43 protein-coding genes and 6 pseudogenes are annotated in these 50,630 nt (G+C 40.9%); 26 read left to right on the forward strand and 23 right to left on the reverse strand.

Going from position 1 to position 50,630, the window contains the following annotated elements; genetic code table 11:
* Window positions 1–123 precede the first annotated feature (123 nt).
* Window positions 124–690, reverse strand: coding sequence for a recombinase family protein (locus tag FTT89_RS13060; protein WP_006581699.1), 567 nt, complete (start codon window positions 688–690; stop codon window positions 124–126).
* 489 nt (window positions 691–1,179) lie between these two features.
* Between FTT89_RS13060 and FTT89_RS13065 the strand changes: the two genes are divergently transcribed.
* Window positions 1,180–1,701 (forward strand): hypothetical protein, encoded by a 522-nt coding sequence (locus tag FTT89_RS13065; RefSeq protein WP_160241752.1) that lies wholly within the window; start codon window positions 1,180–1,182, stop codon window positions 1,699–1,701.
* 223 nt (window positions 1,702–1,924) lie between these two features.
* Here FTT89_RS13065 and FTT89_RS13070 read toward each other — a convergent pair whose 3' ends face one another.
* Window positions 1,925–2,389: a hypothetical protein gene (locus tag FTT89_RS13070; protein WP_160241753.1), complete on the reverse strand. Its 465-nt coding sequence runs from the start codon at window positions 2,387–2,389 to the stop codon at window positions 1,925–1,927.
* 693 nt (window positions 2,390–3,082) lie between these two features.
* Between FTT89_RS13070 and FTT89_RS13075 the strand changes: the two genes are divergently transcribed.
* The 3 genes from FTT89_RS13075 to FTT89_RS13085 all read left to right on the forward strand — a co-directional run bounded on the left by FTT89_RS13075 (window position 3,083) and on the right by FTT89_RS13085 (window position 5,318).
* Entirely contained in the window at window positions 3,083–3,655 is a 573-nt protein-coding gene (locus FTT89_RS13075) for a LexA family transcriptional regulator (RefSeq protein WP_005180682.1), read from the forward strand.
* Window positions 3,652–4,950, forward strand: coding sequence for a DUF4113 domain-containing protein (locus tag FTT89_RS13080; RefSeq protein WP_016658936.1), 1,299 nt, complete (start codon window positions 3,652–3,654; stop codon window positions 4,948–4,950). The genes FTT89_RS13075 and FTT89_RS13080 overlap by 4 nt, the downstream gene beginning before the upstream one ends.
* A gap of 158 nt (window positions 4,951–5,108) precedes the next feature.
* Window positions 5,109–5,318: a hypothetical protein gene (locus tag FTT89_RS13085; RefSeq protein WP_016658935.1), complete on the forward strand. Its 210-nt coding sequence runs from the start codon at window positions 5,109–5,111 to the stop codon at window positions 5,316–5,318.
* A 179-nt stretch (window positions 5,319–5,497) separates the two neighbouring features.
* Here FTT89_RS13085 and xseB read toward each other — a convergent pair whose 3' ends face one another.
* Window positions 5,498–5,692: an exodeoxyribonuclease VII small subunit gene (gene xseB, locus FTT89_RS13090; protein WP_005180690.1), complete on the reverse strand. Its 195-nt coding sequence runs from the start codon at window positions 5,690–5,692 to the stop codon at window positions 5,498–5,500.
* Window positions 5,682–6,947 (reverse strand): exodeoxyribonuclease VII large subunit, encoded by a 1,266-nt coding sequence (gene xseA / locus FTT89_RS13095; protein ID WP_016658934.1) that lies wholly within the window; start codon window positions 6,945–6,947, stop codon window positions 5,682–5,684. The genes xseB and xseA overlap by 11 nt, the downstream gene beginning before the upstream one ends.
* A gap of 333 nt (window positions 6,948–7,280) precedes the next feature.
* On the opposite strand from xseA, the gene FTT89_RS13100 reads away from it, so the two are divergent.
* Genes FTT89_RS13100 through FTT89_RS13110 form a run of 3 tightly spaced genes read left to right on the forward strand, consistent with a single transcriptional unit; the run spans window position 7,281 to window position 13,445 of the window.
* Entirely contained in the window at window positions 7,281–7,955 is a 675-nt protein-coding gene (locus FTT89_RS13100) for a hypothetical protein (protein WP_160241755.1), read from the forward strand.
* A complete protein-coding gene (locus tag FTT89_RS13105) occupies window positions 7,955–10,228 on the forward strand; it encodes a hypothetical protein (protein ID WP_160241756.1) in 2,274 nt (757 codons plus the stop codon). The genes FTT89_RS13100 and FTT89_RS13105 overlap by 1 nt, the downstream gene beginning before the upstream one ends.
* Entirely contained in the window at window positions 10,212–13,445 is a 3,234-nt protein-coding gene (locus FTT89_RS13110; protein ID WP_168383601.1) for a site-specific integrase, read from the forward strand. Before FTT89_RS13105 ends, FTT89_RS13110 begins: the two co-directional genes overlap by 17 nt.
* Window positions 13,446–13,574: 129 nt before the next feature.
* On the opposite strand, the gene FTT89_RS13115 is transcribed toward FTT89_RS13110, so the two are convergent.
* From FTT89_RS13115 to FTT89_RS13125, 3 genes and pseudogenes are all read right to left on the reverse strand, one after another.
* A complete protein-coding gene (locus FTT89_RS13115) occupies window positions 13,575–13,745 on the reverse strand; it encodes a hypothetical protein (protein WP_160241757.1) in 171 nt (56 codons plus the stop codon).
* A gap of 14 nt (window positions 13,746–13,759) precedes the next feature.
* Window positions 13,760–14,073 (reverse strand): annotated as a pseudogene (locus FTT89_RS13120) (aconitase family protein); the annotation flags it as partial.
* 480 nt (window positions 14,074–14,553) lie between these two features.
* Window positions 14,554–15,783, reverse strand: coding sequence for an acetamidase/formamidase family protein (locus tag FTT89_RS13125; protein ID WP_160241758.1), 1,230 nt, complete (start codon window positions 15,781–15,783; stop codon window positions 14,554–14,556).
* Between the two features lie 216 nt (window positions 15,784–15,999).
* Between FTT89_RS13125 and FTT89_RS13130 the strand changes: the two are divergent.
* The 3 genes and pseudogenes from FTT89_RS13130 to FTT89_RS14585 form a co-directional block, all read left to right on the forward strand.
* Window positions 16,000–16,173: pseudogene (locus FTT89_RS13130) on the forward strand (DDE-type integrase/transposase/recombinase); the annotation flags it as partial.
* A gap of 66 nt (window positions 16,174–16,239) precedes the next feature.
* A complete protein-coding gene (locus tag FTT89_RS13135) occupies window positions 16,240–16,608 on the forward strand; it encodes an MbcA/ParS/Xre antitoxin family protein (protein ID WP_005233302.1) in 369 nt (122 codons plus the stop codon).
* Between the two features lie 283 nt (window positions 16,609–16,891).
* Window positions 16,892–17,152 (forward strand): helix-turn-helix domain-containing protein, encoded by a 261-nt coding sequence (locus FTT89_RS14585; RefSeq protein WP_004647603.1) that lies wholly within the window; start codon window positions 16,892–16,894, stop codon window positions 17,150–17,152.
* 4 nt (window positions 17,153–17,156) lie between these two features.
* On the opposite strand, the pseudogene FTT89_RS14590 reads toward FTT89_RS14585, so the two are convergent.
* Window positions 17,157–17,612, reverse strand: a pseudogene (locus tag FTT89_RS14590) (aconitase family protein); the annotation flags it as partial.
* 135 nt (window positions 17,613–17,747) lie between these two features.
* Between FTT89_RS14590 and FTT89_RS13145 the strand changes: the two are divergent.
* The 9 genes and pseudogenes from FTT89_RS13145 to FTT89_RS13185 all read left to right on the forward strand — a co-directional run.
* Entirely contained in the window at window positions 17,748–17,984 is a 237-nt protein-coding gene (locus tag FTT89_RS13145) for a VF530 family DNA-binding protein (protein WP_002058193.1), read from the forward strand.
* A gap of 665 nt (window positions 17,985–18,649) precedes the next feature.
* Complete coding sequence (gene ribBA / locus FTT89_RS13150) at window positions 18,650–19,765, forward strand: bifunctional 3,4-dihydroxy-2-butanone-4-phosphate synthase/GTP cyclohydrolase II (protein WP_016658863.1); 1,116 nt, start codon at window positions 18,650–18,652, stop codon at window positions 19,763–19,765.
* 19 nt (window positions 19,766–19,784) lie between these two features.
* Window positions 19,785–20,255 (forward strand): 6,7-dimethyl-8-ribityllumazine synthase, encoded by a 471-nt coding sequence (ribE, locus tag FTT89_RS13155; protein WP_005181338.1) that lies wholly within the window; start codon window positions 19,785–19,787, stop codon window positions 20,253–20,255.
* A 4-nt stretch (window positions 20,256–20,259) separates the two neighbouring features.
* Window positions 20,260–20,709 carry a transcription antitermination factor NusB gene (gene nusB, locus FTT89_RS13160; protein ID WP_005181335.1) on the forward strand — a complete coding sequence of 150 codons (450 nt, stop codon included), beginning with the start codon at window positions 20,260–20,262 and terminating at the stop codon, window positions 20,707–20,709.
* A gap of 16 nt (window positions 20,710–20,725) precedes the next feature.
* The gene (gene thiL, locus FTT89_RS13165) at window positions 20,726–21,643 is read left to right on the forward strand and encodes a thiamine-phosphate kinase (protein WP_163143227.1); all 918 of its coding nucleotides are present in this window, start codon (window positions 20,726–20,728) and stop codon (window positions 21,641–21,643) included.
* A 22-nt stretch (window positions 21,644–21,665) separates the two neighbouring features.
* The gene (locus FTT89_RS13170) at window positions 21,666–22,142 is read left to right on the forward strand and encodes a phosphatidylglycerophosphatase A (RefSeq protein WP_104472366.1); all 477 of its coding nucleotides are present in this window, start codon (window positions 21,666–21,668) and stop codon (window positions 22,140–22,142) included.
* An 18-nt stretch (window positions 22,143–22,160) separates the two neighbouring features.
* On the forward strand, window positions 22,161–23,525 hold the full coding sequence (gene glmU / locus FTT89_RS13175) for a bifunctional UDP-N-acetylglucosamine diphosphorylase/glucosamine-1-phosphate N-acetyltransferase GlmU (RefSeq protein ID WP_180006940.1): 1,365 nt from the start codon (window positions 22,161–22,163) through the stop codon (window positions 23,523–23,525).
* A 12-nt stretch (window positions 23,526–23,537) separates the two neighbouring features.
* Window positions 23,538–25,376 carry a glutamine--fructose-6-phosphate transaminase (isomerizing) gene (gene glmS, locus FTT89_RS13180; protein WP_180006939.1) on the forward strand — a complete coding sequence of 613 codons (1,839 nt, stop codon included), beginning with the start codon at window positions 23,538–23,540 and terminating at the stop codon, window positions 25,374–25,376.
* A gap of 641 nt (window positions 25,377–26,017) precedes the next feature.
* Window positions 26,018–26,627 (forward strand): annotated as a pseudogene (locus FTT89_RS13185) (DDE-type integrase/transposase/recombinase); the annotation flags it as partial.
* On the opposite strand, the pseudogene FTT89_RS13190 reads toward FTT89_RS13185, so the two are convergent.
* Window positions 26,615–26,695: pseudogene (locus FTT89_RS13190) on the reverse strand (helix-turn-helix domain-containing protein); the annotation flags it as partial. The pseudogenes FTT89_RS13185 and FTT89_RS13190 sit on opposite strands and share 13 nt — an antisense overlap.
* A 92-nt stretch (window positions 26,696–26,787) precedes the next feature.
* Between FTT89_RS13190 and FTT89_RS13195 the strand changes: the two are divergent.
* Window positions 26,788–26,946: pseudogene (locus FTT89_RS13195) on the forward strand (IS481 family transposase); the annotation flags it as partial.
* A 9-nt stretch (window positions 26,947–26,955) separates the two neighbouring features.
* On the opposite strand, the gene FTT89_RS13200 reads toward FTT89_RS13195, so the two are convergent.
* Together FTT89_RS13200 and FTT89_RS13205 are read right to left on the reverse strand one after the other, a co-directional pair.
* Window positions 26,956–27,444: a GNAT family N-acetyltransferase gene (locus FTT89_RS13200; RefSeq protein ID WP_104426883.1), complete on the reverse strand. Its 489-nt coding sequence runs from the start codon at window positions 27,442–27,444 to the stop codon at window positions 26,956–26,958.
* On the reverse strand, window positions 27,434–27,700 hold the full coding sequence (locus FTT89_RS13205) for a DUF1778 domain-containing protein (protein ID WP_039890759.1): 267 nt from the start codon (window positions 27,698–27,700) through the stop codon (window positions 27,434–27,436). Before FTT89_RS13205 ends, FTT89_RS13200 begins: the two co-directional genes overlap by 11 nt.
* 428 nt (window positions 27,701–28,128) lie before the next feature.
* Here FTT89_RS13205 and FTT89_RS13210 point away from each other — a divergent pair, with 428 nt between their 5' ends.
* The 6 genes from FTT89_RS13210 (at window position 28,129) to FTT89_RS13235 (ending at window position 37,351) form a co-directional block, all read left to right on the forward strand.
* Entirely contained in the window at window positions 28,129–28,932 is an 804-nt protein-coding gene (locus FTT89_RS13210) for a TnsA endonuclease C-terminal domain-containing protein (protein WP_152342150.1), read from the forward strand.
* Complete coding sequence (locus FTT89_RS13215; RefSeq protein ID WP_163146241.1) at window positions 28,919–31,039, forward strand: Mu transposase C-terminal domain-containing protein; 2,121 nt, start codon at window positions 28,919–28,921, stop codon at window positions 31,037–31,039. Before FTT89_RS13210 ends, FTT89_RS13215 begins: the two co-directional genes overlap by 14 nt.
* Complete coding sequence (locus tag FTT89_RS13220; RefSeq protein WP_152342148.1) at window positions 31,036–32,718, forward strand: AAA family ATPase; 1,683 nt, start codon at window positions 31,036–31,038, stop codon at window positions 32,716–32,718. Before FTT89_RS13215 ends, FTT89_RS13220 begins: the two co-directional genes overlap by 4 nt.
* Before the next feature lie 73 nt (window positions 32,719–32,791).
* Entirely contained in the window at window positions 32,792–34,297 is a 1,506-nt protein-coding gene (locus tag FTT89_RS13225; RefSeq protein ID WP_253167499.1) for a TnsD family Tn7-like transposition protein, read from the forward strand.
* Window positions 34,294–35,892, forward strand: a complete 1,599-nt coding sequence (locus FTT89_RS13230; RefSeq protein ID WP_180172874.1) for a Tn7-like element transposition protein TnsE — start codon at window positions 34,294–34,296, stop codon at window positions 35,890–35,892. Before FTT89_RS13225 ends, FTT89_RS13230 begins: the two co-directional genes overlap by 4 nt.
* An 88-nt stretch (window positions 35,893–35,980) precedes the next feature.
* Window positions 35,981–37,351 carry a phosphomannomutase CpsG gene (locus FTT89_RS13235; RefSeq protein WP_180172875.1) on the forward strand — a complete coding sequence of 457 codons (1,371 nt, stop codon included), beginning with the start codon at window positions 35,981–35,983 and terminating at the stop codon, window positions 37,349–37,351.
* A gap of 56 nt (window positions 37,352–37,407) precedes the next feature.
* Here the strand turns inward: FTT89_RS13235 and galE are convergent, their stop codons facing one another.
* The 12 genes from galE to FTT89_RS13295 form a co-directional block, all read right to left on the reverse strand.
* Window positions 37,408–38,424 (reverse strand): UDP-glucose 4-epimerase GalE, encoded by a 1,017-nt coding sequence (gene galE, locus FTT89_RS13240; protein WP_180172876.1) that lies wholly within the window; start codon window positions 38,422–38,424, stop codon window positions 37,408–37,410.
* Window positions 38,417–40,081 (reverse strand): glucose-6-phosphate isomerase, encoded by a 1,665-nt coding sequence (gene pgi / locus FTT89_RS13245; protein WP_180172877.1) that lies wholly within the window; start codon window positions 40,079–40,081, stop codon window positions 38,417–38,419. Before pgi ends, galE begins: the two co-directional genes overlap by 8 nt.
* Window positions 40,081–41,337, reverse strand: a complete 1,257-nt coding sequence (locus tag FTT89_RS13250) for a nucleotide sugar dehydrogenase (protein WP_180172878.1) — start codon at window positions 41,335–41,337, stop codon at window positions 40,081–40,083. Before FTT89_RS13250 ends, pgi begins: the two co-directional genes overlap by 1 nt.
* 18 nt (window positions 41,338–41,355) lie before the next feature.
* Window positions 41,356–42,231: a UTP--glucose-1-phosphate uridylyltransferase GalU gene (gene galU, locus FTT89_RS13255; protein WP_180172879.1), complete on the reverse strand. Its 876-nt coding sequence runs from the start codon at window positions 42,229–42,231 to the stop codon at window positions 41,356–41,358.
* A 24-nt stretch (window positions 42,232–42,255) separates the two neighbouring features.
* Window positions 42,256–44,130 (reverse strand): nucleoside-diphosphate sugar epimerase/dehydratase, encoded by a 1,875-nt coding sequence (locus FTT89_RS13260; RefSeq protein WP_180088217.1) that lies wholly within the window; start codon window positions 44,128–44,130, stop codon window positions 42,256–42,258.
* 140 nt (window positions 44,131–44,270) lie between these two features.
* A complete protein-coding gene (locus FTT89_RS13265) occupies window positions 44,271–45,440 on the reverse strand; it encodes a DegT/DnrJ/EryC1/StrS aminotransferase family protein (RefSeq protein ID WP_180088215.1) in 1,170 nt (389 codons plus the stop codon).
* 40 nt (window positions 45,441–45,480) lie between these two features.
* Complete coding sequence (locus tag FTT89_RS13270) at window positions 45,481–46,137, reverse strand: NeuD/PglB/VioB family sugar acetyltransferase (protein WP_180088213.1); 657 nt, start codon at window positions 46,135–46,137, stop codon at window positions 45,481–45,483.
* Complete coding sequence (locus FTT89_RS13275) at window positions 46,130–46,738, reverse strand: sugar transferase (protein ID WP_180088211.1); 609 nt, start codon at window positions 46,736–46,738, stop codon at window positions 46,130–46,132. The genes FTT89_RS13270 and FTT89_RS13275 overlap by 8 nt, the downstream gene beginning before the upstream one ends.
* Window positions 46,739–47,884, reverse strand: coding sequence for a glycosyltransferase family 4 protein (locus FTT89_RS13280; RefSeq protein ID WP_180088209.1), 1,146 nt, complete (start codon window positions 47,882–47,884; stop codon window positions 46,739–46,741).
* Window positions 47,881–49,071, reverse strand: coding sequence for a glycosyltransferase family 4 protein (locus tag FTT89_RS13285; RefSeq protein ID WP_180088206.1), 1,191 nt, complete (start codon window positions 49,069–49,071; stop codon window positions 47,881–47,883). Before FTT89_RS13285 ends, FTT89_RS13280 begins: the two co-directional genes overlap by 4 nt.
* A complete protein-coding gene (locus FTT89_RS13290; protein WP_180088204.1) occupies window positions 49,068–50,297 on the reverse strand; it encodes a hypothetical protein in 1,230 nt (409 codons plus the stop codon). Before FTT89_RS13290 ends, FTT89_RS13285 begins: the two co-directional genes overlap by 4 nt.
* Before the next feature lie 2 nt (window positions 50,298–50,299).
* A partial coding sequence (locus FTT89_RS13295) for a glycosyltransferase (RefSeq protein ID WP_180172880.1) occupies window positions 50,300–50,630 on the reverse strand: 331 nt, incomplete at its 5' end.

Here is a 50,630-nt window from a genome sequence, read left to right on the forward strand (position 1 = left end):
CATTGATTTATTTATATCTGTTAAACCAGTCGCATTATGAAATGTAATATAAGTAGAAATTTCAGTATAAATGGTCATGATCTTTTCTAAATTTGAATATCTAAGCGTCTTCATTAATCAACCTTATTGATTATTAGTTTCTTCTTTTAAAGCTCTTTGTACTGTTGCTATCCCTACTTTAAACTTTTCTGCAACACCTCTAAATGTTGAATTTTCTTCAGCCATTGCTTTTCGTATTTCAACATAGTCAACCTTCCGCTTTCTTCCCTTATATAAGCCCTTCGCTTTGGCTTTTGCAATTCCTTCCTTTTGACGCTCACGGATCATGGAGCGTTCAAACTCTGCAAATGCAGCAAGCATCTGAAACATGAGTTTATTTATTGCCGATTGTGCTACATCATGACTGAAGGTCAAATTCTCTTTATGAAAAATAATGGTTATACCACGATCATTCAGACTATTCACAATTTCGTTCAGATCATTTGTATTACGTGCCAGACGATCAATACTATGAACATGCACCGTATCACCTTCACGCAGATAGTCGAGCATTGCATTTAACTGAGGACGTTCACGGCTACCACCGCTTGCCTTTTCAGTAAAGGTCTTATCCAGGCTGATTCCATCTAATTGACGTTCAGTATTTTGTTCAGTTGAACTGACTCGAATATATCCGACCTGATTAGGCATTCTGTACCGTTAGAGTTTAGATAATTAAATACATATTGTACCGAAATTAAATATTAAGTCTATAAATACGGTTTTTGAGTTGCTTTTTAAGACTTTATTTTGTTCCGTTAGGCTATACTCTATAGTTACATAATTCGTGATTTAAAGAGACCTAGAAAAAGAGAAATGGTATTTATTTGAGCTAATCAAAGTTGAGAAACTTTAGAATTCTTGCGTTAGTCAAATTTTAAGCAGCCAAAAGCTATATTCTATGAGGTTTTAGCCAATTCAAAAATTAGATAAAACTATACTTTCTCAAGAGGTCTTTTGATTAAATAATAAGCGTGGAACGTGAAAAATCATAAAAAAAGCCCACCTTGGGGTAGATGGGCTATCAACTAGAAACTACAGCATTGATTTCTAAAGAGAATTAGAACGCATTTCGTATAAGGTGTATTATGTTAATTTTAGAAAATCTTTATATATCAGCATCAATTTTTTAGGATTAAAATGTTAGTTAAAAAAGAAAGATTAAGACCACTAACAATTAAAGACAATGTATGGACCGGAATTTTTTCTGCTATTTTAAGTATTTTGTTCTTATTTACCAATGAATACGAATTGGCCTTATCTTGTGCACTGATTTCAGGATTTACATTACTATTTGCTTTGTTCAGAAAACACATAAATGATGTACTACCACTTTCGATAAATTGGTTATTTTTTTTATTATTACTCTTTGCTGGAATTTCGACAGGCGTAACAATAGCACAAGATATTAATCAATCAGCACAGCAAAAAGAGATGTGCGGTCAAGTCGAAAATATTTATATTCCGCAGCGTAGAGGAATAGAAACCTTTGATTTAGTTAATAAGCAACAACGTTTGAATGGATTACCTTATTTTAGATATAAAAATCAGATACACGAAGCAAGTAATCAAATTTGTGTAATCTATTCACATGCTGAGAAATGGAATAAAAATCCTTATATCCACATGGTAAAAGCAAATCAAACAGGATATTCAAAATAATTAGATTTTTTATCTTTGTGCAAAACCGAAATAACCTTATACGATATAAACATCCATAAGCCTCTATTTAACATAATGGATATTATACGAAATGCATAACCTATAATTTATACTTATCAGTAAGTTAGTAAGCCTAGTTCTATTTCAGTTCTAGGCTTTTTTATGTTCCACGCTATTTCGGACGTTTTATAGGCATATTTGATACTTTATGCCAATCATTTTCCTACTTTTTAGCTTTGTAGTTTTTTAAAGCTGCACGCTGTTTATTTAATTCATCTACTGAATTTTGACTTATTGCATTTAGTGCTGCCATAGTTACAATGTAAGCAGCATTTTCTTGAATTAGTGTTGTTCGCTCTTGTTCGTAACGTATCCAGCTTTGGTGTTCAGAATAAACATTAATTCCTTGAGCCTCATATTCTTTAGCTTTTAATCTAACATTTACTGCGGCAGTAGTTTGATACGGAGAAATTTGTGACATAGAGACTATGTCAACTGATGCATTTGCCGAACGTAATAATTTGCAGACCTTATCATAATTTTCAAATACGAAACCTTTCTCTTTGATTGTTCTAATCAGTGATTGATTAGTTGTAAAATCAATTGAACATTCGTCTTTTGCATAAGTTTGTGTTGTTGAAATTAGTAAAATTGATGATGCTAATGCATACTTTAGAGCTTTAATCACTTTATATTACCAGTTGGTTTATAGAAATATTTAATAAAAAAGTATCTAAAATTAGACAATTAATTGTACTTTTATTTAAAATATTGTTCCAAGCGAAATATGACTTTTTTAAAAGTTCTTAGCTATTTTTAAGTATAAAAAAACCCGACCAGGGATGATCGGGCTAAAAAATAAACTACAGCACTAATTTCTGAAAGGAATATAACATAAATCACAAAAAAATAAAGATGTGAGCGTTCCTTCACAGGTCGGGCTAGTTGCCCTTCGGGTCGATACATTCGTATCGAGCAAAGCCAACATCCCTAACACAAAAGCAAAAGCACTGGACTATATATAAGGACTTTCCCTTCAACTTATGCTGCAACAACCAACATCATTGGGTAATCCTCCCATAAATAACCGAAGTTAAAAGTAGAGGTTAAGCAGCCATTAGTGGTTATTTGCAACAGTGCCCTTTTTCTTATGCACGTGGCATGTTCCCTCAGGTTTGATTTAAACCTTCTGCAGTAGAAGTTGAACCTCAACAGCTTGGGCTGCAAATAATTTTTAGCTCAAGTTTGATTGCTCTAAGTAATCTATAACCACCTTCTGGTGAGATAGATATTCAGAACACAATCCGACGAATGGAGTTGTTTTTTTCCACTGCTGTTTTACCATCTTGATTATGTTACACAATCAAGATGAACAAGTAAAATGGATGAATTTCAGCATGGTGGTGCCCGTGAAGGTGCTGGTCGCAAACCAGTTCATGAAGGCCCAACCAAAGTGATCCGGGTTCCCGAAGCCCGTGTACTGGAGATCAGGCAGTATCTGGATCAGATAAAAAAACCAGCCCGCAATGATGTTGCTTCGATTACTCCGGTTGAAGCCAGAACACATTATGAGATTCCGGTTGCCTTGCAAAAGGTGGCTGCAGGTTTCCCTTCCCCAGCCCAAGACTATATCGACAAGACCCTGGATCTGAACGAGTTCCTGATCCAGAACCAGCAGGCTACCTTTATCGTTGAGGTGGAATCGCTTTCCATGCGCGATGCCGGGATTGATCTGAAGGACAAGCTGATCGTGGACCGCAGTATTGAGCCCAAGCATGGTGATATTGTTCTGGCCCTGATCGACAATGATTTCACCATCAAACGACTGATGATTGAAGGCGACAAACGCTGGTTACAGGCGGAAAACCCGGATTATGCGGATATCCATTTGAAAGACGGTCAGACCCTGCTGATCTGGGGTGTAGTCACCAGTGTCATCAAGAAGTTCAGATGAACAGCCCCGAGCGGATTTATGCCCTGATCGACATCAACAACTGTTATGTCAGTTGTGAACGGGTGTTTAATCCCAGCCTGAATCACCGTCCAGTGATTGTGCTGAGCAATAATGATGGTTGTGCAGTGGCCCGCAGTAATGAGGCCAAAGCCCTGGGCATCAAGATGGGTGTTCCGTTGTTTCAGGTTCAGGACATTGTCCGGCAGCATCAAGTGGTGGTGCTGTCGAGCAACTATGCCCTGTATGCGGAAATGTCCAATCGCTTCCATTCGATTTTGGCCGGTTATGTGGCTCCGCATGAACAGGAAATCTATTCGATTGATGAATGTTTTCTGGATTTAACCAGTTATGCACAGCATTTTGACTTGACCCGCTATGCCAGAGAGATGAAACAGCGGATCTGGGACTGGATCGGGTTGCCGGTATCCATCGGGATTGGTCGCAGCAAGACCGAAGCCAAGCTAGCCAATCACCTTGCCAAGAAATGGCCTGGCTTTGCAGGCGTATGCAATGTGCTGGAGCTGGATTATCTGGATCAGGAAACGCTGTATGCTGGAATTGAGGTGGGTGAAGTCTGGGGTGTGGGACGTAAGCTGGTCAAAAAGCTGAACCAGATGGGCATCCATTCGGTACTGGATCTGGCCATGCAGGATGCGCATCGCATGGGAAGTTTGTTTTCAGTGCTGATGCAGCGCACGGTGCTGGAATTACAGGGCATCTCCTGTTTGCAACTGGAGGATGCTCCTGCACCCAAGCAGCAGATTGTGGCTAGCCGCTCCTTTGGAGAACGGATTACTGAGCTGGATGATCTGAAAGAAGCCATGGGTAAGTATGTGCAAGATGCAGTCATGCGCTTGCGTGCGGATGCCTCGCTGTGTGGCTGTATCATTGCTTTTGTGCAATCCAATCCCTTTGATCAAAACACAGCGTATTACAGCAAATCGTTGGCCTTTGAATTCCCGGAACCCACGGACTGTGTACTTGATCTGATTCATGCTGCGATGCAGTTACTGCAAGGCATCTATAAGCCAGAGGTAAAGTATAAAAAATGTGGGGTGATTCTGACCGGTCTGGTCAGCAAGACCCGCTATGTGCCTGATCTGCTTACAGACCATCGCCAGCGTGAAAGCAACGAACAGCTGATGCAGGCTTTAGAAGCCGTGCAAGCCAGATATGGCAAGACTAAACTGGCAGTGGGATCGTGTTATTTACCACAGCGGAAATGGTCGATGAACCGGACACATCTGACCCAGAACTATTTCAGCTGGCAGGGATTATTGAAAATTACCCATTAAGCCAACACCCCTTTTTAGGTTAAACAGGTGACAATTAACAACCGGACATCTATCCAGCCCCCCTATTGCGGACGGATCGCTGCTGGGAAGATACTCATATCGCTATGGTAAAACATTGAGCTCATCATATTGCAAGCAACTCAGGAGGCTTAAATCGCATGGCTAAAACAACAAAGGACGAAATCCCTGTAGAAGAATCAGCTCAAGCCAGTGAAGTTTCTGACAAAGTAACGGAAGCTAGAGCGTTATTGGGCAAGCAAATGTCCGCAAACCTGATTGCGATCGCAGAACTGACCCATACCCCGATTCCACACATGCAGGTAGATGAACACGGGGTTTTTCACGAGATTCAAAACACTGATAGGTAGACCGGCATGGATTGCAGTAACGGACGGTATTCTCCTGTTCAATCGGTCGAGTGCTCAGATCCGGTTTGATCGTTATCGTTAAGTCCATATTTTTGTACCTAACACATGGTTTTATACAGTTAAGTACAGGAATACGTACTGAACAGACAAAGCGTTTTTATGGTCCTTAGGCTTTTTTTCTATTCCTTAAAGGTGTCATTGAGCGCCTGCTGAACCGCCTCAATCCTTGATTTGCAGGCTTTGTAGGCGGTCATGGATTCTTCAACGATCGCCATCAGGTTATCAATATCCGGTTCTTCCTGCGATTCCAGCAGTTCGGCATTCTTCTTCAGAATCTCGTAGCCCTGTTTGAAACTGAGTTCTTCATTGTTCATGTGTATTTACCTGTGTCACGGTGGCATCAATCATGCCATCCTGGAGTTCGATCTGGAGTTGCTGGCCAGTGATTTGTTGCACTGAGCGGATGGCTTTGCCCTGACTGCGGACAATCGCATAGCCTTTAGCCATCACGTTTCGTGGGTTCTGTAGCAAGGTTTCCCGCATCAGGGATTCGGTCTGCTGTACAGCCTGCCGCAGCTGTTGCTGGGCAAAATACTGGGTATCGCTTTTCAGCAGATCAACGCTACGCTGCGCATCATTGAGCTGGCTTTGTGCCAGGGTTTGGATGGTTTTCAGATACTGGTCATTCTGGCTTTGATAGGCGGTCAGCTGATGCTGGGACAGCAGTTTGATGGTTTGCAGCGCAGTACTGGCTTCATTGACCCGTTCGACAATCAGGTTACGGATCCCGGCGATGACTTTACTTGGGGTATCAAAGGAGCGATGCGCGATTTCATCCAGAATGGTGCGGTCTTTCTCGTGGCCAATGCCCACCCAGATCGGCACTGTTCTTTTACACAACAGTGCAGCCAGATCATAGTCGTTCAGGTACGCCAGATCATTCACTGCTCCACCCCCACGGATGATCACAATTAGGTCGGGAGCGGTCTGGTAATCTTGAGCCCACTGCCTGAGTGCACTGGCCAGAGCCTGCATGATGCTGGTTGGGGCAGTATTGCCCTGGAAGGTGGCTGAATGATAAACGAAGTGGCAGACACCCGCCTGAGCCAGGGCATCGGCATCTTTTTTAAAGTCTCCCAGCCCGGCGGCATTTTCCGGGGCGATGACCAGTACGTTCTGCAAATCAAAAGGTGCCGGTAGCTGTTTGTTGTTATTGAGCAGGCCTTCCTGGGTCAGGCGCTGCAGGATCTGCTGATAGCGTTTGGCAATGTCACCTAAGGTGAAGCTGGAGTCGATATCTTCAATATTGACGGAGAAACCATATTGCGGATCAAATTTGGCTTTGACCTTGATCAGGACATTCAAGTCTCTGGACAGTTCAATGCCGCTTTCCCGTTCAAACCTTAACACGATTTTTTGTGCGGTGAATTTCCACAGGGTGCCTTTACAGCTGGCAATCACTTTATGGCTGTCTTCATCTTTCTCTGCCAGTTCCAGATAGTAATGCCCGCCTTTGATGCTGAGATTACGGATCTCGGCTTTGACCCATACCGCTTCATCGAAAGTCAGCTGGATGACTTCCTGTACGGTGGTCAGGTATTCACTGAGACTGAGTTGGGTTTCTGACATGAAAGAAAATACGGAATGCGGTCATTTGATCCTACAAAATAACAGCTTTCATTGGCTTTGTTGCATAAATATGTAAGCATCTGATTTAAATAAATTTAATTTTGGATCAAAAACAATCAAAACTTTTAAAATCATATGGTTATGAAATCTTTGTGCAACAAAGCCACTCACAAATATAGCTAACTAATAGTGAGTATCTAATCGAGGAGGAAAATTTGAAACTTTCAATAATAAATAAACTTTAAAAACAAGGAAAAAATGATACCTCCTGCCATATTCAAAAACTCTAAATATACGTGAATATTGCTGTATTATTTTTATTCAATAGCACACATGGATCTGACATCTGAACTACTTTTGAAGTTTCCAGCAACACAGATAAGTACTCTAAAAAATTTCAAAAAAAGCAGAATCACCATTCATCCACAAGCGTATGGTTTCAACTTATGCTACTTAAATATGTTTAAAAATCTCACTGCAGATTTAGATATTTCTAATCGCATAAAAGAACTCCATGTGTGGAAAACTTCAGAATTTGATGGCTACTCCATTTTCAATAATATTCACTTATATCTTAGCTATTTAAAGCAAGATATTAATGAAGTCACTTTAATTATTCACAATCAACAATCTTTTTCAGATGATGAGTTAGCATTTCTGATGGAGTTATGCAGTCGTGAATTTATTCAATTCATCAAATCTACAAAATTTGACATTAAGACTTTGAACCCACGAAAAACATTGCACTTGATTAATACACATCTTTCACGTCAAACACTATTAACTCTTAACAAAGGATCATCTTTAAAACCACATCATCAAATGAGTCTGGAACTGCTAGCACAACTACTTGCATGTTCTCGAAATCAACTGAATCAGCGGATTAAAAATATTAATCAACAGCGCACACATATTTTTAATGAATTATCACTCAACAGCAGATGTGTAAAAGAACTCATTGATCACTCTGATAGTTGCCTAAGTACAGAAAAAATTTGGAGATCATAGTGTGGAACGATCTAAACGAGCATATTGATTTGCCAGTTATTTCACTGCAAAAAACACTAGAAAAACTGTTTGGTGATGAGCAATTTGAACGTACGCAACATATCAACTTTGTAGTTAAACTATTGTCTTCTCAACAGACTGACAATTTTTTGGTTGGTCTTAATCTCGATTACTTTGATATCGATGTAGAGTTTGATTCACAGCTGCCGACACCTCTGGTAATCGCTTTCACGAAAAAGGTTAAGATTAGTGATTTACCCATTACGTCATACATCAATTCAATTGCGCAATTATCTGAGTCAAAAACTCATGCGCAACATTGGAATATTCTAGTTTTAAAAGCGGCAATTTATTTAATTGCTCTTCCTGAGCTTAAACCAGAGCTTTTTAAACAAGCACACACAGAACACTTCAATACCGTAAAGCGCTTATTCCAGCGCTTTAGGACTGCAAATAAAAATTTAGATACTGAAAAAAAATATCAAAATACAGAAGAGTATCAACGTCTCTGGAGTACCTATCTTCAAGATCCAACACAGAGCTTAGAACAATTTATTCAACATCTGATCACATTAGATACGGATGAATTGCCGGAGTTTGATCGCAATCTACTCAATGATATTCGCATTACTTTTAACTACGTTTTAAAAAACAAAGCGAAGATTGCACGTGCAAGTATCGATACACAACTTCAACATCAGTTTCTTGATGAAGAACAATTCATTGAAGAAAGTATCGAAATCAAAAAAGGGGCTAAATCTAAAGCACTGAATATAGAAACCTTAATTGATGAGCCGATTAATCGGCAAATTGTTGTCAATCCAACTGACGTCACACCACTCGCAGCACATTCAGAAACGAGTCAAAGCTATGTTCTACCGCTTGTTGCAAAACATATTCAACGCAAAGAACATTTACTCACGTCGAGTAGTTTTTTTCCGAATCCATCTAGCGTGAACCATCTACTGAAAAGACTTCATGTGGACTACTCTGAACATCAAAATAAAAGTGCTTTGATTCTAATGCTCGCATTTTTGACCGGTAATAGTGTGAATGAGTGGCTATATATACAAAGCAAGCGAGCTAAAAACTTAAATAACCGCCAAAAAATGATCAATAAAAATGATCAATTCTTCTTAAACAGTAAATTTAATGTATTTGAAAACCGAGATTTTGAGTATTCAGACAGCTTGCTTAATCAGACGATCTATTTAGACATTCCAATCCCGAATCTATTCATTGAGGATCTCCGCAAAATGGATTCGGTTAGTTTCGATGATATACAGCAATATTTACGCAAATTAAGACAAGAATTATTGATTCCAAAACTGTCTGTCGTAAAGGTGAGTTCTCTACTGCATCATACGGTTCTTGCAAAAACAGGGAATAAACAACTCGCAGATTTAATCACAGGGATTGATGCCAATCAGTCATCATCTATTTCTTATTGTCATCAGAATATTCCACGATTACATGCACAATATGTTGATATTCTAAAATCACTTTGTGCAGATATAGCAAGCACATATGAAAGTTGTGTACCTTCGCCCCCTGATTCAATAATTCATTTTGGTAGTCGTAAAGCTCCAAAACCACAGATCATTACAGAGATTTTTGCTGTATTGAAGTTTAATATTTTTTCACAAGCTGAAGACGATCTGATTGCTATATACAACCACTACAACATCTGGATGTGGCATATCCTGCTTCTTTTTACAGCAGCACGCCCCGTTGCTGAATTCCCTGGATTTCTTAAAAGCTTTAATTTAAAACGCCAAATTTTGATGGTTTCTGACAAAGAAGCAGGCGGTCGCAATGGATTCGGACGTTTAATCCCACTTTGTTCATTTTTAGTTGAAGAGATAAAAAAATTCCTTAAATTTTTAGAATATTTTTCGATTCAAATCATGATGAGTCATCCAGCTTTAAGTGATGCTATACAACAAATAGAAGCAAGTAAGCTGCCCCTTTTGGGAATCATCCAAGATGATGAGTGGAAACCACTAAGTCATTCTACAGTCAAAAATTTCCATCCTGAATTAGGACTTGCTCATGAAAATTGGCATCGCCACACAGCTCGTGCATTTTTGACTCATAAATTTTCTGAACCTGAAATTTTAGCTCTATTTGGGCATGAGCTCATGCAACAAGAAGCAGCACATCCATTTTCCAGTTTATCGCTCTCACAATTTTCTAAAATTGCAGATGTTTTAGAGCAAATGAAAACATATTTTAAAATTACAGGTGTTGAAGATCATGTCATCACGCAATAAAAAAATCTCAGAAAAACGCTATGCTGAAGACAGACGTCAATTCAAACGAGATGAGCCTAAAAAGGACATACGAGCTAATGCAGAACAAGAGCTCCGACAATACTTTGATGAACAAAAATTCTCAAATGAAGACTTAATTCAAGCTTATCCTGCAATTTATGAGTTTATTAAACATAAAGCACCGAATCTTGCCTGGAAAAAATATGCTCATGAATTCTTCCGAACATATATCAAAGACCTCAATAAAAGTAATAACCTAGACCTCCCACTACCTTATCTTACCTTTGAGATGAAACGCGATGAACCAATTTTCACCCTAGATTGGATCCAAGCCGGTCATGAAATTGACATCATCCTCGAAAAACTGTGGGATTACTGGATTCTTGCTCAAGATAGTTCCGCTTTTTCTGATGATGAAATTATTGGGAATATTCTGCTTTGCTCAATGTTATACGGTGGATTAAATCAAACAGCTTCATTAAATGCTTTGCTCGAACATTTAAAAAACCCTGAAAAAATCCAAAAAATTTGCGATTTTAATATCATCTTTTTAGAGCCACTTTCTCGAAGCTATGGCGATCTATTTGTTGATGAAAAAACAATACGAAAATCACGTAATTTTGTTCCAGATCAACTCACACGACTCTGGCTCATTCACTTCAATACAAGACAAATTCGTGACATCAGTCTAGACGTGAATGCGTATCTGCACCTCATTTTTCAAAAAATAAAACATCCATACACCAAAAAGACTTTTAAGTTTTTACGTGACTACGCCAATTTTAATTGGCTACAACTGCAGAATGCAGATGTTGATCCTGCCCTTTCACAATGTTTGTTAGAAAACACACTCACGTGTGGTTTATCAGAACATGAGTTTGAAAACTTTGCATTCCCAAAATTTAAAACTCAATTAAGTGATGAAATCGAACGAAATGTCTCTTCTACAGCCAAAGTCCTACCAGATCTCAATACGTCTGAAGCAGTAGAGAATGTGATATTTATTCATAAAAACTTGCTGAAAATAATTCGCACATCATCAACGGACCAACCTATTGCTGAACTCATTATTGATTTTTGCCTGCGTCACCAAGAGCAGTTTAATGAGTTTTCTAAACGTATTATTTTGTGGCTCATCAGTCTCTATCTACCAAGTTCAGAGCAAATAAAAAAATTATCAGCCACCTTTGATTTTGATACAACTCAGTACACGAAGGTATTTCAAGATAATCAAAAACTCGCAGATAGTTCAATCTATACATATTACACCCGGATCGCAGAACCGTTTTTAACTCATGCCTTACAATACTTCGATGCCGACGATGACATTAATGATCTGCTGAACAAAATCTATCAACAAATCATTAGCAATACACGACTTGCTGATGAAGCAGATCGACCTGAGTTTAAAAAATCTAAAGACCAAACAATCCGGATGTTGAAACGCTTTCACACCTTTCAACAAATTGTTTTTCAAGCAGAAGATTTCGAACTTGAATTTATTGCATCGCAAAGTAGACCTCGTGCACGCATCATTGGTCATACAGCCTTCCAGGTCATATTAAAGAAGTTAAATCAGCTCTTACATGACCAATCCATCTCAGACCATCACTATAAATTATTAAAAATTATTTATATTTTGGCTTACCGTACTGGTATGCGTATTAACGAAATACTCGGGTTACGTGTAAAAGATATCGAGGGTTTAAATCAATTTTCTATCTGGGTTCAACCTTATGGTTCAAAAAAACAAGGGAATCAACATCTGCTCAAAACGGATAGTGCGGAACGGATTGTGCCTGCATACGCTTTGCTAAAAGATGATGAGTACCAATTCTTTAGCGATTTTGTTGTTGAAAAACGCTTAGAAAATAAGAAAAGTTTATATTTATTCAGCAACTTGAATGAAAATAAAAAACTGAATAAACACACTGTCACCGTACCCCTAAAACTGATATTAAATCAGATCTTTAAAGGGCATCATTACTCCTTTCACTCTTTTCGTCACACTGCAGCGAATCATTTATCGCTTTTACTGAACTGTGAATATGCACCACTAGTGCAAAAGCTAACTGACTATAGCGAAAACGAATATCAAAAAATTCGAGCTGAGCTACTTCAAAATCAACATGGACAAAACCATTGGTTTGTTATTGCACATCTCTTAGGACATATAGAGCCAGTTGAAACATTCAAAAGCTATATTCATTTAAGTTATCTCATAGCTGGTCAAAAACTACTAAAACATCATCCAGATATGCCTAATGAATTGGCTAAAAAAATTATGGGCCACAATGCAACGTTTAAAAATTTGAAAATAACAAATGATGAAAAAGACTTTAATTTTGAAAAAAACCAGGCCGTTCTAGCAACTATATTATTGAACGATCAAACAAAATGGCTTCAAAGTAATGCTACTGATATTTTAGATGAACTGTCATTACAAATAGATCAATCCCATGATTTTTTTGCTTTCTTTGTTGGAACAGAAGATTCTAAAATTTCACTTCAACGCTTCTATGAAACGCTCAATATATTGGAGACCACTAACGATCCTAAAAGTGCAGCTCAACGTATGTGCTTACCAGAAGAACTCGTCAATTATTGGTATGAAAATGCCCTAAATTTAGCAAACATTAAATCAAAAAAAGGGAATCCGCGTTTATTTAGTATTGATAGCTCAACCCACTTAAAACCAGCAATGCTTGATAGCGCTGAAGAGCTTCATGCAGTGACTTATTTTTTTGAACATCTACAGAAAATAGCTCGTAAAAATCCAATACAAATTGCATACGTCCTGAATGTATTTTTAAATCGAGTGACCGCATCACATACCGGTATCCATTATCGCTGGAAGAATATCGATCAACTCGAACATTTTTACTCCCAAGTTAAGGCTTTATTTCCTGCCAAATTTTGGCACTTACTTGGACAAGATTTGCAAACAAAGTTAGATGCTAAACAACAGCCTCAACTTTTCAAATTAGCAAAAGCATCAACAGATAAACATCCATCGACTCTAGAAGAGTTTCCTCGTCTACAACTCTACTCAGTAAAAGATGGTCATGCTCTTGCTGCATTTAAATTTTGCTTACATCTAGCATGTATTGGTCGCCCACTACCTATTCAGCTTAATGGATTAGATTACATGTCACCTGATACCGTACATAAGCCTACAACTGTATTCCACCAAGAGGAACTTATTGAAACTGATTAAATCGCCGACTGGACTGCTCCAAGTATCCTAGACACGAGACAGCCTCATTTTGAAGCTGCCTCAAATGCTTCTGGGCTCATTCCTTACCTGACCAGCATTGTGGTAGGTATCGGGCTTTCATCATTTAATTTAGGAAGTGAGCAAATTACGCAGGACATAGTGCAAGATCCCACAGACCTTAAAGTATTCCACCTCATTCAAGGTATCAATACGACACAACACTTGAAAACGGTTAAATGTACCATCGATATGTTGTACTTCTACATCCAGTATTTGATGCGGATGAATATCATCTGACAAACCTAGAATTGAAAGGAGGTAATCGCTGAAATCACCACATCACCATGCTGCAACGGATATTTTTTACCCTCAATCATACAAAAAACATTTTCATGTGACAGGTTGGCGTGTTTTGCTTCAACAGCCGCACCTCCCCTCCTTCATTTTCCAGACGCTCTTTTTCTTCTTTGACCGGTTTCAAGATCAGATCCATCAAAGCATCAAAGGTATTCGGCACTTGCGACAATAGCACACGATCCTGCGGACGTTTCGGACCTGCCAGACTGGCTTCTACCGTCGACATATCTAAAGCCAGCGTATCTGTAAAGACGGGTTCATCCCTCGGATTGCACTAGGCAGCTAAATGCAGGGCTGCGAGGAAATTTTGCTAGAGAGTTGCCAACAATTCAGATCTGGCTGCCAATTCCGTAAGGAGATTAAGGTAAATTGAACCGCGTATTTTAACTGTATTTTCAGAGTGATTTCAGATCACTACGTAGCAAGGGCTTTTACAGATCGAAATGATAAAGTCATAAATTGCTTTTCAAAAAAAAAGAAACTAATATGTTTCTTACAGGACCTAAAAGCAATAAATTTATCTACAATGAATAAGTCTTTACTTCAGCAAGGCTTTGTTTCATAAATATGTAAGCAACTGATTTAAATAAATTTAATTTTGGATTAAAAAATAATCAAAACTTTTAAAATCATATAGTTATGAAATCTTCGTGCAACAAAGCCCTTTCAAAGCATTACAAAAGAAAAAGCCAACTAACAATGTCTAAATTAGTTGGCAAAAGCACAAACCTATTTTTTTTCTAAGTTTTATTTATTTTTCTTCTTTCTTAAACTCCTTAAAATCTGCTTTACGAATCATCGCGTGAATTCCTTTGGTTTTATCGACCACTTGAGACACCTCAAAATCCGTTGCAGCACTTAAGTACGCATACGCAATTTCTTCTGAAATCCCGTATTCATCTACAAGAAAACGTACTGCTTCACGAGTCGACTTACGCATCGCTTCATCAAGGTCTTCATCTAAACCCGGCGTAATCCAAAATTCATCATTTTCACCCAAAGGCTGCTTTAATGACTTACCTGGTATTTTGTCACTCCCCGCTTTTAATACCGTAATTTTAAAGGTCGCACGTGCAGAACCTTCAAGTGCGGTCAATGCAACCTCACCATCACCTTGAACAAAATGACTATCACCCGTATAGAACAACGCACCCGGTACTTGAACTGGATAGTAAGCCGTTGCACCTGCGGTTAAATCATTAATATCAATGTTACCGCCATAGAACGATGGTGGCACAGAATGCACAGGGGCGCTCGTATTTGGTGCAACGCCCATCGTGCCCATAAATGGATTCAATGGGAAACGAATTGCTTTGCCTGACTCGGTTTTTAAAACGCCTTCCCAAATACCCTCTTTATTCTTTTCAATTGGAGTAAAGATGGAAACATTGCCATAGGCTTCTGGGTTTGCAGGCGATGCATGATCATGCTTTTGACGCTTAGGAAACTCAGGCAATGTGCCTTTACCATGACGGTTTGAAATCACACCATAGGGCACACGTGGCTCAACTTTTAAAATCTCGACTTTTAAAATATCACCTGGCATTGCATCTTTGACATAGACAGGTCCGGTAATAATATGTGGACCATCTTTATGGAAATCGTGCTCTAACTTAGAACCTGTAATCAGTTTCGCTTCAGGCAAAATATGCTGAGGTTTCACACCTTTAGAAGTGAAATACTTTTCAGCATCACGCCCTTGGTCTTCAAGCAAGCCTTCATGCGAAACTGTATCAAAGGTAATAGTGCTGCCTGATGGAATGGTCAACACAGGTTTGGCATCTTTGTTAGGTAAATAGCCCCAAGTGATTGTATTCAAGGTGCTTGGAACATAATAATTCCCTTTATATTCCCCACTTTTGAGTAAGGTTGGTTGACTTTCAAGCTGTTTTAAAATTTTAAAATCTTCAGTTGCCGCATGTGCAGAAATAAAAGAAAAGCTTGATGCAACAACAAGAGACAAAGCTAAAGGTTTTAACATATGTTCAAATTCCATGAAAAATTAATGCAAGCTAACTTCATGCAATCCCAATGCCAATCTAGTACATACCCCACCATAAATATTCAAAATTTAATCATTTGATCGATCTCCACTTGGCTTTGTTGCACAAAGATTTCATAACTATATGATTTTAAAAATTTTGATTTTTTTGATCCAAAATTAAATTTATGTAAATCAGATGCTTACATATTTATGCAACAAAGCCATGATTTAGTGAAACGTAATTTTAATGCTGATCATCCTGACCAACTGTGGGTGAGTGACTTTACGTATATTCAAACTCATTCAGGCTGGGTCTATACCGCCTTTATTATTGATGTGTTCTCACGAGCAATTGTTGGATGGAAAGTATCTACACGGATGAATACGTCTGAGAAACGATAATCAAATAGTATAAACTCTAGGTATCAGCAACGTCTGAAACTGAGATCAGTCATGCATAAAACGTCAGAAAAAATTGCAAAACAAAAAAAGGTATTAACTAAAGCTGTTTTATCATCTGCAAAACAACTTGGTTTAACACTGGACCAGCTTGCTATCGTTATCAATTTAGATTCAGTGGAAACTTTAAATTCGCTTCAGTTAGATCCCGATTCAAGTCAAGGAGAACTCGCAATTATTTTAATTCGTATTGCGATATCACTAGATGCTCTAACAGGTGGAGAGGCTAAATGGATGCAGCATTTTATGAAGTCACCAAATAAGCTAACCAAAGGCATTCCGATAAAACAGATTCAGACTACTCAGGGATTAGCTACTGTATTAAACGTAGTCGAAGGACTTCGGCTTCAGGGTAAATATTAAGAATATATAAAGCTTCATTACACAGAAAATTAAAAGTCATAATTTTGTCTAATAATTCAAATTCAAGGTATAAGAAGTTTCTCTTCTCAAGAGGTATACAACTGCCTCATTATTGAGAACTACCATACATATATGGATTCTATTAACCTAATTTGAGGCTAAATTGAATCTTATAAGTTCAATTTAGCTATTCAAGAATCATTATAAAAGTTTGCTATATAGCGAATATTAACCATAATTAGTTAAAAGTTTGCTATATGGCTAACAAATTTCGGGAGAAAAAATGGCTACACGAGGTGAAATAGGTAAAGAAATACGTTTGGCAAGAAAAGGGTTAGGCTATACACAGAAAAGCCTTGCAGAAAAAACTCAAGTCAATAAAACAACAATTTCAGAGATGGAAAATGGCCATTTTACAGGTTCATTTGATATATTTGAACGTGTGCTTGATGGTGTTGGTTTACAATTCGAAGTGAATAAAAAAAAGCATAAATTGCCGCAGTGGGATGAAATTGAAGAAATATTTTCAGAATATGATGAATAAATTGTGAATCGGTACCGAATAAGGTATCAGAAAAGGCAAAGCCCTGCCCATCGACCTCATTGCTCCAGACCACTTGTGCCAGATATTCCAGATTGACCTGATGGCAAATTCCGGTTCTTGGCGGCACCACGCGAAACTGATTGAGCGCCGCCTGCCTCCAACGTAGAAGCTGGTAGCGCTCGCCATTGCGTTGCATCTCAATGGCGACATTCTACTCAAAAGCTTGCGAGCTAGCAAAGTAATCGACCATCACCGAGTGATCGATGACTAAATCCACTGGTGACAACGGATTAATTTTTTCCGGATCACCACCGGCTTTGGCCATTGCTGCACGCATTGCAGCAAGATCAACCACTGCAGGAACACCGGTAAAATTCTGCATCAGGATCCGTGCCGGATGATACTGGATTTCCTGTTCTGAAGTTCGACCGTTAAGCCACCCTGCCAAGGCATGAATATGATGCATCACCCGATGGCTGGGTGTGCTCCAGAATTTTGGTGGCTATTCAGTCCATCATTACTTACATTCCAACTCTCTAGTTTTCCAACTAGCCCAGGTTATAATAATGGCCACCCAAAATACGATTGATCTATTATGAACACCTCCAATGACCCTTTACACGGCAAAAAACTTGCTGACATTTTGGATGAATTATTGGATTACTACGGTGGCTTTGAAGGTTTAAGTCGTAAAATTGAAATTAGATGTTTTTGCATAGACCCAAGTGTTAAATCATCATTGCGATTCTTGCGTACCACACCATGGGCACGTGAAAAAGTAGAAAGCTTATATTTGTACGTCTTACGCCAAAAGGCAAAACAGAAACCGTAGCCCCAGGCAACACCCCTCTCATTATAAAATTATACCAGTCAGTAAAACACCTTTAGATTAAGCATGTGTATGTTGGTTATTATTGTTGACTATCACAATAAATTAGTGACCAAAAATCAAAGTACCCCACCCTACCTTAAATTACACCACACAAAATAAAAACTCTATATAACTGTTATATATAGAGTTTATTAAAATACTAATTATGTTATTTAGTGTATTTTATGTCGGTAACTCTTGCCAAGGTTGGGGTCGCGAGTTCGAGTCTCGTTTCCCGCTCCAAATTCAAAAAGCCCTGATCGAAAGATTGGGGCTTTTTTTATTGCCCATTCTAAAATTTTTGAACCTCACCCCAAGCCTGTTCGCCATTCCTGTTTTATCTGGCTGATTTAAATCGTAGTGTAAATGTATAAAAGCGTTTTTAAAAAACTCCCAGTTTTTACGGGCTGCTGTTTATATTTTTATACAGATCAATTGCTTAAATATTCTGCACAATTCAAGCTTTTTCCAGACACCGGCCCTTTTCAAGCTAGCAGCCACTGTGTATAACAATGAAGCAGACCGGGAAACGGATAAGCATAGGCAAAACCTACGAAAAAGCGTTAGACTATGCCACAATTAATGTCATGAAAATGTCCGTTGAGACAAAAAGAAGGTGAAGGTTGATGCCGCTCAATACAGTTGAAGAGCTCGTAGCAGATATCCGTGCAGGAAAAATGGTTATCCTGATGGATGATGAAGATCGTGAAAATGAAGGCGATTTAGTCATGGCTGCCACGCATGTTCGCCCGGAAGACATCAACTTTATGATCACCCATGCCCGCGGTCTGGTCTGCCTGACCCTAAGCCGTGAGCGTTGCCAGCAGTTAAACCTGCCACTCATGGTCGATGCCAACGGCGCCCAGCATGGCACCAACTTTACCCTGTCGATTGAAGCCGCAGAAGGCATCACCACCGGAATTTCCGCGGCTGAACGTGCGCATACTATTCGTACTGCGGTTGCTGCTCATGCCAAACCGGCCGATATTGTCCAGCCGGGTCATATTTTCCCGCTGATGGCACAACCAGGTGGTGTGCTGCACCGCGCCGGTCATACTGAAGCCGGCTGTGACCTGTCCCGTTTGGCCGGTCTAGAGCCAGCATCAGTGATTTGTGAAATTATTAAAGAAGATGGCACCATGGCGCGCCGTGCCGATCTGGAAGTGTTTGCAGAAAAACACGGTCTGAAAATGGGCACCATCGCCGACCTGATCCATTACCGCATGACCAATGAACAAACCGTTGAGCGTCTAGATCAGCAAAGCATTGATACCGAATATGGCAGCTTTGACCTGTATCGTTACCGTGAACTGGGTAACCCGGATATTCATCTGGCGCTGGTCAAAGGTGAGCCAAAAGATGGCGTGACCACCGTTCGCGTGCATGGTTTTAACCCAACCCGTGACCTGCTAAAACTGAACAAGCAGGATGGTGAACCGGCCTGGAATCTGGACCGTGCCTTAAAAGAAATTGCCAATAGTGATCGTGGCGTATTGGTCTGGATTGGCCAGCGTCATCTGCAGGATTTAGGTCCGGCACTGGACAGCTTAAATGCACCGAAGAAAAGTAAATCCAATGCGGCGCTGTCTCAGCAGTATCAGACCATTGGGGTAGGTGCACAGATTTTACGTGATTTAGGTGTTGAAAAAATGAAGCTGCTCAGCTCGCCATTACGTTTCAATGCCTTGTCCGGCTTTAACTTGGAAGTGGTGGAATACGTCACCGCACAACAAACAACTTAAGAAATCATCGAGGTTTGCTATGGCAGTTCGCCGTATTGAAGGTATGTTACATCTCGCGAGCGAAGGCCGTTACGCGATTTTAGTTGGTCGTTTTAATAGCTTTGTGGTGGAACATTTGCTGGAAGGTGCCATCGACACATTGAAACGTCATGGTGTATCAGAGGATAATATCACTGTTGTTCATGCACCAGGGGCGTGGGAACTTCCGGTTGTTGCGAAAAAACTGGCAGCATCTGATCGTTTCGATGCCATTATTGCACTGGGCGCGGTGATTCGTGGCAGTACGCCTCACTTCGACTTTGTTGCAGGCGAATGTGCCAAAGGTTTAGGCGTGGTTGGCCTGGACACTGGCTTACCGGTCATTAACGGTGTATTGACTACGGATAGTATCGAACAAGCGATTGAACGCTCGGGTACAAAAGCAGGTAATAAAGGTAGCGAAGCTGCTTTAACTGCAATTGAAATGGTTAACTTGTTAAAGGCTATTTAACGCTATGTCGCAAACACTTCAAGCAACTTATGCAGCAAAACGTAAAGCACGTCGTTTTGCTGTACAAGGAATTTATGAATGGCAGATGAGCCACAATCCGGTGCACGAGATTGAAGCACGCACGCGTGTCGAAAATGCCATGCACAAAGTGGATCTCGGCTATTATCATGAATTGTTGACTCAAGTGGTTGCCAATCATGAAGCATTGGATGCGCTCTTAATCCCTGTGCTTGACCGCGAAATTGATGCCCTTGACGGCGTTGAACTCGCAACCCTTCGTCTGGGCGCCTATGAATTGAAAGAACATCTGGAAATTCCATACCGCGTGGTTTTAGATGAAGCCATTGAGCTGGCAAAACATTTTGGCGGTGCAGACAGCCATAAATACATTAACGGTGTTCTTGACCGTTTGGCCAGCTCATTACGTGCAGCAGAAAAACAGCAATCTAAATAATTGACAGATTGATGCGATGGCTGAGTTTTCCATTATTGACACCTATTTCAATCGGCAGCACGTCAGTTCTGTCGACTTAGGTGTTGGTGATGACTCAGCCGTGCTGACTCCTCCCCCACAGCAACAGCTGGTGATTTGCGCCGACACGCTGGTTGCTGGACGACACTTCCCACTAGAGACTGATCCACATGCCATTGGCTGGAAATCTGTTGCAGTCAATCTCTCCGATATTGCTGCCATGGGTGCCACGCCGCACAGTATTCTACTGGCCTTGAGCCTACCCCAAATTGATCACGACTGGCTGAAAGCCTTTAGCCAAGGTCTGTATGATTGCTGCGATCAATTTGGGGTGCGCTTAATTGGTGGAGATACCACCCAAAGTCCACATTTAACCTTATCCGTGACCGCCTTAGGCTGGATGGATACCGGTCAGGCGATTACCCGAGCAGGTGCCCAGCCGGGCGATTATATCTGTGTCAGCGGCACCGTCGGTGATGCCGCCTTTGGCCTGAAGCATCCGGGACATGCGCTGCAGCAGCGTCTGGATTATCCAACCCCGCGCTGCGAACTGGGCCAGCAACTGAAAGGTCTGGCCTCGAGCATGATTGATGTTTCGGATGGCTTGGCCCAAGACTTGGGGCATATTCTTAAAGCCTCAAAGGTTGGCGCCACGCTGGATCTGGATCTGTTACCGCTTAGCGACACTTTGCGTCATTTACCTGACACACAGCGCTGGCAATATGCGCTGGCTGGCGGCGATGACTATGAACTGTGCTTTAGCATCAGCCCGCAGCATTTTGAACAACTTTTACAACAACCGCTGAATGTCCGCGTTACCAAGATTGGACAAATTCATGCAGCACCCGAACTTCATTTTGTGCAGAATGGCGTAGATCATTCGCTCCAATTCCAGGGATACCAACACTTTGCCTAAACCTGCCATTCATTTTAAAGCGATGAGCTGGCCCGACCGCCTGGTTGTCTTCTGTGGGGTCGGGTTTGGATCAGGCCTGTTACCCAAAGCTCCCGGCACCTTCGGCTCGGCTTTTGCGCTGCTATTTATTCCGCTGTGGCTGTGGCTTGGTTTTGCCTATTCGGTTGTGGCGATTCTGCTGATGTCACTGGTCGGGATTTATATCTGCGGGCAAACCGCACGGGTGATGGGCGTCCATGATGATGGCCGTATTGTCTGGGATGAATTTGCCGGACAGTCGATTACCTTTTTACCGCTGATCTATTTTGGCCAGATGAATACGATGTGGGTCATTGCAGGCTTTGCCCTGTTCCGGCTGTTTGATGTCTGGAAACCCTGGCCCATCCGGGTGATTGACCGTCAGGTCGATGGCGGCTTTGGCATTATGCTGGATGATCTGATTGCCGGACTCTGGGCAGCAATCTGTATTTTAATTTATCTTTATTTTATTTTGGTTTAGCAATAACTAGGATTATACATGTCTACCACCGTGATTATTCTTGCCGCAGGGAAAGGAACGCGTATGCGCTCCAGCCTTCCGAAAGTGCTTCAACCCCTTGCAGGACGCCCGCTTCTGGGTCACGTGATTGAAACGGCACAACAATTACAAGCAGATAATATTATTACCATTTATGGCCATGGCGGCGAACAGGTACAACAGGCCTTTGCCCATGAAACGGTTCAATGGGTGGAACAGGCCGAGCAGCTCGGGACCGGACATGCGGTCCAAATGGCGCTGCCGGTACTGGGTCAGGATGGTGTTTCAATTATTTTATCCGGTGATGTGCCGTGCATTAGCCAGGCCACCTTACAGCAACTGGTCGAGGCCAGTCAGGCTACCGGTATTGGTCTGGTGACGCTGACCCTGCCAGATGCGACCGGTTACGGCCGTATTGTACGTGACAATGGCCAGATTCAGGCCATTGTTGAACACAAAGATGCTTCTGAGACACAGCGCCAGATTCAGGAAATCAATACCGGCATTTACTGCGTTAGCAATGCCAAACTGCATCAATGGTTACCAAAACTGTCCAATGACAACGCACAGGGCGAATACTACCTGACCGATATTGTGGCCATGGCCATTGCCGATGGCATGCAGGTGGCTTCAGTGCAGCCTGAACGTGCCTTTGAAGTCGAAGGCGTTAATGACCGGGTGCAACTGGCCGCATTAGAACGTGAATTTCAAAGCTTCCAGGCCAAACAGTTAATGCAGCAAGGCGTGCATCTGATTGATCCAAGTCGTTTTGACCTGCGTGGCAACCTAACCGTGGGCAAAGACGTCCGTATCGACATCAATGTGATTATTGAAGGTGAAGTCGAACTCGGTGATCGGGTTGAAATTGGCGCAGGCTGTGTGATTAAAAACAGCAAAATTGCGGCCGGCACCAAAGTCCAGCCGTATAGCGTCTTTGAAAATGCTATTGTCGGTGAAGATGTACAGATTGGTCCATTTGCCCGCTTGCGTCCGGGTGCAGTGCTGGCCAATGAGGTGCATATTGGCAACTTTGTTGAAGTCAAAAACACCCAAATTGGTGTCGGCTCCAAAGCCAATCACTTTACCTATTTAGGCGATGCAGAAGTCGGCGCCGGTTCCAATATTGGCGCAGGCACCATTACCTGTAACTATGACGGCGCCAATAAATTCAAAACCATCATTGGCGATGCGGCTTTCATTGGCTCAAACAGCTCGCTGGTGGCACCAGTAACCATTGGCAACGGCGCAACGGTGGGTGCCGGCTCGGTAATTACCCGTGATGTGGCTGACCATAGCCTGGCCTTTGAACGCTCAAAACAGTTGAGTAAAGATAATTATCAACGTCCCCAAAAACTGAAAAAATAAGAGGAAAAGATTATGTGTGGTATCGTCGGTGGCGTTGCAGAACGTAATATTAGCAATATCCTGATTGAAGGCTTAAAGCGTCTGGAATACCGTGGCTATGATTCTGCCGGTCTGGCGCTAATCAATGGCGGTCATGTATTACGTGAACGTCGTGTCGGGAAAGTGGCCAATCTGGAACAGGCGGTTATTGAAGCCGAATTAACCGGTTCATTGGGGATCGCACATACACGCTGGGCGACCCATGGCAAGCCAACTGAAAATAATGCCCATCCGCATATTTCAGGCAATGTGGCGGTGGTGCATAACGGAATTATTGAAAACTTCCAGGAACTCAAAGATGATCTGGAAGCGCTTGGTTATGTATTTACCTCGCAAACCGATACCGAAGTGGTTGCGCATCTGGTCAATGATGCCCTGAAATCCACCCCAAGTTTACTGGAAGCGGTGAAACAGGTAGTGCCACAGCTCAAAGGTGCCTATGCACTCGGTATTATCCATACCGATCATCCGGATGAACTGATCACGGTTCGTGAAGGTTCACCACTGGTGATTGGTGTCGGGATTGGCGAGAACTTTATCAGCTCGGATCAGCTGGCCTTGTTGCCAATCACCAATCGCTTTATTTATCTGGAAGAAGGTGATATTGCCCGTTTAACCCGTGAAACCATCGAAGTTTTTGTTGATGGTCAGCTGGTGAACCGTCCGGTGAAAGAGCTGGATGCGACGGTCAGCAATGCCTCTAAAGGTGAATACAAGCACTATATGCTCAAAGAGATTTATGAGCAGCCAGAAGCGATTCAGCAAACCATTTCTCAGGCCTTAAATGGCAATGCGCTGCGTGAAGACTTTCTGGCCCAGGCCGAGCAGGACTTCGCCAGCATCCAGCAAGTGCAGATTATTGCCTGCGGTACCAGTTACCATGCCGGCATGATTGCCAAGTACTGGTTTGAACAGCTGATTGATGTACCGTGTCAGGTCGAAATTGCCAGCGAGTACCGCTATCGCGCACCGGTAATTGTCAACAACACCCTGTACATCTGTATTTCCCAGTCAGGTGAAACCGCCGATACCTTGGCTGCACTGCGCGATACCCAAAAACGTGCTGCAGCCAAAGCGCTAAACATTTGCACCATGGCAATTTGTAACGTAGCCACTTCATCAATGGTGCGCGAAACCCATCACAGCCTGTTAACTTTGGCGGGACCGGAAATTGGCGTGGCATCAACCAAAGCTTTTACTACACAGCTGGCTGCGCTGATGCTGCTGATTCTGAAAATTGGTCAGGTCAAACAGAGCATTGCAGACAAGACCGTTACCGAGATTATCGCGGAATTGTGGCATACGCCAAAAGTGATTCTGGATACCCTGCAACATAACCCGGCGATTCTGCACTTATCCGAGCTGTTTGTGGAAAAGAACCACTGCCTGTTCCTCGGCCGTGGCACCCAGTTCCCGATTGCGCTTGAAGGTGCCCTGAAGCTGAAGGAAATTTCCTATATTCATGCCGAAGGTTATGCCGCAGGTGAACTGAAACATGGTCCTTTGGCTCTGGTCGACAATGAAATGCCGGTGGTGATTCTGGCACCAAAAGATGACATGCTGGATAAACTGAAATCCAATATGGAAGAAGTACAGGCCCGTGGTGGCGAGCTGTTTGTATTTGCTGATGAGCACAGCGGCATTAAAACCAAAGAGCGTCAGCATGTGGTACATATTCCCTCAATCAGTGCGGTGCTGGCACCAATTGTCTACAGTATTCCGGTCCAGCTGCTGTCCTATCATGTCGCGGTACTGCGCGGTACCGATGTGGATCAGCCACGTAACTTGGCCAAATCGGTGACGGTAGAATAAGCACAACAGAAAAAGGCTGGTTCTGTGTTCGTATAATTAAGTTTGTACCAAATAATTAAGTTTAGATTTAATTATTTAAGTTTGGATATTAATGAAGTAAACGAACAAAACCCTACCCTGTAGACCCAGTGATTCTTCACCAAGTCTACAGGGTTTTTAATATAATTAAATTCAAATTAGAATCAGACTAGAAATATAAAATTATTACTAATGTATTCAATTATATAGATATATAAAAATCTCAGCCTAGATTCAAAAAGCATCCCTTTTTGACCTCACCTTGAAAACATTTCATTTTTATTTAAAGTATGCTTCGCCTTTCTGCGCAAGAATTCGCATTTTAAAGCGGGAGAATCTTATACAAACTTAATTTCATCTAAAATTAAAGATACTAAATTTCAATACAAACTTAATTTTAAAATTTAAAAACCATTAGTAATACATATCAACAATTTATGATAAAAAATAAAACAAACTTAATTAAATTACCATAATTAGACGCAGTATTTGGTCATAAAGCAAAATAAGGGATAAGGAACTATGTGCAAACTCTGAATAAGCCTATTAGCTATTCCTGTTACTAGGTGTTTAGTCCCAGATTTTAATGGTGCAATATTCTCAGATAAATGGAAGGAAGCACTATGGGACAAGTTCTACACAGCAGCGCCACAACGACACAGACAGTGCGTCGAGCAATACAAAATAGTCAAGAGAGCTTAAGAACGCTAGCCAAGCGTTACGGCATCAATCAAAAGACCGTCGCAAAATGGAAGAAACGTACTTCAGTAGATGATCTTACAACCGGGCCAAAGAATCCTCGCTCAAGCGTGTTATCGCCTGAAGATGAGGCGGCAATTGTTGCTTTTCGAAAACGCACTTTATTACCACTAGACGATTGCCTTTATGCACTGCAGCCGAGTATTCCTTATCTGACACGCTCGTCGTTACACCGCTGCTTGCAGCGGCATGGTATTTCACGACTGCCTGAGGTACAAGGTGATCGCCCTGTCAGGAAGCGCTTCAAGAGCTACCCCATTGGTTACTTTCATATCGACATCGCTGAGATGCAAACAGCACAGGGTAAGCTTTATCTCTTCGTTGCCATTGATCGAACTTCCAAGTTAGCGTTCACTGAATTGCATACTAAAGCCAGTAAGATGGCAGCCGCGGAGTTCCTGCGCAATTTGGTTAAGGCTGTGCCCTATAGAATCCATACAGTGCTAACAGATAATGGCATCCAGTTCACGACTAATGGCTTTAATAGATTTACCCTGTTGATGAAGAATTTGGATTGTCACTGCTTGCTCCAAAGTTAACATGTTGAGCAGTCCAAAATGACCGCTATATTAACCAAGGGGGTCAGTTTTTAAATGCTGTTAGGGGGTCATTTTTACACTGCCGCTAACAATGTATTCACCTTGCTGATTTTATTGCTGCATACAACTTCGGCCGCAGACTCAAAACATTCAGGGGCCTGACTCCCTACGAGTTCATCTGCAAACAGTGGACAGATGAACCTGAATTTTTTAAGATTGATCCGATCCATCAAATGCCGGGACTAGACACCTAGCAGCCCACCTTATTTAAAATGAGGTATTTCATTCACTGGATATATTAATGTTAATGGATTTGATGTTAATGAGATAAAGCCAAACCGCTGATAAAACTCCATAGCTTTTTGATCCTTAGCATGTATTACAACAAAATTTACGCCAATAATTTGAGCAACTTTTGAAACTTGTTTAAGAGCATGTGCTAAAAGTACTTTTCCAACTCCTTGCCCCTGTGCTGCTTGATCAACGGCAAAGCGCCCCACAACCACACAAGGTAAGGGATAACGAGGTAATCGTTTAGTGAGAACAGCATCAACCCCATCAAATCCTATAGAGGTACTTGATAGACAATAAAACCCCCTCACCTGTGCATCATCATCAATAGCAACATAGGTTTTACTTGTTCCTGATTTCTGATGTTGGGATGCATATTGTTTTATGAACTTATTTAAATCATCTTGCCCACAATTAAATGATTTTTTCTGATGATGGGCTTGTAAAACCTCAATTTTCATCCAATAAACTCATTAAATTTTTCATCTCATCATTTGCAGGGCGCGGATTTTCAAGCAAATTCATTAACATATCACGATCAGCATTATTTACTTTTAACTCGTGATTAGATTTAAGTAATTCTTTTGCTCGTTCAAATGAGGATTGGATCATAAAGGAACTCACACTAAGACCCAATAAATTCGCAGCTTGCTCAATTACATTCTTTGCATCTACGGTTGAACGAACATTGATTCGTTCTGTTGCTAAGTTAGCCATATTTTCCACCAATTTGTACATCATAATGATGTACAAATTATAGCAGATTAAGGTAGTACTCTAACATCCAAATTTACATATTTTGTTCTAAAATATTTGGAATAGAAAATAAGAATTTTACTATGAACCAGAATGAATGGTCGGGTTTGAGTCTGAATATGCAGTTGGTTTACATAAGAATATGCAACGATGTTTACTAAGATGTAATTTGAATACTTTTGCCTATCATCAACGTTTTTTAAACTCATCAATTGAGTATTAAAATACCAGATTAATTATTAAGTTAATGAATTAAATAAATAATTAAATAAAAATTATAAAATTTTGTTTGTATATAAATATATTTAAGTTTGTATATTTTTGCCAAATACAAAATCTCCCCCTTTCAGATATGATCAATTATCCACCAAAACCCACAGGTCTTCTGTATGGCAAAAATTATAAAAAACTATGAAGAACTAGTAACAGAAGGGTATGGCCAGGGCCATGGACGCGATTATAAACCTTGTAAAACTGTTCAAAACTTCAGTTCAATTGGTCGCTCTCACAGAGTACAAGGCCGTGTCAGTAAACGTCTTCATCACTTATTTTCTGATCTAGAGCTATCCACTTTTTTACTACTTGATTGGAATCAGAACGTTACAGATATTCGTGAACATTACCCTTTAGATATCTATGATCTTAACTCTATATGTTCTCGTTATCGGATGAAAAAGGTATCGGTTGATTATATACCGTTTACCCTATCTTCAGATTTTTTAGTTGATTTTGGTAAATTTTCCATAGCACTTGATACTCTTTACAGTAAGGATCTGAATAAAGCTCATGTTATTGAGTCATTAGAAATTAAACGTCGTTACTGGGAAGAAGAGCACAATACGCCGTTCAAGTTGATTACTGAAAAAGACATTCCTGCTACGGTACTAGAGAACATTAAATGGTTGTATGTAGAAAAAAATGACCTTGAAATAACAAATCACATGATTGATCTAGCAGTTTATTTTATGGAAGAAATTAGCCAGTACCCTCAAAGCTCATTAATCCAATTTTGTAAGCATTCTGACCAAACTCAAAAAATGGGTATCGGAGCGACGCTCGCATTGTTTAGAAAATTATTTGCCCTGCGAATACTTCAATTTAATCTAGAAATTTCGTACTTGGAGCTTAAACTCTCTGAGATTCATGCAAGTAATTTGCTCCAGGATGAGAATACAGTCCATGCAACTAATTAATTCAGTTTACATCTTGAATTCAACACAATACCGAATACTCAAATTTTTACCGCAGTATACGGTATGGATTGCGATTGATAATAAAAATGCTTTCCCTGAACTCATTTTGTCCAAGGAGCTTAAAATCCTCTCAGAGGATCAAAGCCTGATACCAGCACAAGATCCTTACGAATACTTAAAACGATTAAACTTGAGTAAAAATTCTATTCAACTCAAAAAAAGAGATGAAAACTTTTCCATTATTCAAGATCTAATTAATGATGAGCACGTGCTTATCAATGCAAAAATTAGGACTGCAAAAATTAAAACTCTACATCTAGAAAAAGAGGTATCAATTAATAAAATTCTACGACTACTAAGACGCTACTGGCAGCGTGGTCAAACTATAAATGCTTTGGTACCAGATTATGAAAACTCAGGTGGAAAAGGCCAAAAAAGAACGATAGGTGATAAAAAAATTGGCAGGCCACGCATCTATGAATCAAATGAAGGTAAAAATGTCACTGAACAGGTTGAATTATATTTTAAGAAAGCCATCGAAGGGTATTTAGTTCCTATCAAAAAACAATCCATTAATGACACTTATCTTCGGTTTAAAAATTTATTTTCTAAGCACTTTCCTCAAGTGCAAGCTGCAGATATTCCGACATACGCTCAATTCTATTATTTTTATAATACACAATATAGAAATGGTAAAAATTCAAAGAGAGTTCTAACCAATCAGAAAACCCTGAAAGATCACAAACCTCTGACTTCAACAGCGACCAAGCAAGCAAATGGTCCTGGTGCACGTTATGAGATAGATTCAACAGTCGCTGACATCTACCTTGTATCATCACGAGATCCATCACAGATTATTGGCCGACCTACCGTATATATTGTTATCGATGTATTCAGCAGAATGATTGCTGGGCTTTATGTCGGCATGGAAAACAGTTCATTTAACACAGCTATACAATGCCTCAGCGTTGCAGTCCAAGATAAAGTGACATTCTGTCAGAGTTATGGCTTGCAAATACAATCGGAAGACTGGCCTATTTATGGTTTACCTGGTGCCATACTTGCAGACCGCGGTGAACTCATTGGTTATCAAATTGAACTTCTTGAAAAAAACTTTTCTGTTCGTATTGAAAATGCGCCACCCTATCGAAGCGATGCCAAAGGTATTGTAGAGAGAGCTTTCGGAATCATTCAGTCACGCTTTAAATCCTACGAGAATATTGGTGTTGTTTCTGGATTCAAGGAAAAAAAGAAAGGCGGACATGATTATCGACTAGAAGCTTGTCTAACTCTGGAAGAGTTCAGAAAAATCATATTAAGCTGCGTCTTGTTACGCAATAATTTTGATATTTTGACAAAATATGATCGTAGTGCCGATATGCCGACTGACCTACCTTCTATCCCCCTTAAGCTCTGGCAGTGGGGTCTACAGCACCGTACTGGGATGTTGAGACAAGTAGATAGTAAATCACTATCTGTTGGCTTGCTACCTAGGATGGATGCTTCATTAAGTGACCACGGGCTTAAAGTCAAAGGATTAGTCTATCAATGTGTGGAAATGCATAAACAGGGCTGGTTTATTCGAAACACTGCAAAATCTCGTCCCAAAAAACTACAGATTGGTTTTGACCCATATTCAGTAAATACTATATATGTTTTCTTTAATGAAAATAAATTGGAATACTGGGAAGCACATTTAAGTGATGCTTCACGTCAATATCAGCATTTAACATGGTGGGAAGCTGAACAAATCTATAAGGCAATTAAAATTGTTGAAAAACAACATTCACAACTGAAATCTGTAGCTGTCGTTGAATTACAGGATTTCACTGACAAAATCATCCAAACTGCACAAAGTCGACAGACCCAAGCAGGAGTGCATCAACTTTCTAAAGCACAACGTACTAGAGATATCCGCCAGAACAAACAAGAAGCGATTCAAGTGGAACGTGCAGAACACCTCCAAAACAGGCCTTTTAATTCTATCCGAACTATCCATCCCAACCAAAATAATACTCAAACACCCCCATCTCAAAATAGCAATCTGGATTTGACCAGTCAGCCAGATTTAATGAGACAATTATTCGAAGAGGACGATGAAGAATGAATAATAATGAACTCGCGCTCAATACATCGATAGAAGACATCTATGGGGATAATCCTCTTATTACTCAATTACCGCCTATCCTTGACACTAAGTCGGTCATTAAACACCTACGAGGGAAACTGAAATTTATTCCAGAGCAGCGTTTCTTGCCCCAACCCGAAAGAATCCATCTGATTGCTCAATTGCCTCATGATTTTTTTCAACCACTGACCAAACATCTATCCCTTGAGCAAAAAATTTCTATTATGATTCGGCAAGGTTATGTGAGTAGAAACATCACTAATGGTGATAGACATCGACATTTACACGCTGCTTTTCAGCAACTAGAACCATCAAATGAAAGCTGTTACCGCTATGCACCTCCAGAGTCGACTGCAACTAGCATGTCAATTATAGGATGTTCGGGAAGCGGTAAAACAACGACAATGAACAAAATTTTGCGTTATTACCCGCAAGTGATTGAACATAGAGAGCTGGGATTAAAACAAATTGTTTACCTTAAAATTGATTGTCCGCATGACAGCTCTTTAAAAAACTTATGCTCAAACTTTTTTAGAGCAGTAGATTTAGCATTAGGAGATACAAACTTCGAGCATCGTTTCACCAGAAGTCGCTTAAATGTGAATGCCATGCTGCAGCAGATGAAAATTATCGCAAATAATTATTCAATTGGACTTTTAATCATTGATGAAATCCAGCATTTGAATACAAAAAAATCTGGCGGGGCTGAAATCATTCTTAATTTCTTTGTCACCCTTGTGAATGTGGCATCCATTCCAATTGTGATGATTGGGACACCCAAAGCCAATGAAATTCTGCAAGAAGACTTAAGATCAGCTAGACGCAGTGCAGGATTAGGCTCTTTAATCTGGGAACCTATGCGCAATGAAGCACCCACTCCCGATCCTAGCACCCCTGATCAAATGATCATTTCTGAATGGTATGCTTTCACCAACAAGCTGTGGCAATATCAATGGGTTCAACAACCAGCTGAACTGACCGATGAATTAAGAAACACTTGGTATTATTATACGCAGGGCATTCCAGATTTAGTGGTTAAACTGTTCTGCTTGGTGCAGATTCATGCAATCACCATTGGTCTGGAAAAAATTACATCTGAACTTTTTAAAAAAGTCTACGAAGAACAATTACAGCCAGTCCACGATATTTTGGATGCACTCCGCTCAGGCAACCCCACACGTATTGCACGGTATTCTGACTTAACTATCCCTCAAGTTCAAATTGAGGAATATGTTGAACAACACCGTTTAAAAGCTGCATTAAAAACGGAAATACAGCGTAAAGATCTAGGACCACATTATTCCACACTTATAGGTATGCTAACGGCCTTAGGTCACCCCGCTGCTACAATAGATCTGCATGTCACTTCTGCATTAAAAAAATATCCAAACGAGAACTTACAGGTACTACTCCAGCATATTCTGGAAGTATTAGACGGCTCTGTAGCAAAAGATAAATTGGACCAGCCTCAGACCACAACTTCGGTAAGAAAACCAAGAACATCACGCAAAGTCATGAAAGCAGAAGAATGGAAGAGCACTGAAGCCAATGACTTACGGAATTTTTTCAGTCAAGCACAAGAAAAGGAAGTAGATGTTTATGAGCTATTAAAATCATCTCACTATTTGTTTGATCCCACCTCTCCTGTGTTGCATTAAACAAAAAATAGAGAGTAAGTGTATTATGATTTCAAATTTTCCAATACCATATCCAGATGAGTTAATTTACAGTGTGATTGCACGTTATGCTATTCACAATGGAATTTTAAGTCCCAAATACCTTACTGAAGAATTATTCAATAATAGAAATTTGACGCCAACTTACGATTTACCGTCTTACATAGACAAATTGGCCAGTTATCTACCAGATTGCTATGATGCACTCCATTTAATCAACCACCACACCTTATTGCCAATTTATCAACCGTTTCAACCTGATACAGTGATGCGTTATGCTGTACATGTATTACAGGGTGAACAGTATCAATCATTACATACCAAGTTGGGAAAAAATGCGTCGCGAATCAAATCTGTGAATTTTTTTCGGTTCTGTCCGCATTGTTGGCAAGAACAGATGGAACAATATGGTGAAGTGTATTGGAAACGTAGCTGGCAGATTACAGGATATGAATATTGTATAAAGCATGAATCTGCCCTTTTTGTCAGCTCTGTTCCTTGCAATGGGCTAGACCGAAGATTTTATAATGCTCATTTAAATGTCCTTATTGACTCCTCACAACTTTTTATTAATTCACAAGACTTAAAGCGTCATCTAGAGTTAGCAAAAATAATCGAGGATCTACTTATTCAATCTAGCCATATTGCAGTACAAGATGTTTCGATTTTATCAAATGCCTACTTCAATCTATTGAAAGACAGAGGCTTACTGTCAGGTCAAAAAAATATCAACTACGAAAAAATTCGTCACCTTGTCTTAGATTACTGGGGCGAAAGCTTTCTTAAATACTATCATTTAGATGATCTTCTTTCTGAGAACTGCTGGCTCAAAAATATGTGCAGGAAACATCGTAAAGCATTTTCTTATCTTGAGCATTGCATTGTATTAAAATCGCTGGTTCCAGAGCAAAAACCAATTGAAACATATAAGCAATATGTTAGCTTAGCATCAATAGAAAAAACAAACTTAGATCGGCAGCACGAAGCTCCCCCTGTATGGGTTAATAATAAAGTTGATAAGATCTTATCTAAAGATCAAAAACAATGGACAAAATTAATTCAGAAAAATTCTGTTAAGCAGGCACGTCAATGTGATCCTGCACTTTACGCTCGGTTATATCGTAATCATAAGAACTGGCTATTACTGACAAATAAATCTGCTGTGATATTACCTTCAGCCATTCCCAAGCCACGTGTCGATTGGAAAAAGCGAGATCAACAATTGATTAAACAACTCATCAAAATCCGGGATCAATTATTAGAAGATCTCGACTCTCCACAATGGACAAAAAAGTTTTTTATTAAGCAACTTGGCTCGGTAAGTATGATTGAAAAAAACTGGAGGTTTTTACCACTCACCACCGCCTTTCTAGAGCGTTACGCAGAATCTGTAGATTGTTATCAAATACGCCGTCTTACACGAACATTTATTCGTCAACACACTGACAATCAGTTCTATCCACCGAGTGTTTTTCTTCGACTATCCGGATTAAGTCCTGAGCGATTAACGCCAGAAGCTCGTAGATTTTTTAATAATATTGAGAGAGAAATAAAACAATGAGCGATTGCCCAATCGAAGAGTTACCGAAGAATTTGATTTATTATACTGCAACAGAAATTAGTCGACGTGGTCAAACTCGGTTTGATATTAATACTCACTTTTTTAATCCAACTATTAATCGTTCTATTCAGCTTAAATTACCAATTGAGAGTATTATTCTTTATGATTACCTCACCCCAATTGCAGATTCTGAGCCAAAGGAATTATTTTTCCATACACTTGAAAGTGTAAATTTCACAGCATTCAAAACAATCACTCTATTGGGGGATGAGCATAAAAAAAGAGATCAAGGCCGGATCTGTTTTGAGTTTGATTACTACTCAAAAGTATTAAATAAAAATCTTATTATTCAAATACCGAAACTCATTCTTGCTCGGGATCTATTCTTTTCACATCCTTATCTTTTACGTGCAGCACTGTTTGCGGAAAACTATTCAACAGATATTCTAGTGGATACGAATGATGAAAAAGCTATTCATATTACTATTGCGCAAAACAAAAAAATTCTGAGCGCAGATATCTCTGATCCTCATTTTTTGAAAAAATTGGCCTTAATTCTTTTACAACCTGATTTAAATAAAGCCTTCCTTAGTATTTATCAAAAAACAATTATTGATCAAAACAATGCTAAAAATTTTAATTTCGATATGAATACTCCTGAGATCAAAAATATTGATCTAACAGTAGATGGAATTTATGATAAAGAAACTGGTATTTACAGAATTGAACGCATCACATCTTTCAAAAATTTGGAGACTGGGATTGATAGACCTGTACAATTTCATTTTACTACAAGAAAAATGATACAACAGGTCAAAAATCCTCAAGTTCAAAGTTCAAATAAACCAAAACTAACAAATTCCTCTAAAGAGAAATTGAATCAAAATGCTGATGCAGATATCGATCAGCGGTTGATCAAGCTAAGAAACCTACCTGCAGAAATTTATACAATAGAAGACTTAAAAATTTCTTTAGAAACGCCGCCTACTAAAACTACAGTACGGAAGAAAATACTAAAGAAAATGGATGAAAATAAAAATCAAGATGAAGGATTTGCAGGAGGAGAAGGAGATATCGAGGGCACAATACCTGGATTTACAAACGAATCAGACACTCAACTAGAGCGAATCACGCATAAAGACTTGATTAAGGTGTTGGACCAAATTGAAAAAAAAGGATATGACGTTAAAGAAATCAAGAACTCTCCATTTAAAAAATATAAACTTTTTAGAGGGCATAAGTTTTCTAATGGTAAGCAACTACGATATTTTTATGTCTATAAAATTATAAACAAACAAAATCATGAAAAATTTTATCTATGTGAAATTGATACCTCTGATGGCAAAAAGAACATCTCCACATTACTACTCCGATATGAAGAAAGAACACAATTATTAATTGAGACCGATTTGGAAAAATTAAACAATTCTATACTTTCTCAATCGCTCAGTTGGCCTAAAAAGTTTCTATCTGAGATAAGAGGTATTACTGCCTTTACTACGATTAATCATCCGTCTAAACAGAAACAACTAGACGATGAAAATTATTACGCTGACTGGGCTCAACGGATCATAGTAAAGGTACAGTTGATATAAAAGTTAAATGGCAACTTGGCATATAGGAACTACTTTCCTTCTATAATCATACCTTCCTTACTTCGCAGGAATTATTTCGAGAATTTAGATGACACAACTTACTTGTTTTAAAGCCTATGATATCCGCGGCAAACTTGGTACAGAACTCAATGAAGAGATTGCTTATAAAATTGGCCGTGCCTATGGACAAATTTATCAACCTAAAACAGTGGTTGTGGGCTGCGACATCCGCCTCAGCAGTGAAGATTTAAAACAGGCCACCATCAAAGGCCTGAATGATGCGGGCGTCAATGTGCTTGATCTGGGCATGACCGGCACCGAAGAAGTCTATTTTGCCGCCTTCCATCTGGATGTCCAGGGTGGGATTGAAGTCACTGCCAGTCACAACCCGATGGACTATAACGGCATGAAACTGGTACGCGAAAATGCCCGTCCAATCAGTGCCGATACTGGCTTAAAAGAAATTCAGGCTTTAGCCGAAGCCGGTACATTTACCGAAGTCGCAGTTAAAGGAACCACACAGTCCTACAATATTTTGCCGGAATTTGTAGATCATCTGATGACCTATATTGATCCAGCCAAGATTCGCCCAATGAAGCTGGTGGTGAATGCCGGCAATGGTGCTGCTGGTCATGTGATTGATGCGATTGAAGATAAATTCAAGGCCCTGAATGTTCCGGTGGAGTTTGTCAAAATTCACCATGAAGCCGATGGTACGTTCCCGAATGGGATTCCGAACCCGATTCTGGTAGAAAACCGCGATAGCACCCGCGAGGCAGTACTGGCGCATGGCGCAGATCTGGGTATTGCCTGGGATGGCGACTTTGACCGCTGCTTCCTGTTTGATGAAAAAGGCCAATTTATTGAAGGCTATTACATTGTGGGGCTGCTAGCCCAAGCCTTCTTGCTGAAGCAGTCCGGTGAAAAAATTGTGCATGATCCGCGTCTAGTCTGGAACACTTTTGATGTGGTGGAACAGTATCAGGGTGAAGCAATTCAGTCCAAATCTGGGCATGCCTTTATTAAAGATGTGATGCGTGAGCACAATGCGGTTTATGGCGGGGAGATGAGTGCCCACCACTATTTCCGTGACTTTGCCTATTGTGATAGCGGCATGATTCCATGGTTATTGGCAATTTCAGTCTTGTCTGAAACTGGTCAATCTTTATCGAGTCTGGTTGAAGAGATGATTGCCAAGTTCCCATGCTCAGGTGAAATTAATTTTAAAGTGGCGGATACCCAAGCCACCATTCAAAAGATCTTTGAGCACTATGCCGATCAGAACCCGGCCATTGATCAGACCGATGGCGTAAGTCTGGATTTTGGCGCCTGGCGTTTTAATGTGCGTGCCTCCAATACCGAGCCTTTATTACGTTTGAATATTGAAAGCCGCCGTGACCAGCAACCCAAACCAATGCAAGACTATGTCGATGAATTGACCCGCTTGATTCAGGCTTAACACAAAAAATGGAGCTCAACGCTCCATTTTTTTATTGTACGAGGATCTGAACCTACTTAACGATAGCCATTGGGATTCTGTTTTTGCCAGTTCCAGCTATCAGCCAGCATATCTTCCAGACCATACTGTGGTTGCCAGCCTAACTCGGCAATAGCACGCCGATTGTCTGCAAAAGAGGTTGCCACATCGCCCGCCCGGCGCGGTGCCAGTTCAAATGGAATCTGTACCCCATTGACCTGTTCAAAGGTATTTTTCACCTGCAACACGGAAATCCCGTTTCCGGTTCCAATATTCCAGGCACGACAGCCCTGGGCATTTAAACGGTTATTCAGTGCGCATAAGTGTGCATTGGCCAGGTCCACCACATGGATATAATCGCGGACGCCTGTGCCATCGACGGTATCGTAATCGCTACCAAAGATTGAAAGTTTTTCACGACGACCGACAGCTACTTGGGTCACATAAGGCATCAGGTTATTTGGAATCCCTTGCGGATCTTCACCAATTTGACCACTTTTATGTGCGCCGACTGGGTTAAAATAGCGCAATAAGGCAATTGACCAGCGCTCATCTGCAATCGCCAGTTTTTCCAATAACTGCTCAATAATCAGTTTGGTATAGCCATAATTGTTGCTTGGCATCCCGGTGGGCATTTCTTCATTTAAAGGAGAGGTATTAGCTTCATCATACACCGTTGCAGAGGAACTAAAGACCAGTTTAAACACCCCTGCGCGTTGCATCGCCTGCGCCAGGCTGATAGACCCGGCAATATTATGCTCAAAATAAGCCAGTGGAATTTGCTGACTTTCCCCCACCGCTTTAAGACCGGCAAAATGAATCACCGCATCAATCTGGTGCTGCTGGAACAGCTGATCCAGACCGGCACCATCCCGAATATCCCCTTCAATAAAATGAAGACTTTTCTGGGTCAGTGCTTGTACCCGTTGTAATGATTCTGCCGAACTGTTCGACAGGTTATCCAGCACCACCACCTGGTGCCCGGCATTGAGCAGCTCCAGACAGGTATGCGAACCGATATAACCGGCTCCACCGGTAACCAGAATATTAGCCATCTGATTTTCCCAATAAAATTTGTAATAAACCCTGTGTCGAAGCATCCAGTGCCGATACATCCTGCTGCTGGCCATTTAAAATTGGCAACAGCTGATTGGCAATTTCCTTACCCTTTTCCACGCCCCACTGATCAAAGGGGTTAATATTCCAGATTACCGACTGGACAAAGACCTTATGCTCATACAAGGCAATCAGCATCCCCAAGCTATACGGATTCAATTCCTGAATCAGGAAAGTTGAACTCGGCTGATTACCGGCATATTGCTTATACGGTGGCAGACTGGCCAGCTCGGCCTGATCTAGCGCCTGATTACCAAAAGCCAGTAAGCGTGATTGCGCCAGACAGTTAGACAGGGCCAGATGGTGCTGTTCGACCAGCGCCTCTGCACTTTCGGCATAGGTAAACTGGTTGGCATTGTAGCGTTTGACCGGGGCAATAAAATCACAGCTGACCGCCTGTGTGCCCTGATGTAGCAGCTGATAAAACGCATGCTGGGCATTCGGTCCCACTTCACCCCAGACAATTGGACAGGTATCCAGTTCAACCGCGTCGCCACTGCGCTGAATCGATTTACCATTCGACTCCATTTCCAGCTGCTGCAGATAAGAGGCAAAATATTTTAAGCGGCCATCATAGGGCAAAACTGCATGGGTCTGAATATCCAGGAAATTATTGTTCCAGATGCCGAGCAGACCCATCAACACCGGAATATTCTGTGCAAAGGGTGTGGTCTGGAAATGCTGATCCACCGCATAGGCACCCGCCAGAAAGGCTTTAAAGCCTTCCACGCCAATAATCAGCGCAATTGGCAAGCCGATACAGGACCAGAGTGAATAACGGCCACCGACCCAATCCCACAGCAGGAACTGGTTTTCTGGCGCGATGCCCCATGCGGTCATTTTATCGGGCTTGGTCGAGACCCCAACAAAATGATGCTGTAATACACGGGCCTGTTTACCCAAGGCTTTTTCCAGCCATAAACGGACGGTTTGTGCATTGGACAAGGTATCAATGGTGCCAAAAGATTTAGAGGAAATAATAAACAGCGTGGTTTCCGGACGCAGCTTATGCAGCAGATCCGAGAGCTGGCTGCCATCCATGGTCGAAACGAAATGTACGCTCAGCGGCTTGGCACTTGAATGTTTAAAATCGGACAGCGCCTGAGTCGCCATCAAAGGCCCCAAATCTGAACCGCCGACGCCAATATTGACCACATCCTGAATTACTTCACCGGTGGCACCGCGGCACTGCCCGGCATGAATTTTTTCCACCAGCTGATACATTCGCTGTAGCTGGGTCTGTACCTGCTGTGCCAGTTCCGGATGAGTACTGTCCTGTTCTGGCAAACGCAGCGCCCAATGCATGGCTGCACGCTGTTCGGTATAGTTAATCGGGTCGGTGGAAAACAGGGTGTTGATCCAGCCCGATAAGTCATGTGCCTCAGCAAAGCGAATCAGCTGCGCCAGTACTTCGGCATCGATCCGCTGCTTGCTATAATCGAAAACCAGCGATTTTAAACGTACGGAGAAGTGCTCGAAACGCTGCGCATCCTGTGCAAATAAATCGGTTAAATGGCACTGTTCAAACTGATTTTTTAAAGTCTGTAACTGTAATAACAGTGAATCACGCGTATGTACCGCTGCTGAACTGCTCATTAGCGTCCTACTCCCATATAGGCAAAGCCTTGCGCTTTGACAAATTGCGGATCATAGATATTACGGCCATCTAAAATTAGTGGATGCTGCATACTGTTGAGCAGGGTTTTATAGTCCGGACTCCAGTAATGTTTCCAGGCGGTTAACAGGCACAGCGCATGGCTGTCTTTAACAGCTTCATACTGGTCCTGACACAAGATCAGATCATCGCGTTCGCCATACAATGCCTGAATTTCCGGCAAGGCTTGCGGATCGTGTAACTTAACCTTAAGCCCTTGCGCCCACAGCGCCTTGAGCATGGCGTGAATGGGTGAATGGTGCACGCGTGAAGTATTTTCCTTAAAGGCTGCACCCCAGATGGCAATGGTTTTGCCTTTTAAATCACCCTGATAATAGTTCCACAGTTTGCGAAACAGCAGTTCTTTTTGCTGCTCGTTAATTTCCCAGACCTGGGCTAAAAGCTGACTTTTGACCCCGGTGGTTGACACGGTATTGGCCAGGGTCAGGACATCATGCGAGAAGTTTTCTCCGCCAAAACCGGCGCCCGGATACATATAGGACGCGCCAATCCGGCTATCCGCCGCCATGCCCTGGCGCACATGTTCAATATCAATGCCCAGTTTTTCTGCCACCACAGCCAAGTCATTGATATAACTGATTCGGGTCGCCAGCATGCCGGAAATGCTCAGCTTGGTAAATTCCGCATCCAGCACCGGCATAAACAGGTATTGCTGCTTGCGCGGGAATAAAGGACGTAAAAATTCCTGCACTTTGCTCTGCACCTGCGGGTTCATACAGCCCACAGTCAGCTGTTCCGCCTGGGTAATACTGGCCAGCGCATTCCCTTCCTGACTCATATCTGGCAGATACACCCAGTCATCTTCAGGTAGTAGCTGTTTCAAACGTGCCGTCCCCTGCAGACCTAAAGTTGAAGCATTGATCATCAGTTTCGGATGAATGATCGGGCGCTGCTGGAGCTGCTGCAACAATTCAATCAGTAGTGGCTCTTCAGCCGGGTTCAGGCTAAACAGATAGACATCCATCTCTAGCCCCAGCTCTTTCAGGCTACAGTAATGCAGAAAGCCTTGCGCATGTTGCTGCTGCAGCAGCCGGTTGACCGCCTCATCCTGAAAATCAGGCGCTTCCGGGCTATCTTGCTCAAAAATGTCACACCAATAGACCTTGTGCCCACATTCTGCCAATAGCGCCGCCATCACCCCGGCATAAAGCGTTCGACCAAAAACTGCAACCTTCATGCTGACCTCTGCCCCGTATTAGTCTTTAAGCTCTTGAATCAACTGTTTAAATGCTGTACCTAAACTTGGATGGTCCACCCCGTAATGCAAGACCGCCTTTAAGTAACCCAGTTTGCTGCCACAATCAAAGGTCTGGCCTTTCATCCGGTAGGCTTCGACGGTTTCCAGCTGCTGTAATGCGGCAATGGCATCGGTCAGCTGGATTTCATTCCCGGCCCCTTTCGGTGTGGTGGCCAATAGCTGCATAATTTTGGCCGGCAATACATAACGCCCAATCACGGAAAGATTAGAAGGTGCAGTACCGACCGCCGGTTTCTCGACAATCCCCTGCATGGCCGCACTCTGACCTTCTGCAGGTGCAGCGGCAACATCCACAATGCCATACTGATCGACCAGATGCTCCGGCACGGCCTCAACCATAATCTGCGCCGCCTGTGTGGCATTAAAACGTTCAATCATCAAGGCCAGATCATTTTTTTCTGCCTGATCTTTGACCAGTACATCTGGCAGTAACACGGCAAAAGCCTCATCACCGACAATGTCTTTGGCACACAGCACCGCATGACCCAGGCCCAGTGGCTGTGGCTGACGCACACTAACCACGCTGACCTGCGGTGGTAGAATTTCGGTAATTTCTTTTAGCAAATCCCACTTTTGCTTCTGCTCTAATGTGGTTTCCAATTCAAAGTTACGGTCAAAGTAGTTTTCAATTGAAGCTTTGGAAGAATGTGTAACCAGAATAATCTGCTCAATACCGGCAGCAACCGCTTCACGCACCACATATTCAATCGCTGGACGATCGACCACGGTCACCATCTCTTTAGGAATAGATTTACTGGCTGGTAAAAAACGGGTACCCAAACCTGCAACGGGTAAAATCGCCTTCTTAATCATCTGCTTTGACCTAATCTCAATATTTTAATTTACTTTGACTTCTTTACCACGCTGATAGCCATCAACATAGTGCTCCAGCTGGCTTAATGCCCAATCAATATCCGATTGCACCGCGGTTAAATCATTGAAGCGTTCAAAGACCTGCAATAACTCATCCAGAGGATACATTTTTTCATAAGAACGTAAAATCCGGCTGTGTTGCGTCACTTCGGTATTATCGGCATCAATCAGTAATTCTTCGTAAAGTTTTTCACCAGGACGTAAACCGGAGTACTGGATTTCAATATCGCCGTCCTGACTGTCGGCTTCACGAACTTTCAGGCCACTCAGCGCAATCATCTGACGGGCCAGATCCTGAATCCGTACCGGCTCGCCCATATCCAGCAGGAACACATCACCACCATGACCCAAGGCACCGGCCTGAATTACCAGCTGTGAGGCTTCAGGAATGGTCATAAAGAAACGGGTCACATCCGGATGGGTCACAGTAATCGGGCCGCCCTTGGCAATCTGCTGTTTAAATAATGGCACCACAGAACCGGATGAACCGAGCACGTTCCCAAAACGTACAATACTGATCTGGGTCTGGTCCTGCGCTTCCGCCATGGCCTGACAGTACAGCTCGGCCATACGTTTTGATGCACCCATGACATTGGTCGGACGCACCGCTTTGTCGGTCGAAATCAGCACAAAGGTTTCAACGCCATTTTTCACCGCAGCATTCAGGCTAAAGGCGGTGCCAATCGCATTATTTTTCAGACCAGCAATCGGGTTACATTCTACCAGCGGCACATGCTTATACGCCGCCGCATGATAGACCGTCTGCACCTCATACTGTTCAATAATCCGTTCCAGTTTGGCCTGATCAAGAACCGTACCCAGAATCGGGATAATTTCGACATTGGACGCCAGACGCAGTTCTTTATCAATGCTATACAGGGCAAATTCGGTCAGCTCATAAATCACCAGTTTCTGTGGCTGGTTTTTAATAATCTGACGGCATAATTCGGAACCAATTGAACCACCGGCACCTGTGACCATCACCACTTTGTCTTTAATATTTTTTTCCAGCAGCTCTGCCACAGGCGGCACCGGATCACGACCCAGCAAGTCAATAATATCAACCTCCTGAATATCGGAAACGCGGATTTCACCATCCACCAGTTTGGTCAGCCCCGGAATTTCAGTAATTTTTAAATGTGCCGGTTCCAGAAATTTGACAATTTCACTTTTGCGGCTACGCCCCACAGAAGGCAGCGCAATCAGGATTTCATCAATCCGCAATTTGGCAAAACATTTAAGTGCTGTTTCCGGCAAATAGACATCAATACCGCCAATATTCTGTCCACTTAAAGACGGATTATCATCAATAAAGAAAATGGGTAAATGTTCATTAGAGCGGTTTAAGGTCGCGGCCACCTGCTGACCGGCATTACCTGCCCCATAAATCGCGATGCGTTTTTTTGGGATACCCGCCTGCACATAAGAACGGACAATAAAACGGATGATTCCTCGGCTAAACCACACCCAGGCGAACATCATAAAGCCGAACATCAGCGGAATTGAGGTTGGAATAAAAGCATCTGTTAAATAGGCCAAGGCATAGAGTCCCACCACTGCCAGGAAAGTCGCCAGGCCCAACTTGACCATAAACACTTCATTGTAGGTACGTACAATAAAGCGATACACCCCAAACACAAACAGCAGGATAACCGCAATTGCACTGACCCATAGTGAACCAAACGGAATATTCGGCACCACCTCTGCACCAAGGTCAAACTGACGAATGGCATAACACAGCCAGATTAGCACTGGAAATACACAGAAATCCAGAATGACCAGAAAAGCCAATTTGGCAGCACGAGGGGATTCGACGAGAGGTAGGATGACGGATTTCACTTGATGTGTCTTCTCAATAGGAATAGTACAGCTCAGTTCAATTATTAATATTGGAATGATTAAACTGCAAATTAAACTCAGTTTGTAAAATGCATCAGTTGATGCATTTTTTATATGACATTATTGTAGCGTATATTGAATTATATACGCTGAATCACCTGGGCAATGGCCTGTTCGGTTGTGCGAATATTATCTTCCGATAAGGTTGGATGCACCAGGAACATCAGGCTGCTTTCACCCAGCTGCTGGGCATTGACCAAACGCTGTGCAGGTCGCCATGGCGTACCATCGAATGCATGCTCTAAATACACTTCTGAGCAGGAACCGCTAAAGCAAGGCACGCCCAGTGCATTGATTTCGGCCATAATCCGGTCACGTGACCAGCCTTCTGGCAACTGCGCCGTATTGACCTGTACATAGCACTTATAGTTAGCATGGACATAATCACTGTTCGGATAATGCACGCTAAAATACGGACTGTCCTGAAATACCTTCAAAATACGTTGGGCATATTCAGTCCGTTTTTGCGTCCATTCTGGCATACGCTGTAATTGTATACGTCCAATCACCGCTTGCATTTCCATCATGCGCCAGTTGGTGCCAAAAGAGTCGTGTAACCAGCGAAACCCTGGTGGATGCTGTTTGTTGTAAATGCTGTCGTAATTTTTACCATGGTCTTTATATGACCACATTTTTTTCCAGAGCTGTTCATCATTGGTGGTGACCATGCCACCTTCGCCACCGGTAGTCATAATCTTATCCTGACAGAATGACCAGGCACCAATATGGCCAATTGATCCGGCAGGCTTGCCTTTGTACATGGCACCATGTGCCTGTGCACAATCTTCAATCACATACAGACCCTTTTCTTTTGCCAGTTGCATAATCGGGTCCATATCACACATCCAGCCTGCCAAATGCACACAAATAATCGCTTTGGTATTTGGAGTCAGTACCGCTTCAATGGTGCGGGCAGAAATGTTTTGTGAATCGAGCTCTACATCTGCAAAAATGGGGTTGGCACCTGCTGTCACAATGGAACTAGCAGATGCAAGGAAAGTACGTGAAGTCACAATCACATCATCACCCGCACCGATTCCCAAGGCTTTCAAGGCTACATCCAAAGCCACGGTACCATTGGCCAATGCTACTGCATATTGTGTGCCAGCAAATTGAGCAAATTCTTTTTCAAATTCACGACATTCCTGTCCGGTCCAGTAGTTCACTTTGTTCGAGAGCAATACTTGAGATACGGCATCTGCTTCCTGTTGAGTAAAGCTTGGCCATGGTTCAAAGGCAGTATTTAGCATGGTTTATCCTGGAATAATCTGATTCTTTAAATATTAAAAACTACTTCTTTTCAAGTATACGCGCTGGGTTGCCAATAACAGTTACACCGGGTGGTACGCTTTTTGTGACAACAGCTCCCATACCCACCACAGCTCCTTTACCAATAACTAGCGGTTGGTCTGGGGTACCCTGCTTAATGACAGCACCACTTCCAATATAGGCATGGTCTTCAATATGAATATTGCCATTACACTTTACACCAGGGGCAAAAGTGACATAATCACCAATCACACAGTCATGCTCGACATAACTATATAAGTTGGCATGAAAGCATTTACCAATTTTGATGTTTGAGGTAATACTGACAAATGGGCTCAGCGCTGCGCCGGCAGCCAGCTCAATATTGTCCATTAGCACCACATTATCTGCCTGAACCGTCCATAACGCGATTGAATCCTGTTCAAGTCTTAGGGCAATTTTTTCACGAACCTGACTATTGGCAATGGCAATGAGCACATATTTTTTTGCGGCTGTTATCTTTTTGAATGCCTCATAGTTCATGGCGCGGTGTGAATTAATTATGGCCTCTACACTTAAGCCATCATCAATAAAGACAATTTCAGCCTCTATACCAGCGCGTTTTAATTGTGCTCTGGCAACCGGCATTAAACTACGACCACAGCCCGATGCGCCATAAACAGCATAGAGATCAGTCATGATGGTCTACTTTGCTACCCGTAAATTTGGTCATTGTGGCTTCACCTGCTTCATTAATGCCATCTTTGGCGAGCACTTTTTTCACCGTTTTTAGCATAATTTTAAAATCTAACCAGACCGATTGATTTTCGACATACCAGGTATCAAGTTTAAATTTTTCTTCCCAGCTTATGGCATTACGTCCATTCACTTGTGCATGACCAGTCATACCTGGACGTACCAGATGACGCTTGGCTTGTTCTTCGTTATAAAGGGGTAAATATTCCATCAGCAATGGACGCGGCCCGACAATGCTCATATCGCCTTTAATCACATTCCATAACTCTGGCATTTCATCCAGACTACTGGAACGCAACATTTTACCAAACGGGGTTAAACGCTCACTGTCTGGTAATAGGTTACCTTGTGCATCTACTGCGTCTTTCATGGTTCGGAACTTGACCATCTCAAAAGGTTTGCCATGTAAACCGGGACGTACTTGGCGAAATAAGACAGGAGAACCCAGATTTTTTTTTACTTTATACGCAACAAATGCATAAAGTGGTGAAAGCAGGATCAAAGCAATGGAGGCGATGATAATATCGAGAAGGCGTTTTAGCATTTAGACCAGACCCATTTCTTGCATCATATGTGCGTTTACCTGATGTACATCGTATTTATGAAGGGCAATCTCTCTGGAGCGACTTCCCATTTTAGCGATAAGCTCTGGCTGAACAATCAGTTTCTCCATTGCCTGTACTAAACTTTCTACAGATTTTACTTCAACCAGAAAGCCGTTATCGCCATCGGTAACAGTTTCACGACAACCAGGCGCATCAGTAGTAATAATTGCCCGGCCCATTGCCATGGCTTCCAAGACAGTACGGGGGGTGCCTTCACGATAGGACGGCAACACATAAACTGAGCTTTCTGCAATTGCCGGACGCACATCGGAAAGTTTTCCCCAGTAGTTTAATGTGTTACTGGCCACCCATTGATCCAGTTCTGGCTGGCGAATGGCCGATGGATTTTCATCAATCCAGCCCACCAGATTAAATTCTACATGCGGATATGTATGTTTGATGATTTTTGCTGCTTCGGCATATTCACGTATACCTTTATCTACCAGTAAACGTGCAATTAACAAGAAGGCTATTTTAATTTCTTGATCAGCCGTTACAGGCAATGGCAATACATTGAAGTCGGCAACATTGACCCCTGAACCATTCACTACTACTGTAGGTGTTTGAGCGTTTAAAAGCTTTAAATCCTGAAAAAGTTTTAAGTCATCCGGGTTTTGAAAAAATGCCTTATGACTGCGCGATAATGCCTGCTGGTATAAACCATGAACCAATTTCTGAAAAACACTACGCTTACCCTGAGTTTCTACATTTTGAAATGCATAGCCTAGACCTGTAATTAAGGCATAGCGATGCGGTACTTTTGCTAGCCACGCGGCCAGTGTTCCATAGATCACCGGCTTGATCGTATAAGATAAAACATAATCAGGTTTAATTTTTTTTATAAGCGTATACAGGCTCCCTAATGTTTTTAAGTCTGCTACCGGGTTGGTACCTGTACGCTGCATGGAAACTTCATGTACAAAATAACCAAGTTCTAAGAGTTTTTCATGCTCGGCAGCAAATGAAATCAGATCAGGTGCAATAATGTGGATTTCTAAACCTTGTCGCTGAATAGCTTCCAGTAGTTTTCCGCGAAAGTTAAGCACTGAGGGGAGGAAACTGGAGATAATTAGAAATTTGCTCATTTTAAGTCCTTCTCCACAATAGCTTTAGCCTGATTCCAAAATTTCGCTCTGCGTATACTTAGAAGTTCAGAATCATATTCTTTAACCTTAGTATAGTTTGCCTTACCTTGCTCATAACGTAATTGCTGCGAAGAAATTAAAATTTCGATTTTTTCAGCTAACTCTTTTGGATCATCTAAATGAACAAGAAATTCATCTGGTAATAACTCAGGAATGCCTCCAACCCTAGTTGCGACAGCAGGTAGACCAACACTCATAGCTTCTATTAAAGCCCGGGGTAGACCTTCTGTTCGACTTGGCTGAATATATAAATCCAAATCTTTCAACCAATTTATAACAGCTTCTCCACCAGAAAGAGACCCATCAAAATAAATTTGGCCGGCTATTTCAAGTTCCTTTGCCATTTCTAAATAGTGATCTTTAAGTTTTCCCGATCCCAAAATATGCAGCTGGACCATACAATCCTGTTCTTTAAGTAAGTGTACAGCTTTTAATGCATTATCTATACCCTTATACTCATTATTAAAAGATCCAATTAAACCTATTTTAATTTTTTTTTCATCTTTTAAAGCATATTTATTTAAGCTTAAACTTAATGGCTTAATATTAACTTCAACATTAGATGCATAGGCTTGTAATTTTTTTGTAGGATATCTTTGTTGCAAATCATACTGAGTCACATATATGACACCATCAGATTTTTTTATAAAAAATTTATTTAAAGATGCAAATATATAAACAAAACATTTAAATAATAGACTAACTTTATTTTTAGAAGTTATCAAAGCTTCCTTAGGATCACCTACAAGCTCAATAAAATATTTTTTTCTAAAAAATAAATTTACCAATAAAATAAAAACACCTAAAAAACTAGGTAAACGCACAATTAATGCATCTGCTTTTTTTATCTCCTGTAAAACTATTGTAATATTTTTAAAAAAATATTTAGTAAAAATAGAAGAAAAACTAACTCCTTTCACTGGTTTAAAATGAATATTCGAGTTATATATTTTGTTTAGTTTATCGCCTTGCTTGTTTTCAATAACTCTTGAAATTACATTGATATCAGAATTAAAAGCATCATAACGTGAAAAAACTTCAGTTGTGAACTTACCTTCTGAATAATAAACACCACTAAAATCAATAAATTTGTGGTCATGGACATACAGGATACTTTTCAAGCTCATACTACTCGTTGATTCATTTTCAATTTAAGCAACCATAAAAACCAAATAATATATGCAAACATAAATGCAATCATTTGAACCATCATTAATATTAAAAATAAAAAAATAGAAAAAATCCTAAAATTATTAGAATCAACTTTCATTACAAGTTTAAAAAAAATAAACACTAAAAACTGTATAATCAATAAACCTAGAAGACCAATATTAGCAACAATTTCATCATAAATACTTGTTGTCATACCCCAACCCCATAATTTGGGCTCTTCATAAAGCATTGCTGAAGTGAAATATTGTGCATAGGGATAAGGTTTATTTTCCCAAAAATCACGTGGAATAAAGAAAGTAGCACTAAATAAAAAACTATCCCCCCTATTAGGTAATATTTTTATTAGGTGAGGATTAATTTCTGCATATATTGCCATTTTCAAACGTTGATCTCTAAAAAAATCAATTCTTACATTTTCATAATTCTCTTCAAAAGTTACTTTATTACCGAAATCTCTGACAGTTGCTTGATACCAATTACTATAAACACCAAACAAAGTAGATAAAAATATTACAAAAATAAAAGACTTAAATGTCCTAGCTTGCAAAATGGAAAATAATGAAAGAAAAAATAGAAATATAAGTACAATAGTCCTTTTGCCATTAATCCAAAAATCAAATAATGCTAATAGGAATAAGAAAATAACAAAAATATAATTTTTATTATAATTTTTAACTATTAAATAGGCTAATATTATTACACTTAAAAATGTTGAAATATTTATATAACCATGAAAACCACCTACAACCTCATTATAATCTCTTAAGCCATTTCCACCATACACCGCATAGACACTTTTATCTGGCGAAAAAGCAAATAGAAATATGGGAAATAAAGATATAAAAAACAAAAGAACATCTATTTTATTTAAATTATTTTTTATATTAATATCAATTATATTTTTACCCCTAAAGAAGTAATTAAAATACGAAACAAATGTAACAAAAACATTATATATAATAACTACTGAAAAGTCACCTTGAAAAGCATTAAATCCCGGAAAATTATAATAACTTGGTGTAGTAAAAATTATGTCCAAAAATAAGGGAAAAATATAAATTGAAAAAAAACATACTTGTATTAAGGTTAATGGCTTTATTCCAACTTTAAAGATAGAGTATGCACATAATAAAGTTGGTATGAGACAAAGAATAAAAGTAAAAAAATCAAATAAAAGCACAATTATCCACCATAAATTTTACTTAATGATAAAACATTCCTATAAACTGAAAATTTATCATCAACAATATTAAAATTACTTTTTTTGAAGTTTGTAAGTGCTTCTATCCATATACTCTCTTTTAATTCTAAAAATATAATCCCCCCTACATTACATTCTTTAGTTATAGTATCTGATACCAAACAATTTAATTTACTATATTGAGCTTCCACAAGAGATAGAGGTAGTCCTTCCCACAATGAAGGAAAAACAAAGATATCAAATACACTTAATAAAATCAGTGGAACATCGTTTCTTAATCCAGTAAAAATCACATAACTTTCAACTTCTAAT

The organism is Acinetobacter sp. YH01025 (assembly GCF_013420185.1).
Lineage (GTDB): Bacteria > Pseudomonadota > Gammaproteobacteria > Pseudomonadales > Moraxellaceae > Acinetobacter > Acinetobacter indicus.

Coding starts and splice junctions, on each gene's coding strand:
- FTT89_RS13060 (WP_006581699.1), bottom strand. CDS start 690: ATGCCTAATCAGGTCGGATATATTCGAGTCAGTTCAACTGAACAAAAT.
- FTT89_RS13065 (WP_160241752.1), top strand. CDS start 1,180: ATGTTAGTTAAAAAAGAAAGATTAAGACCACTAACAATTAAAGACAAT.
- FTT89_RS13075 (WP_005180682.1), top strand. CDS start 3,083: ATGGATGAATTTCAGCATGGTGGTGCCCGTGAAGGTGCTGGTCGCAAA.
- FTT89_RS13080 (WP_016658936.1), top strand. CDS start 3,652: ATGAACAGCCCCGAGCGGATTTATGCCCTGATCGACATCAACAACTGT.
- FTT89_RS13085 (WP_016658935.1), top strand. CDS start 5,109: ATGGCTAAAACAACAAAGGACGAAATCCCTGTAGAAGAATCAGCTCAA.
- xseB (WP_005180690.1), bottom strand. CDS start 5,692: ATGAACAATGAAGAACTCAGTTTCAAACAGGGCTACGAGATTCTGAAG.
- xseA (WP_016658934.1), bottom strand. CDS start 6,947: ATGTCAGAAACCCAACTCAGTCTCAGTGAATACCTGACCACCGTACAG.
- FTT89_RS13100 (WP_160241755.1), top strand. CDS start 7,281: ATGGATCTGACATCTGAACTACTTTTGAAGTTTCCAGCAACACAGATA.
- FTT89_RS13110 (WP_168383601.1), top strand. CDS start 10,212: ATGTCATCACGCAATAAAAAAATCTCAGAAAAACGCTATGCTGAAGAC.
- FTT89_RS13125 (WP_160241758.1), bottom strand. CDS start 15,783: ATGTTAAAACCTTTAGCTTTGTCTCTTGTTGTTGCATCAAGCTTTTCT.
- FTT89_RS13135 (WP_005233302.1), top strand. CDS start 16,240: ATGCATAAAACGTCAGAAAAAATTGCAAAACAAAAAAAGGTATTAACT.
- FTT89_RS14585 (WP_004647603.1), top strand. CDS start 16,892: ATGGCTACACGAGGTGAAATAGGTAAAGAAATACGTTTGGCAAGAAAA.
- FTT89_RS13145 (WP_002058193.1), top strand. CDS start 17,748: ATGAACACCTCCAATGACCCTTTACACGGCAAAAAACTTGCTGACATT.
- ribBA (WP_016658863.1), top strand. CDS start 18,650: ATGCCGCTCAATACAGTTGAAGAGCTCGTAGCAGATATCCGTGCAGGA.
- ribE (WP_005181338.1), top strand. CDS start 19,785: ATGGCAGTTCGCCGTATTGAAGGTATGTTACATCTCGCGAGCGAAGGC.
- nusB (WP_005181335.1), top strand. CDS start 20,260: ATGTCGCAAACACTTCAAGCAACTTATGCAGCAAAACGTAAAGCACGT.
- thiL (WP_163143227.1), top strand. CDS start 20,726: ATGGCTGAGTTTTCCATTATTGACACCTATTTCAATCGGCAGCACGTC.
- FTT89_RS13170 (WP_104472366.1), top strand. CDS start 21,666: ATGAGCTGGCCCGACCGCCTGGTTGTCTTCTGTGGGGTCGGGTTTGGA.
- glmU (WP_180006940.1), top strand. CDS start 22,161: ATGTCTACCACCGTGATTATTCTTGCCGCAGGGAAAGGAACGCGTATG.
- glmS (WP_180006939.1), top strand. CDS start 23,538: ATGTGTGGTATCGTCGGTGGCGTTGCAGAACGTAATATTAGCAATATC.
- FTT89_RS13200 (WP_104426883.1), bottom strand. CDS start 27,444: ATGAAAATTGAGGTTTTACAAGCCCATCATCAGAAAAAATCATTTAAT.
- FTT89_RS13205 (WP_039890759.1), bottom strand. CDS start 27,700: ATGGCTAACTTAGCAACAGAACGAATCAATGTTCGTTCAACCGTAGAT.
- FTT89_RS13210 (WP_152342150.1), top strand. CDS start 28,129: ATGGCAAAAATTATAAAAAACTATGAAGAACTAGTAACAGAAGGGTAT.
- FTT89_RS13215 (WP_163146241.1), top strand. CDS start 28,919: ATGCAACTAATTAATTCAGTTTACATCTTGAATTCAACACAATACCGA.
- FTT89_RS13220 (WP_152342148.1), top strand. CDS start 31,036: ATGAATAATAATGAACTCGCGCTCAATACATCGATAGAAGACATCTAT.
- FTT89_RS13230 (WP_180172874.1), top strand. CDS start 34,294: ATGAGCGATTGCCCAATCGAAGAGTTACCGAAGAATTTGATTTATTAT.
- FTT89_RS13235 (WP_180172875.1), top strand. CDS start 35,981: ATGACACAACTTACTTGTTTTAAAGCCTATGATATCCGCGGCAAACTT.
- galE (WP_180172876.1), bottom strand. CDS start 38,424: ATGGCTAATATTCTGGTTACCGGTGGAGCCGGTTATATCGGTTCGCAT.
- pgi (WP_180172877.1), bottom strand. CDS start 40,081: ATGAGCAGTTCAGCAGCGGTACATACGCGTGATTCACTGTTATTACAG.
- FTT89_RS13250 (WP_180172878.1), bottom strand. CDS start 41,337: ATGAAGGTTGCAGTTTTTGGTCGAACGCTTTATGCCGGGGTGATGGCG.
- galU (WP_180172879.1), bottom strand. CDS start 42,231: ATGATTAAGAAGGCGATTTTACCCGTTGCAGGTTTGGGTACCCGTTTT.
- FTT89_RS13265 (WP_180088215.1), bottom strand. CDS start 45,440: ATGCTAAATACTGCCTTTGAACCATGGCCAAGCTTTACTCAACAGGAA.
- FTT89_RS13270 (WP_180088213.1), bottom strand. CDS start 46,137: ATGACTGATCTCTATGCTGTTTATGGCGCATCGGGCTGTGGTCGTAGT.
- FTT89_RS13275 (WP_180088211.1), bottom strand. CDS start 46,738: ATGCTAAAACGCCTTCTCGATATTATCATCGCCTCCATTGCTTTGATC.
- FTT89_RS13280 (WP_180088209.1), bottom strand. CDS start 47,884: ATGAGCAAATTTCTAATTATCTCCAGTTTCCTCCCCTCAGTGCTTAAC.
- FTT89_RS13285 (WP_180088206.1), bottom strand. CDS start 49,071: ATGAGCTTGAAAAGTATCCTGTATGTCCATGACCACAAATTTATTGAT.